Origin of the sequence: Methanomethylovorans sp., assembly GCF_041305605.1 — an archaeon.
Classification (GTDB): domain Archaea; phylum Halobacteriota; class Methanosarcinia; order Methanosarcinales; family Methanosarcinaceae; genus Methanomethylovorans.
The window spans coordinates 1-46,650 of record NZ_JBFYLB010000073.1; the positions used below are offsets into that span (position 1 = coordinate 1).

At 42.2% G+C, this 46,650-nt stretch carries 51 protein-coding genes and 1 tRNA gene; 25 read left to right on the top strand and 27 right to left on the bottom strand.

Translation table 11 applies throughout. The annotated features are described in order from the left end of the window. Positions 1-24: 24 nt before the first annotated feature. The 4 genes from ACCM36_RS04725 to ACCM36_RS04740 form a co-directional block, all read right to left on the bottom strand. Positions 25-99: transfer RNA gene (locus ACCM36_RS04725), tRNA-Pro, on the bottom strand. An 18-nt stretch (positions 100-117) separates the two neighbouring features. After that, a complete protein-coding gene (gene ribB, locus ACCM36_RS04730) occupies positions 118-888 on the bottom strand; it encodes a 3,4-dihydroxy-2-butanone-4-phosphate synthase (protein WP_370572591.1) in 771 nt (256 codons plus the stop codon). Between the two features lies 1 nt (position 889). Next, positions 890-1,564 carry a winged helix-turn-helix domain-containing protein/riboflavin kinase gene (locus tag ACCM36_RS04735; RefSeq protein WP_370572592.1) on the bottom strand — a complete coding sequence of 225 codons (675 nt, stop codon included), beginning with the start codon at positions 1,562-1,564 and terminating at the stop codon, positions 890-892. 189 nt (positions 1,565-1,753) lie between these two features. Next, entirely contained in the window at positions 1,754-2,185 is a 432-nt protein-coding gene (locus tag ACCM36_RS04740) for a peptidylprolyl isomerase (protein ID WP_370572593.1), read from the bottom strand. A 174-nt stretch (positions 2,186-2,359) separates the two neighbouring features. On the opposite strand from ACCM36_RS04740, the gene ACCM36_RS04745 reads away from it, so the two are divergent. The 9 genes from ACCM36_RS04745 (at position 2,360) to pyrH (ending at position 8,358) form a co-directional block, all read left to right on the top strand. Next, positions 2,360-3,331 carry a hypothetical protein gene (locus ACCM36_RS04745; RefSeq protein ID WP_370572594.1) on the top strand — a complete coding sequence of 324 codons (972 nt, stop codon included), beginning with the start codon at positions 2,360-2,362 and terminating at the stop codon, positions 3,329-3,331. Then, positions 3,331-3,843, top strand: a complete 513-nt coding sequence (locus ACCM36_RS04750) for a hypothetical protein (protein ID WP_370572595.1) — start codon at positions 3,331-3,333, stop codon at positions 3,841-3,843. Before ACCM36_RS04745 ends, ACCM36_RS04750 begins: the two co-directional genes overlap by 1 nt. After that, positions 3,831-4,289 (top strand): hypothetical protein, encoded by a 459-nt coding sequence (locus ACCM36_RS04755; protein ID WP_370572596.1) that lies wholly within the window; start codon positions 3,831-3,833, stop codon positions 4,287-4,289. Before ACCM36_RS04750 ends, ACCM36_RS04755 begins: the two co-directional genes overlap by 13 nt. Further along, entirely contained in the window at positions 4,286-4,726 is a 441-nt protein-coding gene (locus ACCM36_RS04760; RefSeq protein ID WP_370572597.1) for a hypothetical protein, read from the top strand. The genes ACCM36_RS04755 and ACCM36_RS04760 overlap by 4 nt, the downstream gene beginning before the upstream one ends. Next, on the top strand, positions 4,710-5,450 hold the full coding sequence (locus ACCM36_RS04765; RefSeq protein ID WP_370572598.1) for a hypothetical protein: 741 nt from the start codon (positions 4,710-4,712) through the stop codon (positions 5,448-5,450). The genes ACCM36_RS04760 and ACCM36_RS04765 overlap by 17 nt, the downstream gene beginning before the upstream one ends. Positions 5,451-5,613: 163 nt before the next feature. Beyond that, positions 5,614-5,790, top strand: coding sequence for a 4Fe-4S binding protein (locus tag ACCM36_RS04770; protein ID WP_370572599.1), 177 nt, complete (start codon positions 5,614-5,616; stop codon positions 5,788-5,790). Positions 5,791-5,848: 58 nt separating this feature from the next. After that, entirely contained in the window at positions 5,849-6,880 is a 1,032-nt protein-coding gene (gene asd / locus ACCM36_RS04775) for an aspartate-semialdehyde dehydrogenase (RefSeq protein WP_370572600.1), read from the top strand. A gap of 21 nt (positions 6,881-6,901) precedes the next feature. After that, positions 6,902-7,633 carry a hypothetical protein gene (locus tag ACCM36_RS04780; protein ID WP_370572601.1) on the top strand — a complete coding sequence of 244 codons (732 nt, stop codon included), beginning with the start codon at positions 6,902-6,904 and terminating at the stop codon, positions 7,631-7,633. 20 nt (positions 7,634-7,653) lie between these two features. Continuing rightward, on the top strand, positions 7,654-8,358 hold the full coding sequence (gene pyrH / locus ACCM36_RS04785) for a UMP kinase (RefSeq protein ID WP_370572602.1): 705 nt from the start codon (positions 7,654-7,656) through the stop codon (positions 8,356-8,358). Positions 8,359-8,419: 61 nt separating this feature from the next. Here pyrH and ACCM36_RS04790 read toward each other — a convergent pair whose 3' ends face one another. From ACCM36_RS04790 to ACCM36_RS04820, 7 genes are all read right to left on the bottom strand, one after another. Then, complete coding sequence (locus ACCM36_RS04790; protein WP_370572603.1) at positions 8,420-8,731, bottom strand: hypothetical protein; 312 nt, start codon at positions 8,729-8,731, stop codon at positions 8,420-8,422. Positions 8,732-8,970: 239 nt separating this feature from the next. Further along, positions 8,971-9,522 carry a B12-binding domain-containing protein gene (locus ACCM36_RS04795; protein ID WP_370572604.1) on the bottom strand — a complete coding sequence of 184 codons (552 nt, stop codon included), beginning with the start codon at positions 9,520-9,522 and terminating at the stop codon, positions 8,971-8,973. A gap of 272 nt (positions 9,523-9,794) precedes the next feature. Then, positions 9,795-10,922 (bottom strand): isocitrate/isopropylmalate dehydrogenase family protein, encoded by a 1,128-nt coding sequence (locus tag ACCM36_RS04800; protein ID WP_370572605.1) that lies wholly within the window; start codon positions 10,920-10,922, stop codon positions 9,795-9,797. Positions 10,923-10,958: 36 nt separating this feature from the next. Next, the gene (locus ACCM36_RS04805; RefSeq protein ID WP_370572606.1) at positions 10,959-11,441 is read right to left on the bottom strand and encodes a 3-isopropylmalate dehydratase small subunit; all 483 of its coding nucleotides are present in this window, start codon (positions 11,439-11,441) and stop codon (positions 10,959-10,961) included. Positions 11,442-11,587: 146 nt separating this feature from the next. Continuing rightward, positions 11,588-12,883, bottom strand: a complete 1,296-nt coding sequence (locus ACCM36_RS04810; RefSeq protein WP_370572607.1) for an ATP-binding protein — start codon at positions 12,881-12,883, stop codon at positions 11,588-11,590. Between the two features lie 303 nt (positions 12,884-13,186). Beyond that, positions 13,187-14,590, bottom strand: coding sequence for an NAD(P)/FAD-dependent oxidoreductase (locus ACCM36_RS04815; protein ID WP_370572608.1), 1,404 nt, complete (start codon positions 14,588-14,590; stop codon positions 13,187-13,189). A 43-nt stretch (positions 14,591-14,633) separates the two neighbouring features. Continuing rightward, positions 14,634-15,701, bottom strand: coding sequence for a formate--phosphoribosylaminoimidazolecarboxamide ligase (locus tag ACCM36_RS04820; protein WP_370572609.1), 1,068 nt, complete (start codon positions 15,699-15,701; stop codon positions 14,634-14,636). Between the two features lie 129 nt (positions 15,702-15,830). Between ACCM36_RS04820 and ACCM36_RS04825 the strand changes: the two genes are divergently transcribed. The 3 genes from ACCM36_RS04825 to ACCM36_RS04835 are packed head-to-tail and all read left to right on the top strand — an operon-like array spanning position 15,831 to position 18,181. Further along, positions 15,831-16,727, top strand: a complete 897-nt coding sequence (locus tag ACCM36_RS04825; RefSeq protein ID WP_370572610.1) for an ArsR/SmtB family transcription factor — start codon at positions 15,831-15,833, stop codon at positions 16,725-16,727. Positions 16,728-16,743: 16 nt separating this feature from the next. Further along, positions 16,744-17,553, top strand: coding sequence for a tRNA pseudouridine(38-40) synthase TruA (gene truA / locus ACCM36_RS04830; protein ID WP_370572611.1), 810 nt, complete (start codon positions 16,744-16,746; stop codon positions 17,551-17,553). Positions 17,554-17,602: 49 nt separating this feature from the next. Continuing rightward, entirely contained in the window at positions 17,603-18,181 is a 579-nt protein-coding gene (locus ACCM36_RS04835) for a M48 family metallopeptidase (protein WP_370572612.1), read from the top strand. A gap of 41 nt (positions 18,182-18,222) precedes the next feature. Here ACCM36_RS04835 and ACCM36_RS04840 read toward each other — a convergent pair whose 3' ends face one another. Beyond that, positions 18,223-19,737 (bottom strand): tetratricopeptide repeat protein, encoded by a 1,515-nt coding sequence (locus ACCM36_RS04840; RefSeq protein ID WP_370572613.1) that lies wholly within the window; start codon positions 19,735-19,737, stop codon positions 18,223-18,225. Positions 19,738-19,956: 219 nt separating this feature from the next. Beyond that, positions 19,957-20,997, bottom strand: coding sequence for a THUMP domain-containing protein (locus ACCM36_RS04845; protein WP_370572614.1), 1,041 nt, complete (start codon positions 20,995-20,997; stop codon positions 19,957-19,959). A gap of 135 nt (positions 20,998-21,132) precedes the next feature. Here ACCM36_RS04845 and ACCM36_RS04850 point away from each other — a divergent pair, with 135 nt between their 5' ends. The 3 genes from ACCM36_RS04850 to ACCM36_RS04860 all read left to right on the top strand — a co-directional run bounded on the left by ACCM36_RS04850 (position 21,133) and on the right by ACCM36_RS04860 (position 25,691). Further along, a complete protein-coding gene (locus tag ACCM36_RS04850) occupies positions 21,133-23,034 on the top strand; it encodes a phosphoadenosine phosphosulfate reductase family protein (protein WP_370572615.1) in 1,902 nt (633 codons plus the stop codon). 80 nt (positions 23,035-23,114) lie between these two features. Next, the gene (gene purH, locus ACCM36_RS04855; protein WP_370572616.1) at positions 23,115-24,731 is read left to right on the top strand and encodes a bifunctional phosphoribosylaminoimidazolecarboxamide formyltransferase/IMP cyclohydrolase; all 1,617 of its coding nucleotides are present in this window, start codon (positions 23,115-23,117) and stop codon (positions 24,729-24,731) included. Positions 24,732-24,896: 165 nt separating this feature from the next. Then, on the top strand, positions 24,897-25,691 hold the full coding sequence (locus tag ACCM36_RS04860; protein ID WP_370572617.1) for a helix-turn-helix transcriptional regulator: 795 nt from the start codon (positions 24,897-24,899) through the stop codon (positions 25,689-25,691). On the opposite strand, the gene ACCM36_RS04865 is transcribed toward ACCM36_RS04860, so the two are convergent. Further along, positions 25,688-26,608 (bottom strand): UbiA family prenyltransferase, encoded by a 921-nt coding sequence (locus ACCM36_RS04865; RefSeq protein WP_370572618.1) that lies wholly within the window; start codon positions 26,606-26,608, stop codon positions 25,688-25,690. The two genes, ACCM36_RS04860 and ACCM36_RS04865, sit on opposite strands and share 4 nt — an antisense overlap. A gap of 438 nt (positions 26,609-27,046) precedes the next feature. Here ACCM36_RS04865 and gpmI point away from each other — a divergent pair, with 438 nt between their 5' ends. Beyond that, positions 27,047-28,588 carry a 2,3-bisphosphoglycerate-independent phosphoglycerate mutase gene (gpmI, locus tag ACCM36_RS04870; protein WP_370572619.1) on the top strand — a complete coding sequence of 514 codons (1,542 nt, stop codon included), beginning with the start codon at positions 27,047-27,049 and terminating at the stop codon, positions 28,586-28,588. A gap of 2 nt (positions 28,589-28,590) precedes the next feature. Here the strand turns inward: gpmI and fen are convergent, their stop codons facing one another. The 3 genes from fen to ACCM36_RS04885 all read right to left on the bottom strand — a co-directional run bounded on the left by fen (position 28,591) and on the right by ACCM36_RS04885 (position 30,385). Next, entirely contained in the window at positions 28,591-29,607 is a 1,017-nt protein-coding gene (fen, locus tag ACCM36_RS04875) for a flap endonuclease-1 (RefSeq protein ID WP_370572620.1), read from the bottom strand. Positions 29,608-29,622: 15 nt separating this feature from the next. Continuing rightward, positions 29,623-29,934 (bottom strand): hypothetical protein, encoded by a 312-nt coding sequence (locus ACCM36_RS04880; RefSeq protein ID WP_370572621.1) that lies wholly within the window; start codon positions 29,932-29,934, stop codon positions 29,623-29,625. Between the two features lie 124 nt (positions 29,935-30,058). Next, entirely contained in the window at positions 30,059-30,385 is a 327-nt protein-coding gene (locus ACCM36_RS04885; protein ID WP_370572622.1) for a hypothetical protein, read from the bottom strand. 435 nt (positions 30,386-30,820) lie between these two features. Here ACCM36_RS04885 and ACCM36_RS04890 point away from each other — a divergent pair, with 435 nt between their 5' ends. Beyond that, the gene (locus ACCM36_RS04890) at positions 30,821-31,579 is read left to right on the top strand and encodes a hypothetical protein (protein WP_370572623.1); all 759 of its coding nucleotides are present in this window, start codon (positions 30,821-30,823) and stop codon (positions 31,577-31,579) included. Here ACCM36_RS04890 and ACCM36_RS04895 read toward each other — a convergent pair. After that, positions 31,559-31,948 carry a hypothetical protein gene (locus tag ACCM36_RS04895; RefSeq protein ID WP_370572624.1) on the bottom strand — a complete coding sequence of 130 codons (390 nt, stop codon included), beginning with the start codon at positions 31,946-31,948 and terminating at the stop codon, positions 31,559-31,561. The two genes, ACCM36_RS04890 and ACCM36_RS04895, sit on opposite strands and share 21 nt — an antisense overlap. Positions 31,949-32,110: 162 nt before the next feature. Here ACCM36_RS04895 and ACCM36_RS04900 point away from each other — a divergent pair, with 162 nt between their 5' ends. The 5 genes from ACCM36_RS04900 to ACCM36_RS04920 all read left to right on the top strand — a co-directional run bounded on the left by ACCM36_RS04900 (position 32,111) and on the right by ACCM36_RS04920 (position 36,355). After that, positions 32,111-33,286: a M24 family metallopeptidase gene (locus ACCM36_RS04900; RefSeq protein WP_370572625.1), complete on the top strand. Its 1,176-nt coding sequence runs from the start codon at positions 32,111-32,113 to the stop codon at positions 33,284-33,286. A 34-nt stretch (positions 33,287-33,320) separates the two neighbouring features. Next, positions 33,321-34,211 carry a type II methionyl aminopeptidase gene (gene map, locus ACCM36_RS04905; protein ID WP_370572626.1) on the top strand — a complete coding sequence of 297 codons (891 nt, stop codon included), beginning with the start codon at positions 33,321-33,323 and terminating at the stop codon, positions 34,209-34,211. Between the two features lie 11 nt (positions 34,212-34,222). Continuing rightward, complete coding sequence (locus ACCM36_RS04910) at positions 34,223-34,987, top strand: hypothetical protein (RefSeq protein WP_370572627.1); 765 nt, start codon at positions 34,223-34,225, stop codon at positions 34,985-34,987. 41 nt (positions 34,988-35,028) lie between these two features. After that, complete coding sequence (locus tag ACCM36_RS04915; protein WP_370572628.1) at positions 35,029-35,316, top strand: YunC family protein; 288 nt, start codon at positions 35,029-35,031, stop codon at positions 35,314-35,316. Positions 35,317-35,437: 121 nt separating this feature from the next. Further along, positions 35,438-36,355: a presenilin family intramembrane aspartyl protease PSH gene (locus tag ACCM36_RS04920; protein WP_370572629.1), complete on the top strand. Its 918-nt coding sequence runs from the start codon at positions 35,438-35,440 to the stop codon at positions 36,353-36,355. An 18-nt stretch (positions 36,356-36,373) separates the two neighbouring features. Here the strand turns inward: ACCM36_RS04920 and ACCM36_RS04925 are convergent, their stop codons facing one another. From ACCM36_RS04925 to ACCM36_RS04965, 9 genes are all read right to left on the bottom strand, one after another. Further along, on the bottom strand, positions 36,374-36,835 hold the full coding sequence (locus tag ACCM36_RS04925) for a carboxymuconolactone decarboxylase family protein (RefSeq protein ID WP_370572630.1): 462 nt from the start codon (positions 36,833-36,835) through the stop codon (positions 36,374-36,376). Positions 36,836-36,851: 16 nt separating this feature from the next. Then, positions 36,852-37,787, bottom strand: a complete 936-nt coding sequence (locus tag ACCM36_RS04930; RefSeq protein ID WP_370572631.1) for a methanogenesis marker 7 protein — start codon at positions 37,785-37,787, stop codon at positions 36,852-36,854. Beyond that, positions 37,771-38,385 (bottom strand): methanogenesis marker 17 protein, encoded by a 615-nt coding sequence (locus ACCM36_RS04935; RefSeq protein ID WP_370572632.1) that lies wholly within the window; start codon positions 38,383-38,385, stop codon positions 37,771-37,773. The genes ACCM36_RS04930 and ACCM36_RS04935 overlap by 17 nt, the downstream gene beginning before the upstream one ends. 5 nt (positions 38,386-38,390) lie before the next feature. Continuing rightward, the gene (locus tag ACCM36_RS04940; protein ID WP_370572633.1) at positions 38,391-39,632 is read right to left on the bottom strand and encodes a methanogenesis marker 15 protein; all 1,242 of its coding nucleotides are present in this window, start codon (positions 39,630-39,632) and stop codon (positions 38,391-38,393) included. After that, complete coding sequence (locus ACCM36_RS04945; RefSeq protein WP_370572634.1) at positions 39,629-40,081, bottom strand: methanogenesis marker 5 protein; 453 nt, start codon at positions 40,079-40,081, stop codon at positions 39,629-39,631. The genes ACCM36_RS04940 and ACCM36_RS04945 overlap by 4 nt, the downstream gene beginning before the upstream one ends. A 9-nt stretch (positions 40,082-40,090) precedes the next feature. Beyond that, positions 40,091-40,522, bottom strand: a complete 432-nt coding sequence (locus tag ACCM36_RS04950; RefSeq protein ID WP_370572635.1) for a methanogenesis marker 6 protein — start codon at positions 40,520-40,522, stop codon at positions 40,091-40,093. Then, positions 40,512-42,074 carry a methanogenesis marker 3 protein gene (locus ACCM36_RS04955; protein WP_370572637.1) on the bottom strand — a complete coding sequence of 521 codons (1,563 nt, stop codon included), beginning with the start codon at positions 42,072-42,074 and terminating at the stop codon, positions 40,512-40,514. The genes ACCM36_RS04950 and ACCM36_RS04955 overlap by 11 nt, the downstream gene beginning before the upstream one ends. A 25-nt stretch (positions 42,075-42,099) precedes the next feature. Beyond that, positions 42,100-43,716 carry a methyl coenzyme M reductase system, component A2 gene (gene atwA / locus ACCM36_RS04960; RefSeq protein WP_370572639.1) on the bottom strand — a complete coding sequence of 539 codons (1,617 nt, stop codon included), beginning with the start codon at positions 43,714-43,716 and terminating at the stop codon, positions 42,100-42,102. A 204-nt stretch (positions 43,717-43,920) separates the two neighbouring features. Further along, positions 43,921-44,766 (bottom strand): HAD family hydrolase, encoded by an 846-nt coding sequence (locus ACCM36_RS04965; protein ID WP_370572641.1) that lies wholly within the window; start codon positions 44,764-44,766, stop codon positions 43,921-43,923. A gap of 159 nt (positions 44,767-44,925) precedes the next feature. On the opposite strand from ACCM36_RS04965, the gene ACCM36_RS04970 reads away from it, so the two are divergent. From ACCM36_RS04970 to ACCM36_RS04980, 3 genes are all read left to right on the top strand, one after another. Next, the gene (locus ACCM36_RS04970) at positions 44,926-45,594 is read left to right on the top strand and encodes a matrixin family metalloprotease (protein WP_370572642.1); all 669 of its coding nucleotides are present in this window, start codon (positions 44,926-44,928) and stop codon (positions 45,592-45,594) included. Continuing rightward, on the top strand, positions 45,581-45,943 hold the full coding sequence (locus ACCM36_RS04975; RefSeq protein ID WP_370572643.1) for a methylated-DNA--[protein]-cysteine S-methyltransferase: 363 nt from the start codon (positions 45,581-45,583) through the stop codon (positions 45,941-45,943). Before ACCM36_RS04970 ends, ACCM36_RS04975 begins: the two co-directional genes overlap by 14 nt. 12 nt (positions 45,944-45,955) lie before the next feature. After that, a partial coding sequence (locus ACCM36_RS04980) for an aldehyde ferredoxin oxidoreductase N-terminal domain-containing protein (RefSeq protein ID WP_370572645.1) occupies positions 45,956-46,650 on the top strand: 695 nt, incomplete at its 3' end.

Sequence of the window (46,650 nt, forward strand, 5' to 3'; positions counted from 1 at the left end):
ATATTTAAAGAAAAATATGATCAATGGGGCCGTGGAGATTTGAACTCCAGTCACTAGACCCCCAGTCTAGTAGGATGGTCCAGGCTACCCTACGGCCCCATAAGGGACAAGCATACCCTAATGTACATTGTAGTATATCTCTTTTTCCGATGGGGTTGGTATAGCTGAGGCCCAGATATTGTATGCTTCTATGACCTCTGAACCTTCGATAAATATCATTTCATGTTTCTCAGCATAGGCTTTCGCATCTTCTTTAGGCAAAGCTCTTCCCGTGTTGTCATCCAGCATCTCACACACAACCATGGCTGGAGTGACATCGGCTATCTTGGCAAGTGCAATAGAGAGTTCAGTCTGGCCAAGCCTCTCATTTATCAATCCTTTTGCTGCTCTAAGGGTTGCCACATGGCCAGGGGTACGGAATTCGGAGCCAAAGTTAACTTCTTCTCCTGCAAGCACTTGCTCCACAATATCTCCTAATTTTTTGATTGTAATGGCCCGGTCATTGTCAGGAATTCCTGTGCGGGTATCTCTGTGGTTTACCCAGATTGAGAAAGAAGAACGTGAATCATATCGAAGGTCGCCTCCCTTTTCTACAGTAGTTCCAAGGGTACTGCTGCATTCATGTGCAGAACGAACCACGTCTGCCATAAAAGGCAATCCTATCTCTTCACAGGCCACAGGGTCTAAGGCCACACATATAAGCCCGCCCCCGTCCTTGCGCATGAGCTTCACATCTTCAGGCTTCACAGCCTGTGCAAGAATAGTAAGGTCTGTTTCGGCTTCCCTGCCCTCGGCATCAAAAAGCAGGAACATCTTACCTTGCCTTATGGCATCTATAGCCTTCACTATGTTATTGCTGTATCCTTGCCCGCCTGTCATACCTGTCATTTTAGCCCTCACATTTGTCTGTTTTCTCCACTACTATGTTCACTTCGTCTCCATCTTTTAAATGAAGTTTTTCCCGTAGGTTTACGGGAGCTATTATTTCCAGCAGATTGGTTGGATAATGTGTTCTTTCCGGGACAATGACCGCGCTCTTTATTCCATTGATTCTAATCGGATAACACTTCCCAGCGCCGAAGGTACGCTCTCCGTCGTTGAAACCCTGTATACAGACCGGTTCTGTGCAATCCATTAGCTGGCGCATTGCAACATTAGCTTCATTAAGTTTTATATTCAGAGTTCCCGGGAATGGTTGGAAACCCAGTTTTTCAGAGAACTGTGACATATATCCATGCTGTGCGATGTAGTATTGCCCTTCTCCAAGGCCTGCTATGACATGGCCGTATAGCTCGATGTCTGTACCATTGCGGCAGAAAATGCGCTGGTATTCAGCGTATTCCTTACGCAGTAGGTCTACTCCATTGCAAGTGAGCATGATTTTCTGTCCACCTGGAACAAGTTGGCGTTCTATGTATTTGTCCTCTTCAAGCTGTTTGAGCAACCTCGCTGCTGTTTTGGAACTGGTGGTGGTATACTGCGCAAACTCAGCAGAAGAGATTTTTATAAGATTTTCGATAGCACCAAGAAGTGCCAATTTCTTTAAAGGTTCTGCAGCATACATAATAAAAGTCCCATCTCAGATTCGAGATGAAACTCATATTTGAGACGATGCATAGATAAAGGTTTTGATAGAAGTTTTTTCATAATCTCATTTCCAATGACAATATTGGTGAAAAACAAATAATATTATCATGCAGAATCAATTATGCGTAGATAAGTAAAAAGAGAAGAATGGGGATGATATCTCATCTCATTCTTCAGAGATGGTAACCTTTTTCATCACATCTTTAGGTTTTATTTTGTTGACAACATCCATGCCCTCAATTACCTGTCCAAATACTGTATGGACTCCATCCAGGTGTGGCTGGGGCGAGTGAGTGATAAAGAACTGGCTACCGCCTGTGTCCTTACCGGCATGTGCCATGGATAAAGCACCTTTGCCATGTTTGCGTGGATTGCCTTTTGTTTCACATTTGATTGTGTAGCCCGGCCCACCTGTGCCATTTCCCTTTGGACATCCTCCCTGAATAACAAAGTTGGGAATAACTCTGTGAAATGTCAGTCCATCGTAGAATCCCTGTTTTATGAGCTTTTCAAAGTTTTCCACAGTTTTCGGAGCATCTTTTTCGAACAGTTCCAGGACGATATTACCTTTCTCGGTCTCAATGGTAGCTTTCTTCATTATCCCACCTTATTTCAAGTGCTTAACGGATGTGACTGATTTAAGCATTTCTATTGTCTATTTTTTTGGCTGTTTTTATTAATGCTATATAATACAATTGTGCGCATATGATACTAATGCTCATCCAGACTTATGTCACAATATTTTTATAAAAAGAGTTACATAATAAATCCGATGGATGATAGAGGTCAGATTGCCATGGACTTCCTGCTGGGAGTTTCATTGGTGCTCATTGCTATAGGTTTTACAGTACAGTTTGTTCCCGGTATTTTTATCTCCGGCTTTGCTGGAGAGGAAAAGCTTGGCTATGCCGCATACCGCACTTCCTGTATTCTTACAGAAGACCCCGGCTGGTGGTCAAACAGCACATCCAGCCGCACTGATTGGGAAGCACATTCCTCAAACGTGCAACGTATAGGTCTTGCTGCAGATGATGACGTAAATTCCAGGCTCACAGAAACTCCCAATATGCTTTCGAAAGAGAAACTGATCAAGTTTAAGCAATTAAGTGAACTCAATGAAACGGAGTTTATACGCAAGCTCGGCCTGTTCGACAGTGTCAAAGGTACCCAGATGAACTATGGATACAACATATCTTTTTTGATGGATGGAAAACCGGTGGTAATGGACAATCATACCATGGTTATAGGCAGTTCATTGCTACCTGGTCAAAACATGGCTAAAATGACTCGGATAGTGCTCCTTGAAACAGGTAATATTTCTGTTTTTGATGGCAGGTCTATGAGCAGTTATGCAGGAAATGAAAATATGGCAAACATTCGTATTATAGGCCCTGTAACAGAGAACATTACAATACAGATAACCAATTTCAATATCTCAGGTTCTAATGCTGCATTTATAAATGCCAGCCTGAATGGTTCAGTCTTACTTCCATCTTCAAATTACACTGTACAAACGAGGCCACTTTACAGGAACTTCGGTTCATACATAAATTCTAGCCCGCTTGTAAATAACGATAGCTTGCGGATAGATCTCAATAGTAGTCTCTTTTTTTCGAATACATCTTATCAACTGAGACTTAATTTCAATGATGTGTTTTTCCCACAAGGCTCTATTTCTTCAAGTTACGAGGACAACATTGAGAAAAGATACGAGCCTGCTTTGCTCATAGTGGAGGTGTGGTGATGGACGATAAAGCTCAACTCCAGACCCTAGAGGGACTTGGAGCAGCCTTACTTATCACAATGACCGTTGTGATCATCACTCAAAGTGCTACGGTGATGACTCCTCAACATGAGATGATGATCGATGTCCAGTTTGAGCAAATGGCATATGACACTCTTACTTTACTGGATGTTGCTCCATCGTATGCAACAGGTGCCAATCTTACAGAATGTGTTTCAGGGTGGGATATGAAAGACGCTACTATGGATCATAATAGTTTGCCTTATCTGGACAGTGAGCTCTCCTTATTGTTGCCGGGATTCCTCTATAATTTAGACTTGTCATATATTCAAAATGGCAGTTTGGTCACAAACACCACTATTCTCCACGGTTATCCTACAGAAGATGCAGCAGTTGCACGCCGGACTGTCATGCTTACAAATTCCACAGTTAGTGCGGCTAAAGGGAAGTGGTCAATAGCATCTGATAAACTCCAAATGGTAGAGGTGAGGCTTACAGTATGGCAGGTTTAAGGGAAGACACTTCAGGGCAATTGATTATCCTCTCAGGATTTGTTCTATGTTTTTCACTGGTAATTCTCACAATACTGGTGAATCAGGCGATGATCACTGGTTATCATTCGTCGAATGCTGTCTTGGAATTTCCAAAGCACCAGATTAGAGATATCACCTCACAGACAAGGGAAAGCTGCGTATACATGACAGAACTTGCTCGTGAACTTAACCAGAGCAACAGTACAGAAAGTAATTATCGTCTACTTTTTGAGAATTATACGGAACAGATGGCGATGCTATATGCAGGTCATGGGGAGAGGATCACACTCGATCTCAGTGCAATGAACCTGACATCTATGGCGGGGAATACTTCTAATCTCAATACTGTATGGGTTAATATAACATATAACAATGGTATGACCTACTATTCTTCTGAACCAGAGATTATTGAGGTGGAATCATGAAACATCTCTTTAGTAACGAAGATGCTATTTCTGTGACTATGGAGTACATCTTGTTCTCAATGCTGTTCATCACTCTTTTTGGTCTGCTGTATATGAGCTTTAGTGATATGATGATAAAAGGGCCAAAAGAGACCGTGATTCAGAATGAGTTTGGTGATATAGGTAATATGATGAGCACTCTTGTTACTGATATGTATCTTATACTTCCGGAAAATGGTGTGATAGAATCTGATTACATTATACCTGCGGAAGTTGGCGGTGAATCTTACACCATAAACGCCAACCTTGCCATGACAGATCAGATATTTGAACTAAAATCTTCCTCGGGTGAGGAAACAAGCGTTACAATAAGTGGAATCGCGACTACGATCCCTATCAATGGTACGGTTTCAAGCAGTGAAATAAATCACAGGATCAGCTATGACTCAAGAAAATAGGAATGATGCTGCCGTCTCCGAGACAGTAGGATTTATTTTGATGTTCTCCATCGTGATATTGTCTATGAGCATGATCTATATATTAGGATACCCGATACTACAAGAGCATATTGAATCCAGTGTGTTTGAAAATGCTCAGCAGAGTTTCATTGTTTTGCAAAGTGACATGAAAAGGGTCGCATTTGAGCAGGTGCCCGTGAAAACAATGAAGATCAAATTGCACTCTTCTACTTTATCTATTGATAATCGCTCCTCGATATTTATCAGTTATAGTGACAGTACGAGTCATTCTTATAACTATTCTACAGGAGAGATCGAATTCACTAAGAATGACAATGTATTGACTTATGAAAATGGTGGATTGTGGATGAAACAACATCCATCTGGGGCAATGATGGTATCCAAACCCCCTATCTATACAGGCAGAATCAAGAACGATAACATGACCACTATAGGTGTGGTAAGTGTCAATGGTCGACGCTCCACAGGTGGGAATGGGATTGCAAGCATAAATATGGAACACAATTCAAGTTATCTGATTAAACCTTCAGAGAAAGTGGATGTCACTGTTACAATTAATAGTGCATATGCCAGTCAATGGGGAAGATATCTTGAAGAAAATGGTTTCGATATAATCAGTTCCAGCCCGTCAAGCGTATCTGCCAGCAGGCTTCAGACCTGGCTTATTATAGGCAGCCATGAAGTAGATGTTTCTATTACATGAAATTGACGAATATTGTTTAGAAGGTATTTCAGAAGCTAATCTATGAACTCCCGGTGAATCGCATCCGAATATCGATAAGTTTTTATCTGAGTTGGCTTATCGTATATTCGATAATTGCTATATATAGTAACGATTGTCATAAAAGCACGGAGAGTAAAAAAATATGGTTGCAGTAATCAATGTCAATGAATGCGTAGGCTGTGGAACATGTATTGATGAGTGCCCCGCAGAGGCAATCTCACTGAATGGCGACAACATTGCAGTAGTCGATGCTAACGAGTGTCTGGACTGCGGTGCATGTGTTGATGTGTGCCCAACCAGCGCTATATCAATGGAATAAAGTATTGATCAATCTTTTCCTATTTTTCTGATCGTTTTCTTTTCTTCGAGGTTACAATATGGCAGAGCCAATCAGAGCCGGAATATTGGGTGCTACAGGAGCTGTCGGACAGAGGTTCATACAAGCACTTGCCGACCATCCATGGTTTGAGATCACCTCCCTCGCTGCTTCCGAAAAGAGTGCAGGGAAGAAGTACAAGAATGCGGCTAACTGGAGGTTGGATGTAAAACTTCCGGATGACGTTGCAGATATGGAAATTGTGCCTGTTGACCCCACCAAGGTTGATGCAGATGTTGTTTTCTCTGCATTGCCTGCAAGCCTTGCAAAAACAGTGGAAGCAGATTTCGCAAAACAGGGTTTTGCTGTGGCAAGCAATGCCTCTGCGTATCGTATGGACAAAGATGTTCCTCTTGTGGTACCGGAAGTCAATGCAGATCATCTTGGGCTTATAGAAGTCCAGCAGGATAAGAGAGGTTGGGATGGATATATCATTACGAATCCTAACTGTTCTACGGTCATGCTGGTAGCTACACTAAAACCGCTCATGAAATTTGGCATCCAGAACGTAAATGTGGCCACAATGCAGGCTATATCTGGTGCAGGGTATGAAGGTGTTCCATCAATGGCCATCCTTGACAATGTAATACCCTACATAGGAAGTGAAGAGGAGAAAATGGAAACCGAACCTCTCAAGCTCCTGGGTGAGTTCAACGGCTCAGAGATAATAAATGCTGATTTTAAATTGAGCGCTTCTTGTAACAGAGTGCCTGTTATGGACGGACACACTGAAGCAGTGTGGATAACTATGAGGGATAATCCCACTCCTGCGCAGGTAAGGCAGGAATTCCTCAATTTCAACCCTCATTTGGGTGACTTGCCCACTGAGCCGGAAAAGGTGCTCATAGTAAGGGATGAGGCTGACAGGCCACAGCCCCGCCTTGACCGCAATATGGGTAATGGAATGAGTATCAGCGTAGGACGCATAAGAGAAGGTATACGCTACGTTCTGATGGGGCACAATACCATTCGTGGAGCTGCTGGTGCCAGTGTGCTCAACGCTGAACTACTGCACAAACAAGGCAAACTTTGAAAAGTAACAGGAGATGATGTGATGCACCGTCTGATTGCATTCTTATTGATCGGGTTGCTGGCAATGGGAAATATATCGGACGTTGCTGCATCAGATATAATTAATATTTTCGAGCTTGAGGTAGTACCTCTGTCAGAACTTGCAGAAGATCCCGCAAAGTATGACAGCACAATGGCCTATCGCAAGATCAGTGTTGTGGGCAACATTTCAGAGATAGACAAAAACCTTGTGATCATTGTTCAGGAAGGCTACGAATTAAAAGTGGAAATCACCGATAGTTCCCTGTTCACTGGTTTTAATATCGGGGATGGTATCAAACTCACTGGGGAGTTCCGAGATGAACCTCTGGAAGGGGGACTATTTTATCCAAAGTATGTCCTGCATTACCCCACTGTACAAGTAGGTGACGTGGAAATAAAAAATATCAATTCCAATCCTTCTGACTTTAACGGTAAATATGTCACAGTCACGGGTAATATTACAGAAATCAAAGCAACCATGGGGGAGTATATGGTTTACCTGTCAAGCCCGGAAACTGGCCAAACCCTTCGGGTATCCTACTATGGTGCCACAGACCTTCTGGCCGGAACCACTGTTAGTGTTACAGGTCTTATCAACGGTAATATCCTCTATAGTGAACAGATGGGAGTCAAACGCTCTCCTCTGTCCATAAGCACTTTCATACCGGGTTTTACAGGTCTTTGGACCCTGTTTATCTTGGGGTTACTAGTTATATATATGAATCATGAATGACTTAAATCCCCAGGATCATCATGTTAATTGCATTATCAGTTGGGGGGTCCATTCTTGCAAAGGACCTGAGTCCTGAGAGTTTCCGTGCCTATGCCGATGTGCTCAAAATACTAGCGAAAGAACACAAACTAGTAGTCGTTACTGGCGGGGGTGTTGCTGCCAGAGATTACATAAGGACTGCAAAGAGCTTGGGAGCTAATGAAGCTGAATCTGATTACATCGGCATCTCAATAACCCGTTTGAATGCACAGTTACTTATTACAGCGCTGGGGGAGGATGCATACCCGGAACCACCTCTTGATTACAAGGAGGCATGGAAAGCGCTTTCTTCAGGCAAGATCGTTGTCATGGGAGGGGTTATTCCCGGACAGACCACCGATGCCGTGACTGCCATAGTTGCTGAATACCTTAAAGCTGATCTTATTGTTATTGCAACATCTGTCGACGGAGTATATTCTGCTGATCCTAAGAAAGATCCTACTGCGGTCAAGTATGAGACCATGACCACGAAGGAACTTGTAAAGATAGTTATCTCCACCGAGATGAAGGCTGGTTCTCAATCACCTGTGGACCCTCTGGCAGCCAAGATCATAGAGCGCTGTAACATTAATACCATTGTTATGCATGGGGCCAACCCTATGAACGTGGCAGATGTCATTATACAGGAAAGTAAAGGTTCCGGATCTCATAAAGGAGTTCATCTGGGTACACGGATCCTTGGATAAACTGTGGCAGGTTTATCCGTATAATGGATGAAGCCCTGTCACAGGAGGAGAGAAGAGATAATCAGCAATATGCTACAAGATAAGCAGTGTCTTCTGTTTTCTTCTCACTTTCTACAGTAGTACCTGGGTTAATTTTAGTTTTTGATTCCTTCATAGCTTCCAGGTTCATTTCTAACTGCTGGATCTGCATTTTTGCCCTTTGTACTTTTTCGTTTTCAGCTTTCAGCTTTTCCAACAGTTCTGTCTTCCTTTCTTCACTAATGTTTGAATCAGAGATTTGCTTCTGGTACTGCTGAGATACTTGAGCGTATTTCCTGAACATTTCGTGGAGAGTATCAAGGTTCTTTTCCAGATCCGTTATAGTTTTATCCATGCTGATCGCTTCCTTCGTTTTTCGAACTTATTTTGTAATCTGTGGCTTATTTATTAGTTCTAAGCTCTATTTGAAAAAAGAGAAATATATTATATAAGGATTTCTATACAACAGTATATGCTTATTGTCATAATAATGAGGTGGTCTTTCCAGCCATCCAGAATCTACAGTAAATGTGGGAAATGGAGAGAATATAAAAATAAAAAGTAGTAAAAAATAGTACAAGATAAAGGTTCTTGTCAAATTTTGTCAGAACCCTCGCAGAGCTGTAATATTGCAGCTTCGGGATGGGAATGTATCACTTCATTAAGCTGCTCTTTACAGTTGGTGGGAATGTTTGAAAAAGTACTATCCTTTTCAATGAAATCTACTATAGATTCATTCTCTGTGAGTTCTATAACATCGAAGTCGTTTACCATTAACATTATTTCCAGGATAGATCTCTTTATTGAATTCTCATCTTCGTTTTGTGCACTGATGACAGCTTTATCATGGTGTTTGAGTTCAGCATGCATTTTTTCAATTTCAGGAGCTAGGATGTCCATGCCCGTTTTCATGGTTGTGGATGCAGCAAGCACCTGAAGCAGTAATACTTCATCTGCTTCAAACATATCTCCTATCTCTCTCATGGCTGCTATGCAACCTTCATCGGCAAGTATCACGGGATCTATTCCCTTCTGTATGCCTTCTGTTACAGCTGACTTTACTGCCTTTTCATCAAATTCCTTAATAGCTTTTTTTATCCTGAAAAGGATACTTTCTTTTGTTTTTTCCAAATTAGTTTGTAGCACAATAATACCTCCCGCATTCCCCTCAAAGGTAAGGCAGGAACATTGTAACATATTGGACAAAAACAGAGATGTATTTAAATCTTGCGAGTACTAAATGATAAATCATTATTAATCTATTATTTTTAATAAAAAAAGAAAAATTGTATTATGTGAGATGTCTTTCTCAAACAAAATCACAACAAATTTAGAAAAATGATACTTTTTGTTGGTCTTAAAGAACAAATAGTGCACTTATAAAAAATATAAATACCTGCAATTGCAGGTATTGCATCTTATATTGAAGAAACTATTCTTGCAATATCGTTACCTACGTCGGATGTAGTTGATGTGCCACCCATATCGTAAGTCTTTACCTTATTGTCAAGGATATTCTTTTCAATAGAAGCAATTATTGCATCTGCAGCCTCTTTTTCCCCCAGCTGCTCCAGCATAAGGGAACCTGCCCAGATCGTAGCTATGGGGTTTACCTTGTTTTGTCCCTTATACTTTGGTGCAGAACCATGTATGGGCTCGAACATGCTCGTGCCCTCTGGGTTGATATTGCCTCCTGGGGCGAGTCCAAGGCCGCCTTGTACCATTGCACCGAGATCTGTGATTATGTCACCAAACATGTTAGGAGCAACAACTACATCGAACCATTCAGGGTTTTTCACAAACCACATGGTGATAGCATCCACATAGTTGAAGTCAGTTGTTACTTCAGGATAACCTGAGGCTATGTCCTTAAACTCCTGTCTCCAAAACCCATATATATCGGAAAGTACATTCGCCTTGTCCACTGAAGATACGTGTTTCTTTTTTTTCATAGCAAGGTCAAAAGCGTATTTGATTACCCTTCTGGTTCCTTCCTTTGAGATCATGCCTATCTGATAAGCGATCTCATCGCTATCTGTCTCAATGTCAAGGCCGAACTTGGCTGAATAAAGATTTCTTTTAACTTCCAGCAAATTCTTGCTAACTCCTTTTCGAGCCTTTCCGCCGATACCTATGTAAAAGTCTTCGGTATTCTCCCTTACCACAGTGAAATCTATGTCCTGGGGAGTTTTGTCCTTCACAGGTGTCCACACGCCCTCGAGCAATTTTATTGGCCTTAGGTTCACGTACTGGTCGAAATAGAACCTTGCTGCCAGAAGAATGCCCTTTTCCAGAACTCCGGGTTCAATTCTTGGGTCTCCGATGGAACCAAGGTATATCACAGGGTAATTGGAAAGTTCTGTGAGCGTATCAAGGGAAATCAATTCCCCTGTCTGCAGGTAGTGATCAGCTCCCAGAGGGAATTCCACCCACTCAACATCGAATCCGAACTTCTCACCCGCAGCGTCTATAACCTTCTTACCTTCAGCAATGATCTCTGGTCCAATGCCATCGCCAGAGATAACTGGAATCTTGTACTGTGTCATGTTTCTTCCTTTCTGAAATTGATATTATCTTTGCATTTACCTTACCATCTTCTTGGCGTACTCTATGAGGCCACCGGAATTCACAATTCCCCTTACAAAATCTGGCAGTGGGCTGGCCTGATACTGCTCATTCTTCGTAATGTTCTTTATAACTCCGGTGGCAAGGTCTACATCAAGGGTATCTCCATCATCTATCCTGTCCGTGTCCGGGCATTCCAAAAGTGGAACTCCTATATTGATGGCATTTCTGAAAAATATGCGTGCGAATGATTTTGCTATTACGCAGCTTATCTTTGTTCCTTTAAGGGCCAAAGGTGCATGTTCTCTCGAAGACCCGCAGCCAAAATTGTTACCTGCAACAATTATATCATTCTCTTGTACTTTCTTGGGGAATTCAGGTCTCACTCCCTCAAAAGCATGTGCTGCAAGTTCTTTGGGTGTGTTCATTATAAGATACCTGCCCGGGATAACGGCATCGGTATCTATATCATCACCAAATTTCCAAACTTTTCCTTTCATATTATCACAGCCAAACGTATAATATATTAATGATGGTTATTTTGCCAGGTTTCCAGTAACTGACATCAAGTACCTAAATACAATAATCCTAAATAATACTAATGTAAAGTGGCTAAAAGTGCATATGTCCTATAAAGGGTCGCATTTCATTCATTTTTTTTGTGTTTATGGTCCAATGCACTGGGTTCATTGCCCCCATGCCAGCTAAGCCGTGGGCGCATCCTTATCACATGAGCCGCCTCGGTGGTGTCGTCAAGTATGAAAGCTATTCCCTGTTCCATTCCCATTTTCCGGATAGAATCACCAATGTTCTCTTTCATGTAGCTTGGTCTGAATGATTCAAGAGCATTGATATCTTCAGCTGCTGTCAGACGATGACATATCAGTATATCTGATTGTGAAGTGACTTCAGGGTCAAGGGCGGAAGGACGTTGTGTGGCAAGAATAAGTGAAAGTCCCGGCTGCCTGCCCTGTCGCAGCCATTCATTGGTAAGTACGTCTGAAGCAAGTGTCTTGTTTCTATTGGGTACAAAGAGATGCGCCTCATCTATGAACATCCATGTCATTGGCATACATGTGTTATTTTGTACATGGCCCATTAACATACGTTCTTCTGATCTGCGTGCCTCAAGGCGCTGGTAATATATTTCCTTGCTGATCTGCCCAATTACAGCTGCTCTTACATTAAGATCTTTAAGGGTGCTAACATCCAGCACTGTTGTGCAGCCTCTACGCACAAGGTCTTTTACATGAACTCCTTCTTCTGTGAAAATTCCCCATGAAGATGCAGTTCTTATGTAGTTCTCAGCAGCATTCTTTGTTACATTGTCAGCTCTTTCGTCCTCTATTACCATGTCCATTATGGAATCAAATGAAAAACTTTCATATATTGATCTGAGTTCTGCAATCACTCTGATAAGCAGCACTCCCAGCGGAGATACTTCATCTATACTGAAAAGTTTGCACCAAGAATAGCCATCCATTGCAGAAATAGGTATAGAGAACGGGAGGACTTCAATTTTTTGTTCATCATATTTTTTTACACTTCCGGAAGGTACGAATACTTTTATGTCTATTTCTTTTGGGGCGAGGGACCATTGCTTCAGTAAACTTTTCTGTGGTTCATTAGATTTTTTCATTGTCCAGAAGATCCCCATGGTATCGATTACAAGGGAAGCGATATTATTCCTTATGTCATCAGGAAGTAACGAAAGTTCTTCTATCAGGGTGCCCATGGTATAAGATTTTCCATATCCTCTTTTTCCACATATAAGGATACAGTGAGGCCCAAGCGCATCCAATCCTACATAAGAAGCAGCTGAGCCATCCAGTGCAAGATATCTTCCAAGATTAAGAAGCCCTTGTTCTTCTTTATTTCTTCTGCCAAGAACATAACGGTTTTTGGCAACACCTGCTCCAAAAGTATCAGAGATAGAATTCATACATGGGAAAAATAGGCAACATATATATTTATTTCCATCTGTTGTTATGTGTCCCAGATATGTATCTACAAAAGATATTGTTTTAAGTAATAATAAAAGTAAGGCAGAGTCCCTGGGAAATTAGGTGAGTGTGGGATTAAAACGAAAAGTATATATTCTAACGTATTGAAGCTTTTAAGAGGAATCTCCACCCTAAAGAATCATTCCCATCGATGTATTGTCTTAAATGCATCTTTTTAGTCAATGAGAAGCTATCCCCGTAATTCACCCAAAAATAGTGAGGTTCCTCTATTTCTTTGAAGTTCACGATAAATACAATTTTAGCATCCCTCTGGCTGCAAGTAGTCCTGTTGCCGCAGAATTCACGAGATCCCTGGAAAGGCCAGTACCATCCCCTGCAGCAAAAAGTCCCTTCACGCTTGTTTGCATGTTCCTGTCCACAGATACTTCCATAGCATAAAGTTTTACCTCGGGTGCATATAGGAGCGTAGGATCAGAGTTCACTCCAGGAATGATCATATTAAGAATATCTAAGCCTTCTATAATGTCCATAACTATTCTATGAGGCAGCGCCATGGAAATATCTCCAGGTGTTATGTCTTTAAGAGTGTTCTTTATCGTATTTTTTGCAATTCTTGCTTCAGTGGAACGGCGGCCTCTACGCAGATCCCCCATCCTCTGCAATACTGGCTTCCCACCACCGATGGTAGTGGCCAGTTTTGCCACGGATTTTGCATACTTGATCGTATTCTCCATTGGGTGTGTCAATTCCACATGTACCAGAAAAGCGAAATTTGTGTTCTCTGAGGTCACAGTGTGCATAGAATGTCCATTTGTCGCAATGAAACCCTCATAATTTTCTTTAACAACAAATCCATGCTCGTTGGTACAAAAAGTCCGCACGAAATCGTCATATCGGGAAGTGTGGATATGGAATTTGGGATCATGGTTTATGCGGGTGACAGGATCCATTATTATTGCAGGGACTTCCACTCTTACTCCAATATCAACTCCACTAAAACCTGCCCTAATAGAATGCTCGTTTACCAGTTGATTCACCCATTCACAGCCGATCCTTCCAGGGCAAAGTAACACATTACTTGAAGTAAGGCGTGTTCCATCTTCAATTATCACACCGTTGCATGTAGAGTTTTCAATTATCAAGTCGACCACTCTTGTCCTTAACATGAAATGCACGCCTTTGCTTTCAAGGTCTTGTTTGAATCGTGAAATAACCTCTTTTGCATTGTCGGAACCTATGTGTCTCTGCCGTATCTCTATGAACTTGGCGCCCACTGAAGCAGCCTTGCGCTGCAAGATCTCAACTTCTTGTTGATCTGGCATGGATATCTTAGTTGTAGCACCATATTCCAAGAAAATAGTGTCCACCTCTTCAACAAGCCTCCAAGCCTCACTTTCATCATCTGTGAATGCCGAGAGGTCACCTCCAATATCTGGCCTGAGGTTCAAGGTACCGTCAGAATAAGTGCCAGCACCGCCTACTCCGCACATAATATCGCAGGGTAAACAGTGTGTACATTTCAGTTCAGGCTCAAGGGAACAATGTCTGTCGTTGACATCACTTCCCATATCTATAACCAATATTTTCAATTTATGGCAGGCAAGTTCCCTTGCAGCAAACATGCCTGCGGGGCCTGCCCCTACTATGATGACATCATAGCCAAGCCTATTAAAAGAAGAGGTCATGCACATCATCCTTTGAAATATGAACAATGTGCAATATGTTCTCTCAAGATAAAATCTTATCCAGTTGTTTCAGCTTCCTTGCAAGAGAAATTTCCTGGGCTATCCGTCTTCCAGTTGACAGACCAGGTTCGATGAAGTCTGAATATGGAGAACCCGCGGGATAGAGATTTGTACCTGCAACTATACGAGCTGATATCTCAAAGACCTTTATCTCAAGTTTATCGGTGAACACCGTCTCAAGACAGAAGGGGCCTATCATGCCATCGAACAGTTTTAGTGACTGTTCCACCACTCTTTCACCAAGTTCGAATATAAGTGGGAGCAAAGATTCTCTTGCAACAAGTGGGACGTTCCCTGTGACTACGTATGTGGGATGAATTCCCGCATCTTCAAGCTCCCTGGGGGAACCCAGCCTGAATATCTCATCGGCATTGGATTCTACACGTCTGTCCATACTTAGCATTTCAAGCACACCTGTGCTTAGAGTATAGCCTTCTGTCTTCAGGGGCGAATAGAAGAAATGAAGGTAATACCTTGTACCTACTATAAATTCCTGGATGTTGTACTTCTGAGTCTTGTCGACATTCTCAAGGAAATCCTCATAATTCTTGGCAACAAAGAAACCACGTCCTCCTTTAGCGCCGTGGTATTTTACCATGACCGGGCCATTTATTTCCTCAGGTTTCACCAATTTTGGCATGTGGATTCCTGCACCTTCCAGCCATTCTCTTTCTTTGTTCCTGTCTGATTCCCACTCAAGTACATCCCTGTTGCCAAAAGTAGGCACTGGAAACTCAGTGAATTTCTCTGTACCGAGATATTCCACAAAAGATCCATGTGGCACAACAATAGCATTCTTTTTTACAAGCTGTTCCGCTATGGATGGAATAGCTTGGTAGCTATCCACTACTATGAACTCGTCGGGCTTTGCTTTTGGAAATGCATCATAGAATTTAGGAGGTTTTTTGACGCAGATACCAATAGTCTTGAAACCTTCCTTCCTTGCACCATCAAATATCTGAAGGCTCGAGTGCGAGCATACAGTTGCAATTGCAAGGTTATCCAGATCATAGGTTTCGATGATTCTCATGATTTGGTCTTTTTCGATCATTATTGTGCCCCAAAAAGTTACATTATATTGTTCTACCTATTTTTTAAGTTTGCGGAATCTTCCCGATAACTGCGAATTGTTTTGAAGTTTACGGAAAAGTTATGAAGTTCACGGTGGTTATAATAAAACATGCAAGAAATAGAGGATGAAAACAATAATTTCGATAAAGTATTGGTCTTACCCCTTAACGAGGATTCAAAAAAGGTAACTCAGGCTCTCTCCAATGAGAAAGCTCTGAAAATGTTAGAGATGCTGGCAGACAAACCCATGTCTGCCACTACTTTATCTGAAAAGATGGGTTTGCCCCTTACTACTATCAAATATAACCTGGATAGCCTGATAGAAGCTGACCTTATAAAAGTAAAAGAGACAAAGTGGAGCCAGAAAGGCCGTGAGATCAAAATATATGAACCTGTGCAAAAACTCATTGTGGTGGTTCCTGGGACAAAGAATGTTGACAGATCATCTATTATGGGAATGTTGAAAAAATATCTAGGCCTTTTCATGGGTGCAGTTTTTGCAGCTACTGGTATAGAATACCTCACACGCCAGATCGGTCTGTCTCCTTCTGCAAGCTATTATCCCACCGCTTTTGAAGAGGCTGCCATGAAATCCGGGGAATACAGCGGATTCGTCAATGATAGTCTTGGTAATGGTGCGAGAGTGGCAGATCAGGCAAACCTGGTAGATGAGGCATCTTCCATGCTGCCAACTATGATAAACGATAGCGAAGAAGCTGCTATCATGGGTTCTGATCAGGTTGTTAATGCTACCTCAATGCCCTCCACGGAAAGCCTCACAGCATACCTGAATACTACCGGATTGAACACCACAGATGTGAATTCAACTCTTGTACCTGTACAATATCCTTCAACTGAAGATGTTACAGTCCTTACTGGCACCAGCCCCGGTCTCATTCCACCTGACCTCTTGGCTCATGTAAGCGTTTGGTTCTTTTTCGGCTGCATATTTATCATAATATTCATGCTGGTAAGGGAAATATATTATAGAAAAAAGGCACTATGAGAATACGTGAGACTGAATGAGGGTTGCACTTAAGATTGCATATGTGGGGACAGGCTATCATGGGTCCCAGATCCAGCCGGACGTAGCTACCATTGAAGGAGAGCTCTTCAATGCCTTGAAAGAGCTGGAAATAATAGATGATCCAAAAAAAGCATCTTTCCAGAGTTCAGGCAGAACAGATGCAGGTGTACATGCAAGGGGACAGGTAGTGGCTTTCAATACTGATAAGCCCAACCTTTCTATTCCAAGGGTCATTAATTCTAAATTGCCTAATTCCATATGGGCATGGGCACATGCAGAGGTTCCAAATGACTTTGATCCGAGAAGAGACGCAAACAGCAGAGTCTACAGATATATCATGAGCGGAGAACAATACGATATATCCAGGATAAGGTCTGCTTCAAAGATATTGGTTGGAGAACATGATTTTTCTAATTTCTGCAGCAAAGATGAGGATAAAGGTACAGTTCGAGAAGTGAAAAGAATAGATGTCAGAGTAAGTGGAGCACTTACAAAGATAGACGTAGAAGCAAACAGTTTTCTTTGGAACATGGTGCGGAAAATAGTAACAGCCCTCACAATGGTGGGAAGTCGTGTAAGGGATGAAGCATGGCTTAAACAGATGCTAGATCCCGAATCATATGAAGAAGGATTAGAACCTGCTCAATCTTATGGTCTCACGCTGATGGAAGTAAAATATCCGATGCCCATATCATGGATCGAAGATACATACTCTCTGCGAAGGGCCTCTGAAAAAGTACAGGAATATCTTGTGAGGCATCGTGTAATGGCCGAGGTCATGCAAGAACTCGTGCCAAAAGAGTGAGATCATTATCCTGAAAGGGAGTTATTGGGCGAATGTGTCCGACGGTTAAATGACAAAGAGTATCATCTCCTCGGTTAGGATAAATGGCACAGATGTACCTTATGAGGTAATATCCCGAAAAGTCAAGTATCCAAGACTGGAATACCGGCATGGTAATCTTAAACTGGTGGTACCTCCAGGATTTAAGGAACATGAAAAACTGCTGAGTAAACATAAAACATGGGTATATAGAAGATTCGTTGCTTACGATCAGAGGAATGTATTTGCTGCGGCGATAGAACTTCATTCCACAAGGACCGAGGTGCATTTGCAAGAACATGTTCAATCTTTAATAGCTTCTATTGGTACTGAACTTGGTGTGTTTCCCAAAAAGGTGGTATTCAGGGAGATGCGCACGAAATGGGGTAGTTGCAGTTCAAAAGGGAACATTAATCTGAACACTTATCTGAAATGCTTGCCTGAAATACTGATAGAATATGTTGTGTTCCATGAGATGGTCCATTTAATAGAAATGAATCATGGACCCAGGTTTAAGGAAATGATGCATAAAAAGTTCCAGGAGCACAAGATTCTTGAAAAACAACTACGAGGATACTGGCTTGCTATTATGGAAAAATATTTTGTTTAAGGAGTGATAAGAAAAAAAGCACGGCCATCTATAGCCGTGTCTTAGCTTTCTTCATATCCTAATTCTTTGGCTTTATTATAGTATGAAACAGCTTCACTATATTCTCCGGCTTGGTCAAGTGCAATACCTTTGTTATACCAGGCTAAAGCATACTGTGGATTAATTTCTATAGCTTTGTCATATGCTTTAATCGATGCGTCAGTTTTGCCCATCTCTCGAAGCGTATTTCCTTTGCTATACCATGCATCGAAGTTTTTCGGATTAAGTTCTATGACTTTATCGAATACTTGATCTGCTTCTTCATACCTCTCCATTTCATAAAGGGCGTAGCCTTTGTGCATCCAGATCCAGGTGCCCTGAGGATTGATCTCTATGGCTTTGTCATATGCTTCTATTGCTTCTTCGTATTCGCCCATTCTACGGAGTGCATCACCTTTACTGTCCCAGGCCACATAGTCCTGTGGTTCAAGCTCTATGACTTTATCGAATGCCCGAATTGCATTTTCATAATCCTTCAGGTCATAAAAAGCCATACCTTTATACTTCCAGGCTTCCGTATACTGCGAATCGATCTCTGTGGCTTTATTATAGTTCTGTATTGCTTCTTCGTATTCCTTCATCTCATAGAGAGCATTACCTTTGTAGTTCCAGATCTCAGCATCCAGTGGGTCTATTTTTATGGCTTTATCAAATGCCTGAATTGCCTCTTCAGATTTCCCCATTTGATTTAGGGCATAACCTTTGTAATTCCACGCTTTTGAATCCAATGGGTCGATCTCTATGGCTTTATCGCATACCTGGATCGCTTCCTCAAATCTTTCCATTTGATTTAGGACATAACCTTTGTTATCCAAGGCTTTAGTGTACTGTGGGTCAAGTCCGATAGCATTGTTGAATGCTTCCATGGCTTCATAATAACTACCAAGTTCAATATACGCAACTCCTTTATAGTTCCAGGTTCTTGCATCCTTCGGATCAATTTCTATGGCTTTGTCATATGCTTGTATCGCTTCTTCGTATCTTCCCATATAATGAAGAGCATATCCTTTATTATACCAGGCTGTGGCAAACTGTGGTTCGAGTTCTGTTGCTTTATCATATGCTTGTATCGCTTCTTCGTATTTTCCCATATGGTAAAGTGCAATACCTTTGTTATACCAGGCAAAGCCATCAAGAGGATCAATTTCCATTACTTTTTCGTATGCCTCTATTGCTTCTTCGTACCTCCCCATTTTACGAAGAGCAATGCCCTTTTCACTCCAGAATTCAATATTACTAGGGTCAAGTTGTATGGCTTTATCAAATGCCTGAATAGCTTCTTCATTATTTCCGATTTCAGCAAGGGCAATACCTTTGCCAGACCAGGCATTTTCATTTTGCGGGTCCAATTCTATGGCTTTATCGAATGCTTGTATTGCTTCGGTATATTTTCCTTCTTCAAGAAGGTCATTACCTTTTCCATTCCAATATTCTGAATCATCAGTTCCAATACATCCTGCACAGAAGATCGTAATAAATACTAAACCCGGGATAACATATTTCATGTTCACTACCATTTTTCCTCCAGATTTGCCATCACTTGTTAAAATGTAGAAGTTTTTGGGAATTAAGTTTTTCTATTTAGAAACAAGGCTGATGTCCGAGCTTCTAAAGCTGTTCATTTTCTTTATGTTTAATTACTTCGCTACAGCTTGTATACTAGCTTTAAACCAATAACTCTAGATAATATATACAAAGATGTACATAATCCTGGTTGTGTCTGTTGGTGGTTATTTTTATGTTTCCTTGTGTAACAATGTAATCCTTCTGGTAAGACTTCTATGTACTCTCTGGCTATACTCATCTGTTATCTTGAAGCCTGCATCTTTTGCAAATTCGGTTATATCTATTTCAGAGACCACTACGGCAAGTTTGCCCTTTCGAAGTAATCTGTGCATTTCTCTGAAAGAACCAGTATAAAGATCGTGCAGTGACTCAGCTTTAATGGCCGCAGAACGTCCATAGGGGGGATCTGTGACTATGGCATCTACACACTCATCTTTAAGGGGAACCATGCACGCGTCACCTGCTATGACGTTATAGTAGCCACCGAAAGCCTGCAGGTTCATCTGTGCACCTGAAGCGATCATGGAGCGCACTTCAATACCTATAACTCGGGCACCTATCATAGCACCTTCTACCAGGATACCAGCTGTGCCACAGAAAGGGTCAAACAACACTTCATCTGCCTTCCCCCTTGAAATGTTCACAAGGGCTCTGGCCACCCGGGGCATGAGCACACCAGGGTAAAAAAAGGGTTTTTTGTGAGGTAATCTTTCTTCATAAGCACTTCTGTCTACCGATGCCACTATCGGACCAAAGATACATTTTTCTCCCAGGATCAGCCTGAATTGCACATCCGGTGTCTTTAGATTTGCCCGGAATCCTTTTCTGAATATCCTGCCACCAACGTGCCCTTCTATAAATTCTCTTTCAAAATTACAATAATGTTTGATCTTCCTCGCACGCACCACGAATGTCTGGCCAGGGTCAATATGATTTGAATAATCAATATCTTCTGTCATTTCTAATATGGTTTTTGCCGAAGTATCACACATGCCTGCAACCCTCATTATATGGTGGGACATGGCAAGCCGCTCTGCTACGTACAACAAACGAGGTTCGATCTCATTCACAGTACCATCAATTTCTACGATCAGGCATTGATCAAGTATCTCTTGTTCTTTGAAGTCCAGTCCTGCTATTTCCATGCAGGCATATGCTTCCATAACCGGAAGGGACTCATGCTCCCCGGAAAGTTCAAATGCGTACAGCATAACAGTTGCATAGAGAATCCCTTTGGTATTAAAAGGCTGCTACGAACATTCTTCTGAAGTGGTACGGTGACATTCCCTTAAATTAAAGAATCTAAGGCAAAGGACTATTTACTATGACAATCTTGACAACTTCTAATGTCAAAACCCCTTTATCTTGGTCAAATGCTGCTGCACTGGTGCAGGAAATGTAACGTACCTATCCTGGGAAAGGAATGTGCATGTGGCAGTAGTACAGAAGTAGTCACTGTAACACCTCCGGGTGACATACGCCCGGCCTTTGAATATGATCTTGAACTTATAAATTCTGTTTCCATGCAGCAGTTCAATGCTCCTATTATAGCTGATCAGAGGGTGGTGGTGCTGAACAAGGCTCCTTATGATGACCGCATGGATGAGATCATAGTTGATGGTGAGGTGTTTGGTAGCATCAGGTTCGAACTTGATTCTCTTAAATGGGTACTGCTGTTGCGTGTAGAAGGGGCAAGGCGTCTTTTTCAAAGCAAGTCCCTGTCTGCCATGAAAGGCTGGGTTATTCTGGAGCAAGGTGCAGTAAAGTTCATACTGGGAGGTGCCAATTTGCTGGCTCCGGGGGTGCTGGATGCAGATCCCTATATTAGGGAGAAGGATGAAGTGGTTGTTCTTGATCCCAATGGTCAGATAGTAGCCACCGGCAGGGCTCGTATGAGTGGTGAACGAATGAGAGAGCGTCCCAAGGGTGTGGCAGTAAAGATAAGGGATAAGGAAGAACCATGTGAAACAGTTGTGCTGCAGGGCGGACAGGTCTGGAAAGAAGTGGTCGATGCCAACAAACAGTTTATGGAAGAATTCATAGGCCGTTCTCATAAGTTCATCAATAATGTTGCATCAAGTATGACCAAACCAGTAACAGTTTCATATTCCGGGGGTAAGGACAGTCTTGCTGTGCTGCAGCTTGTAAACGAGTGTCTTGAAGACTTCGATATCCTTTTCGCTGATACTGGTATCGAGTTTCCGGAAACGGTAAGTAATGTTCAGAAAGTCTCTCAGTTGTACGGTAAATCTCTGAGGTCCATAAGTTCAGGCAATGCTTTCTGGGAATCAGTGGATAGCTTTGGTCCTCCCAGTGTGGAGATGCGCTGGTGCTGTAAAGTATGTAAGTTGGGTCCCATTACTCAGCTTATTGAAGGAAACTATGAAGAGGGTTGCCTGACATTTATCGGACAGCGCAAGTACGAATCAGGCACAAGGGCAAAAAGTGAAAGAGTCTGGAAGAATCCTTGGGTGGGGAACCAGGTAGGTGCTGCTCCCATACAGGACTGGACTGCCATGCATGTGTGGCTGTACATCTTTATGCATGATCTGCCTTACAATCCTCTTTATGGAGAAGGTTTTGATAGGATAGGGTGCTGGCTTTGCCCATCGTGTTCGGTAGCTGACCTGCACAGGCTCAGAGAAACACATCCGGAGTTTGCTTCAAAGTTGGAGACGTACCTCTTGGGCTATGCAGAGAGGTCTGGACTTTCTGCAGAATGGGTAGAGCATGGTATGTGGAGGTGGAAGAAATTGCCACCAAGGCTTGAGGAAATTGCAAGGGCAAAAGGTATTCCGACCATTCCAAAGGCTGAGATCAATGCTAAACTAGAGTTTACGGTGACCTCAGGCTATCGTCCCTGCAAGCAGGGCGGTGTATCAGCCGAGGGTAGTTTTGGTACAGCCATAGACCTGGAAACAATAGAGTCTTCAGGGATGCTTGAAGCTGTAGGCAGGGTGTCGTTCATGGAAGGTGTAGCTTCTATATTCCAGGGTGAAGACAGTGCCCAGGTCTTTGCTGCCGGCACAGTAACAGCTCGCAGTGATACTGAAAAGCAGGTTCGTCAGCTGATAAGGTATGTGGAACTATCCATACAGAGGGCTCTCCGTTGCAGCGGATGCGGTGTATGTGTGGGCAAGTGTCCACATGATTTGATTAAGATAAAGAATTGCATTGCTGTGATCGGTGAGGGGTGTATACACTGCGGGAAGTGTATAGATGTTTGCCCGGTAGTGAAGTTTGGGTAAACTTCAATTCTGTTATTTTCCAACTTTTTTTCAACCAGAACATTTATACATGATATACGCTAACCATTGACGGTGATTTTTTGGTAAAAAGGGCACTGCTAAGCGTTTCTGACAAGGCTGGAATTGTAGAATTTGCGCGAGGGCTTGCAGCCCTTGGTGTGGAATTGATCTCCACTGGTGGAACTGCACGGATTTTACGCGACTCCGGGATTGAAGTGAAAGATGTTTCGGAGATTACAGGTTTTCCTGAGATGATGGATGGCAGGGTCAAAACATTACATCCTAAAATACATGGTGCCATATTGTGCAACAGGCATGATCCGGATCATATGGATCAGGCATACAATGCAGGTATCGAGCTTATTGATCTTGTAGTTGTAAATCTCTATCCTTTTGAGATCACGGTGACAAAAGAAGGTGTTTTGTTGGAGGAAGCTATCGAAAATATTGACGTAGGTGGTCCAACTCTTTTGCGGGCAGCAGCTAAGAACTTTCATTCTGTAACGGTTGTGTGTGAGCCTGCAGATTATGGGCATGTGCTCAAAGATATCAGATCAACAGGTGTAGTATCAGAGAAAATGCGTAAGCAACTTGCTGTAAAGGCTTTCAGGCACACGGCATGCTACGATGCAACTATTGATACTTACCTGAGCAAGGAAATAGCTTCCGAAGAGGTCATACATCTGAACTTTACCGGAGGTATGGAGCTGCGTTATGGTGAGAACTGGCATCAAAAAGCTAAGTTCTTCAAGGAACCAGGCGTGAAAGGTCCATCTCTTGCAAATGCAAGACAATTGCATGGAAAAGAGTTATCCTACAACAATTATGTAGATGCTGATAATGCTCTGCTGACAATAAAAGACCTTCATTCTGAAAAACCTGCAGTAGTTATTGTAAAGCATAACAACCCATGTGGACTAGCTACAGGTGATACTCTTCTACAGGCTCTTAGTGCTGCATGGGATGGAGATCCCATCTCTGCGTATGGAAGTATCGTTTGCAGTAACACAGCATTTGATCTGCGGTCAGCAGAGTTTCTGGAAGGCAAGTTCGTAGAAATTATCTTGGCCCCCGGTTTTGATCATGATGCTCTTGAGTATCTCAAGAAAAAGAGCTCTAATCTGCGGTTGCTTGAAATGCCTCAGTTGAATGATATCTTTGATGTTGATCATACCTACAAGTATGTAGTTGGTGGCTTGTTAAAACAATCAAGGGATGTAGGTCTGTATGAGAAGTGGGAATGTGTAACAGAAAAACAGTTCCCGGATTCGATGCGCCCTCTCTCCGAGTTTTGCATAAGTGCCTGCAAGAGCACAAAATCCAATTCCATAACCCTTGCTTATGAGTACCAGCAAGGTTGTTATATGATGCTTGCTATGGGTGCAGGCCAACCTAACAGAGTTGATTCTATCAGAAAACTTGCTGTTACTAAGGCCAGAGAGAACCTGAAGGTAATACAAGAAAGGGACAGTCCGGCAGAGGATTTCGATGACTATTGTAATAAAGTGCTTTCAAACTGTGTAATGGCATCGGATGCGTTTTTCCCCTTCGATGACAGCATTATTCATGCCGCTGATAATGGTGTAGTGTATATAGTTTCTCCGGGAGGCTCCATCAGGGATAATGAAGTCATAACAACTGCAAACAAACGGGGAGTTTCTCTTGTATTCACTGGCATGCGCCATTTCCTGCATTGAGTCACTCCTTCTCTTTTTTTATAAGAATTTCACCGGTTTCCTCACATACTTTTGTATGATATGTTTATAACTAATATTGATTATTGAATATACGGGTAGTATACAGTTGTTGAATGCGGTGTACATCTCAAATTTGTCTCTCAGGGTAAATGGCGAGTGATTACAATGAAATCTAAAGGTCTGTTGAGTTTGCTCACTTTTTCGGAAAAAAGAAGAGATCTCCTTCTCTTTCTTTTGGAGCAGCCGTCAAGCCTTACCAACATACGTAAAAAATTTGATGTCTCTTCTCCGGAGATCGCTCCACGGATCAGAGAGATGGAATCTGCCAACCTCATGTATAAAGATCCCTCTACTAAGATGTATACACTTTCAACTACGGGTAAGATAATTGCCAAGTCTTTTAAACCGTTTGTTGATATGGTGGATCTTATCGAGAAAAACGAGGATTTTTGGAATGATCATGACTTGTCCGGAATACCCGATTATTTACTTGATAGGTTAGCTGATCTCAAGGATTGTACTTTTTATGTAGACAGGCTTGAGAATATTTATGATTCTCACAAGACTTTTACTGAAAACATAGCGAATTCAAACGTTATCAAGGGTGTATCTCCTATCTTTTTCCCATCCTATCCCGAATTTTTCACACAGCTTGCAGAAAAAGATGTTCCTACAACCCTCATTCTAACAGAGAATATTTATGACAAGGTCAAACATGAGCACGCAGAGAAGATGCGGGCATATTGTGATGCCAAATACACTGAACTATATCTTCTTGATAGCGCAAAGGTCGCTTTTGTGGTAACAGATGTTTTCTTTTCCATGTCTCTGTTCTTTAAATCAGGTAATTACGACCCTCGCACAGACCTCATTTGCTTTGATAATATGGGTATCCAATGGGGTAATGATTTATTCGAATATTATTTGTCGAAAGCAAAAAAATATGAAATGGGCATTTAAACCAGATTTGTAATTACCGCCCTCAGGTATAAAATTGATCCTGCTTCACCATCAACGAGAAAGAGCCTTTCTATTTTTCCACGTGTAGTTTCGTTTTCCTGGTTCCACGTGAGCCTGAATATGTATAGCATTCCTATAAAGAAACTATATAGCACTACTACAGGTTCGAATGCCAGCAAGTGCATTGCTATGGCGGCTATTAGCAGTGAATGAGATATTATATGCAATACTAACAGTAATTTACGGGTATTCTTTTCTCCAAAGCTTACAGGAAGGGTCTTGATACCTGCCATCAAGTCTCCTTTCACGTCCTTGAAGTCGTATATAGCTGAATTAATGAAGAGTTTAGATCCATAATAAAAGAATACTAACAGCACTGGTAGGAAACTCTCAAGCCCCACTCCGGCTATGCTTGCAATGAAAGTGCCCCATGTAAGTCCAACTACGAGATTCTTAATTCCGAGGCCACCTTTTAGTTTAAGGTTCAATTTTCCAAAACTCAGCCCTTTACTGTAAAGGTATCCGGTTACAAGTGGCATTAAGGCTATGAACAGCAAACCATTTGTGGTGAGTATGCAGCACCCAAGTGCAAATGTAACCAGACAGACAAATAGTGCTAAATTTTTGTTCGCTCCATTAAGTTCCGATCTGTTAATAACATCTTCAGTTGATTCGAGTGCTCTGTCAAGAGTGTATACTGCGTATACAATGAGCCCTCCGGCCAAGCAGTTTAATATACTTATTTCTGCCAGAAGCAGTAGAGATGCTATATATATGCGTAAAGCTCCTGATATTGATACTAAAACAGAACTTTTTAAAAGACTTATTGTCGGCAGAAGATTTTTATATTTGTCTGTATCTGTACCTAGGATTATCTTTCGGGCATAGTTGTAGTTTATATTATTGTTTGCGTTCATACGCAACTAAGTTTTACTACGTCCTCAATATTAGTAACTCAATATAATCTTATATTTGTGAGTTACTTCGTAATTCAAATAATTTATGACTGCTGATGTGGATTATTATCTCTTGTTTGAATTATATGTAAGGTGATTGAAGTGATAACACCTCATTCTCTTTTTCAGATCTGTTATTGCTTTGTTGCAGAGGTACTTAGTATAGAGTTTGGCAGTGTAATATGATTAGTTAAAATTTAAGCATGGTGTAACTAAGTAAAGTTTTCTTTATTTAGTCAATATTTCCAGTATTTCCTTTTTGATGTTTCCACCTTTTTTTAGTATTGCTCTTTTTATACAGATTGTTTAAAAATGAGTTCAGATGCACTTCTTCATTCGGTATGAAGTGTACTCTAATGGGCAGCTTATTTAATATACATCGATGACATTTACCTTATTATGACACTATCTAAAAAACCTTTAATGCTTATGATCCTTGATGGATGGGGCTACAATCCTGAACTTAGAGGTAATGCTGTGCTGGCCGCCAAGACGCCAGTTCTTGATTCTCTTTTGGAAAAATACCCTTCCACTTTTCTGGAGGCTTCAGGGGAAAGTGTTGGTCTTCCCGCAGGTCAGATGGGTAATTCTGAAGTAGGACATCTCAACATTGGTGCAGGAAGAATTGTGTACCAGGACCTTACACGAATTAACAGAGCCATTGAGGATGGTGAAATATATAACAATCCAGTACTTCTTGAGGCAATAAGAAATATTAAGGAAAACGGTTCCAACCTGCATTTTATGGGTCTTTTCTCATACGGTGGTGTGCATAGTCACATGAACCATCTGAAAAGTTTGATAGAGTTTGCTGAAAGTCAGGGACTCGCAAAGGTTTATGTTCATGCTTTTCTTGATGGCAGAGATGTGCCCCCCAGACAAGCTCTTTATGATATGGAAGAGTTTCAGCAAATGTATCCCAAAAAAGGAAATGCTGTTATTGCTACCGTTTCAGGAAGATACTATGCTATGGACAGAGACAATCGCTGGGACAGGATAAAACTTGCTTACAATGCATTGGTCTTAGGCGAAGGTTTGACGTCTAAAGACCCTGTTTCTGCAGTAAGAGAGGCATATATCAGAGGTGAAAATGACGAGTTTGTCAAACCTACAGTGATCACTGGTGAAGATGGCCAGCCTCTTACCACTATTAACGACAATGATTCAGTGCTATTCTTCAATTTCAGGCCGGACCGGGCACGTCAACTGACATACTCTTTTGTAAGTGAGTGTTTTGAGGGTTTTGAAAGAAAGGTTCATCCTCATGTCCATTATGTGTGCATGTCCGAATATGATGAAAAATTGGACGTGCCGCTTGTCTTTCCAGCTGAATGCATTGAGAACACACTGGGGCAGGTTCTTAGTGATCATGGTCTCAAGCAGTTAAGAATAGCTGAGACCGAAAAATATGCACATGTTACTTTTTTCCTGAATGGGGGAGCGGAGCGGCAGAATCCCAGGGAGGATAGGTTATTGGTCCCATCCCCTAAAGTAGCCACTTATGACCTTAAACCACAAATGAGTGCTTATGAGGTCACTGATGTGCTTGTGGAACAGATCAGGTCAGGGTCATACGATGTCATAATAGTGAATTATGCGAATATGGATATGGTAGGGCATACAGGTTTCTTTGATGCTGCCGTAGAGGCGGTACAAACCGTTGATGCATGTGTGGGCAGAGTGGTGGATGCTGTCATGGGGTCAGGTGGGTCTGTTATTATTACTGCTGATCATGGCAACGCTGAAAAGATGATGGATACAGTTTCAGGTGTTCCGCACACAGCTCATACGTCCAATCCAGTACGCTGCATCTATATATGTGATGAACCAGGTTTACAGCTTTGCAAAGGAAAGTTATCGGACATTGCGCCCACCATGCTTGAAATACTGACTATCCCTAAACCAATGGAAATGACAGGTATATCGCTTCTTAAAAAGTGACCTTAGAACCATTGGTCCAAGGTTCTCTGCCCTGGTCCACTGGTCGTTTCCAGCCGTTGACAGGCTTTCATGACTCTGTCTTTTGAAAAGTCATGCTCTTCACAAAGGAATGCAATAATTGCATGGGTATCGGGTTTCTTCCATTTGAGAGCATAGTTGTCTGTTACTGAAGGATTTAAAAAAATATCTTTGATCTCCTGCAGGTTCTCTATATTTTGCCCAACTGCCTGCAACACCTTTTCGATGTTACCGTGCTCTTTTATAAGTTTCAATGCTTTTTTGGGTCCGATCTTCTCAAGCCCAGGGTTGTAATCGGTCCCTACACATAATGCAATATCTATAAGTTGTGAGTGATTGATACCCAATTCTGCCAGATTTTCCTTGAGTTTCATTATCTCAGGTTTTACGTCCACAAAAATGTTTTTCTTTGGCAGTTTACGTTTACCTGTTATGCTCAGGTTCCTTACGACCAGAGGCGCACCGAAAAGTAATGAATCGTAATCCTGCGAAGCAACATAATTTGCATTTCCTTTGATTACCATGTGGGCTGCCTGAGCCTCTCCTTCCGAAGGGGCATCAACCCAGGGAATACCCATGGCCAAAAGCAGTCTTCTGGAATCATCAGTTATTTCCTTGGTAACCTTAGAAGAAGCCTGTGCATACATATATGCCTCTTCTGCTAATCCCTTTTCCTTTGCTTCTTCCCATTTTATCGTTGCGCTCTCTCTATCAGCCATTCGCTTCTCTATAATACGATCTTTGAGATGTGATGGTTTCCCATCAAAAACAAATACTGGCTTTATTCCTTCTTCCATAAGGCTGGTCATACGGTAAAGAATGCCTGAAAGATGAGAAGTGGTGTTCCCTCTGGAATCCTTAAGCGGCGTTCCATCTCTTTGCCTTATTATACTTAGGAATTGATAAAGCATGTTGTATGCGTCTACAGCTACAACTTTATGGGATAATTCGGATATCTCGACTTGCTGTTTTTTCAGAAGGTCTCCAATATCTGTTCCCATGAATCAGAATAGTTGTCAGATACTCTTAGTTGTTTCGCTAGTGTCCAGCCGTACGTCTATGACCGAATCATCAGATGCATCGATCTTTCCTATTTTTAATATGTTCCCTACCCTTTCGATAAGGTCTGCTTTTGTTATCTGGACTTGATGTCCGTCTCCATCAGAACTTCTGTTCTTATGTACAATAAGTAACTTCTGTCCGCTGATTTCATTGCCAATCTTTGATATGACATTCTTGACGACTTGCTCGAAATCAGAATAAATCATTATCTCTGAGTATTTTCCAGCTTTTTTGATAATACCAATCGGTTCCAGATGAATGCGCATATACGCACCTCTTTGTAGAATGAGACTTCTAAATTACTCTCCATTACGTGAGCACCTGTTAATATCATTTTCGCATCACATGAGAAATAACTGATACTCTACAGTAACAATCTTCCATCAAGTCTCATCTATACCTTTTGCTATTAAGGGTTTCCAGAGCTTCATCTACTCTGCCAATCACCTCGTTCATTTTTCGGTCCATGTTGTTCTCTATGCTCTGAACATTGATCCTCAGGGACCTTTCCTTTACATCGATCATACTTTCCATTTTGCGCATGCGTATATCTACTGACAGGATCATAGCTGCCAGAGCACCTACCATTACTATTGCTGCGAGTATTATAAGAGAATTCGCAGGGTCATAACTAAACCTTCCAAGCCATTCGTACGTCAATACGAAAGATGACACAACCATTACTATGGAAAAAACAATATCTCTTGTTTCCATCATCGACCCTCATAGAATAGAATTTAGATTGCTTTATTGCTACTTTTCTTTAAGGAATATAAAACCAATAGATTGACTTTGTAGAAAAGCCTTTTCAATCGTATTCAGGCTATACCTTCTGGTCTTTTTGCTTACTTCTTATCTGGGTATCTTTTTGTTGTAGTATTTGTCTCTATTTGTATATCTACTTTTTTATATATTATGTATTATTAAATATAAATATATACTTAGATAACGTATATTCGAATGGTGGTATCGATGCACAACAACATTTCAACAAAGTACATAGTAGTTGTAATGGTCTATCTCCTAATGCTGCTAGCAGCTGGTCTTATGGCTGGCCTCATTGTGGTATAAAACCGGACTGCTTTTTCGAGCATATGTTTGATGGAATGTTATTTAAGTGACCCCCTTTTATTATTATAGGGGGGATTCTCTTTGAGTATAAAGGATCTCATTAACGTCTGGGTTGTAAAGACAGGGTATTCCGGCAAGCAGGCACGGGAATGTCTCAAGAAAAATGTAATCTCTTTTGATTTGGAATTCCACATACTTGATGAATTTGAAGAAGATCTGAAATCCTCATCAAACCCAATCATTATGCAAGACCGCTACAGGATGCTTGATCAAAAATATGATGATTTTACCAATAATCTGGTCATTGAACTGGAGAGCAGTCTGGATGATCTTAACTACTTTTCCGGTTCTCCTCTTCGGGAGGAAAAAATATCCAAGCTAAAAGAAATGCTTGAAGGTATGGACCGAGAGTTATCAGGATTTCATAAAATTATGGATAAGTTTGATGAATTTGAAAGAGCAGAACATCTAAAAGCGGCAATCAATGATAAACTTTGCTCCATTGCACAGTCCAAGCTCGAAACATGGTCCTTTGATATGGCCAGGTTTTCAATAAGTATCCTCACAGGCGATATTGTGGTAATGCCTCTTCCTGAAAAAGATCTTTTTGCTATTGGCAGGGTCATGGGGGGATATGAATACAGCAATAAAGAAATATATACCCGGCATTTTCACAATGTTGAGTGGTTGAATATGCAAGCTCTATTTCCGGAGCTTAAGGAAGAACTTAATGATCCTCCGGTAGTTTCTCTTCTTACGGGAGACTCCAGAGAAAAAATACTTGGCATGCTTGTTCCGAGGAGGGTCCGCCCAAGTGAATCAATATGGGGCGATTCCTAAAAGTTGGACCAAGCTGCATTTGGAGAATATTACGAGCAGGTTATTTATCACAAGGAATACACCTAGAAGGCTGACCGTACTTCTGGATGCGAACCATATGTGAGTTTTCCATGCAGATTCCGTGTTCATTATAGTGAGATAGTACCAATAAATTATCCCAATAAAGAGAACCTTCATTATGAGCATTGACCAGATGCCGAATTCATTCATCAGGATGACAAGGAATGGATTTTCTTCAAATCCATAATCAAGTGCGTGATAGGTAGTGATGAAGTCCCCAAAAACATAGAATAGGACTACGTACTTAATATCCCCGAGGAACTGTACAAATGGATTCGATCCTGGCACAAAGCCGTTTTTCAGTAACATATCCCTATATGCCCATGAACCAGTATATATCCAAAATGTATACAATTCATATTCTTGTGTACATGTGGTGTCAGATGCTGTTTATATTCTTTGTCATCATATATTCAGGTCATCGAAAAGATAAGACAATTGTTTTGTACTATTAACAACAATGCTTATAGTATGACAGAGAGGATGGAGAACATGGATATATCAGATTTGCTGGCCAAGCACAAAGCAGATGGTTTCATGATCGTAGGCAATGTCGATAATGCTGATTTCTACTACGCCACAAGTTTCTTCGTCTCAGATAAGTACACCTACATACAAACATCGACTGCAAAAGAGATATTAGTGGTCTCAGAAATGGAAAAAGGCCGGGCTAAAATTGAATCCAGGATCACGGATATACGTACATTGCAGGATTATAGCTACAGGGAGAAGCTAAAGATAAGGGGTGACTCATATCAGGCATATGTTGATTGTATAGCGGAGATATTACAAAAAGAAGGCATCCGAAAAATAGGAGTTCCGAGGGATTTCCCTTATCATACAGCTCAGGCTTTGAAAGAGGAGGGCTTTACTATTGTTGATATGGAAAGCCCTTTCAAAAAATTGAGATCTATCAAAAGGGGAGATGAAGTAGAACATATCAGATATACCCAGAAAGCCTGCGAAAAAGCAATGGCTGCAGCTATTAATCTTATTCATAAGTCTGAGATTGTTGATGGTAAACTGTTATCTCGTGGTTTTGAACTTACCGCAGAGAATGTACGCAGGGAGATAGATATTGCATTGCTGGATGCAGGTTGCGAGGCCGTGGGCACCATTGTTGCATGTGGTAAAAAAGCTGCTAACCCCCACTGGGAAGGAGACGGTCCACTGAAGGCTAACGAAGCTATAGTGATAGATATTTTCCCTCGCAGCAAAAGGCACCGTTATTTTGCCGATATGAGCCGCACAGTTCTAAAAGGTGAAGCATCCCCGGAGATTCAGAAAATGTATGATGCGGTCCTGGCAGCTCAGAAGGAAGCTATCGAGATGGTAAAACCGGGTGTACTCTGCAGTGATATACACAATCATGTATGTGATGTACTTGAATCCCATGGGTTTAAAACGATACGTGATGGTTCTAAAGTAGGTTTCATCCATTCTACAGGTCATGGTGTGGGTCTGGATATTCATGAGGCACCCTATGTGGGTACTCAGGCAATTCCTCTTGAAAAAGGTAATGTCATTACCATTGAGCCTGGTCTGTACTATCCGGACCAGGGAGGTATTCGTATAGAAGATCTGCTGTTAGTAACAGAAAATGGTTGTGAGAACCTCACATCACTTGAAAAGAGATTTGTAATATGAATTCTTATAAAGGCATCAAGGTGGTAGGTGTTCTATGACAGGCAAAATGCAGGCGGATGTCCTTGAGAAATATCTTAAGGCAGGAGAGATCCTGTCTAAGGTAAGAGGCGAAGCAAAGGATAAGATCAAAGTGGGTGCAAGCCTGCTTGAGGTTGCTCAGTTCGTGGAGAACAGGGCTATTGAGCTAGGGGCCGATGGTTCAGCTTTTCCGTGTAATATTTCGCGTAATGATGAAGCTGCCCATGCCACACCGATGGCAGATGACAAGGCAGTTTTTGGGGAAGATGTAGTAAAGCTGGATATTGGAGTGCATGTGGATGGCTATATTGCGGACTCTGCCATCACGGTGGATCTCACAGGTAAACACGGAGATCTCGTCAAAGCCTCAGAAGCTGCTCTTTATGCTGCTATAGATACGGTAAAAAGTGGGGTAAGTACTGCACAGCTTGGTGCTGTGATAGAAGATACTATTGTAAACCTGGGTTTCAGGCCAATAGTCAACCTTACGGGTCATGGGGTTGCCAGATATATTGCCCACACGCATCCCAGCATACCCAATCGTCGTATAGATCATGGTTCCATTCTTCAGGCCGGGGATGCGATAGCTATAGAACCTTTTGCCACAGACGGGGCAGGAAAAATAGTAGATGGTTCATGGTCTGAGATTTTTAGTGTTATAGGGAACAAACCTGTACGTCTGCCAGCTGCCCGTAAGCTCTTGAAAGAGATAGAACCGTACCAAATGTTGCCATTCGCCAAGAGATGGCTCAAGACCGAAAAACTTGACTTTGCTCTCATGCAGCTTGCTAAGTCAGGTGTAATCACCTCGTACCCGGTATTGAAGGAAGTTGCAGGTGGTCTGGTATCTCAGGCAGAGCATACGCTTATAGTTACAGAGGATGGTTGCAAGGTGACAACTCTTTAATGAGGGATAGGTTGAAGTTTTCAATTTTAGCATTTTCAGTTCTGTTTTTGTTCACGGTGCTTCCGGTGAATGCAACCTTTACCTGGGAGAACAATGTTACCGTGGGGTATGATAAAGTTCAATGGGTGTATACAGAAACGTATACAGAAGGCAATACTCTTATCTATAAAGATTACATTGATGTGTCGCTGGGTAATCAGGATGGCTTCATCAGTGCCTGGGAAATCCTTAAAACCGACGTGAAGGCCAGATCTACTTTACAGAGTTCTATCCTCGGGCAGATGGATGTAATTGTAAACAATTCTTCTGAATCTGTCGTGCTGGCAGGTGTGAGTTCTTCAATGTCGCCTGAATTGCTGGGTCCGGTAATGCAGGGGGAAGTAATTACGAACCTCTATACGACCAATTATCATCTGGAAAATCCGTTTTTAGGATCGGGTACCAATAGTATAAGTTTTATTGGTGAAGAAAGCACACCTCTAGTTATCAATATGCCCAAAGGAGCATCTCTCAATTCTACTGAAGGGATCGATAATCTATCTATCAGTAACGGTGAGGGAGTTTCAAAGATTTTGGGTAGTTTTGGTCCCACAGGCAAGGCAACGGTTCATTTCCATTTGGATGGTGTTGAAGATATCGTTACTTCGGTTCCGGAACTCGCTGAAATGAATGTTTCAGGTGAATTCTCGGTATTGAATAACGAGAATGATCACAATTTTTCTCTTGCAGAAAGGCTATTACCCGCTTTAGGGATGTGCAATACTGAGAGTGCTTAAAGATAAGTATCCAGTCCCTTTGATATTGACGAGGTCAACAGATGATAATTGAACAGATTCAACTAAAAAGGGGTATTGCTATAGGTCTGAACTTTGAAATGCAGCGTGCGCCCTTGCTTGTGATAAAAGCTACTCGAGGGTTTGCTATGTGCGGTTATCTTGATATGGCCACAGCTGAGAAGCTAGGAGATGTGGCTATACGGGTTTCAGGCGTTAGCACCTTTGACGATGTCCTCGCAGCTGAAGTGAAGTCGCTCACTTCGAAAGCGAAAGAACTTGGCATTACAGTAGGTATGAAGGCTAGAGATGCCCTTGAGTTAATGTTCTGAATACATAACATATCTTGCGGTATTCGGTTTCAGATTGAATAGCTAAAGCTTGCATAGTATTAAATATTCTTAATTTGTAACTTAAACAAAATAATTTTAACTTCAACCGAGGGGATACGCTTTGAGTTCGGAAAATGGTTTTTTAAAGACTTATGCTCCAATCTTTGCTATGGCTGGCATCATATTAGCTGTCCAGTTTCTGTCATTGTTGCTGGCACAACCTATGAATGCTGAAGGTATGCAGGCTTTTGAGGATCCGGACTCTACAGCCAATAGCTTGTACTACATAGTTATCATCCTTGTATTCACTTTCTTCTTGCTCATAGCATTGAAGAATAATATGCAGCGGATCATTCAGTTTGTGATACTACTGGCTGTGGCTTCTACCGTCTATTATGTGTTCATAGCTCTGCTGTCACTGGTAACAGATTCAAGCACAGTGATAAATTCTGTTTCTTTATCCCTGGCAATAGTTCTTACTGTTCTGCTGTACAAGTTTCCGGAGTGGTATGTCATAAACACTATTGGTCTGATCGTAGGAGCGGGTGCAAGCGCGATATTTGGCATATCTCTGTCTATAATCCCGGTACTTGTTTTGCTTTCCCTGCTTGCTATCTATGATGCAATTTCCGTATACAAGACCAAGCATATGATAGACCTTGCAGAAGGTGTTATGGATATGAGGCTACCCATTCTTTTCATTATCCCAAAGAAACTAAACTATTCCTTCATCAAAGATACTTTTAAGAAAGAGGATGGGGAAGAAAGGGAAGCTTTTTTCATGGGCCTGGGTGATGCTGTAATGCCTACCATTTTGGTAGTCTCTGCTAATATCTTCCTTGCAAAGTATTCACCTTTACACTGCTTTGGTATTTCCTACCCCTCTATAGGGGCTATGATAGGTACGATTATCGGATACTCTGCTCTTATGGTATTCGTAATGAAAGGAAAACCCCAGGCTGGTCTCCCGTTCCTTAACACAGGTGTCATACTAGGGTATGCAGCTGGGGTAATGGTCTCAGGAATACCCTTCTATTAAATTTTTAAAAGAACCTTTTCAGCGTTGTTCTGATAATTCAGAGCTAAAATTACAGAATACGCAAGCTGGGTCCTTTTTGTTCTCAGTAGATGCAAATTCAGAATCAATGGCACGGGTACCTTCTGCAAGTATGGAAGCATTAGCCACAGTGCTGCTGATTAGGATTGTATCGAATATCTCTTCCTTACTAACTCCAAGCCGTTTGGCTGCCCTTATATGGGTTTTAAGGCAATGGCCACATTTGAGAGCAGAAGCCACAGCAATACTGATCAGTTCCACAGTCTTTGGGTCCATGCGCTTGAACTCGCGCATGATACTGTTCGTGTATATCATCCTGGAGATGAAAAGTTCAGGCATATCTTTGATGAAGTTCACAATATAAGGTACCTCACCATATTGCTTCTTTATATCTAACAGAAGTTTTTCCACAACCTCTTCCGGCTCTTTGTCGAGCAGTTCTTTAATCTTTTCGATTTCCACGTTGCACCCCCACATCTCAGATCTCTATACCTACTTCAGATTTCCTTTTAACCTTCACAAGTATGTAATTTTTCATTTTTGAAGGTGTAATAGTTGCAACATCTGCAAGGCGGATATTATCCTGCAGTTCCAGCTCCTCCATTTTCTTATGGAAATCGGCGTAAGGGAGTTTAACGCGTAGTCCGTCCAGTTGCAGTGTGAGTGGTGCAGGAGTGTATACACTCTCTATCTCGGGGATCTGTTCCTGAACTTCCTTCATCACCCTGGCAGGCAGAACCGCAAGTGGGTCTCTTGCAATGTCTTCTCTCATTCTCTGTACAATCTCTCCCACTTTATCGTTCATGATATCCAGGCCTTCGAGTTCATCGCTTTTACGCAATCGATGTGCTACTCTGCCTATATTCCCTATATACATATCTGCACCAGGCACTTCCTCGGTCTTAAGATCGGGTCCCCCTGTGGCAATGATAGGTACCTTTATGCCTTCAAAGAGTTTTGGTTTTTTATTGATGATACAATCCCGAAAGGTTCCAAAAGAGAACAAAGCAATATCATGCTCATTTATGAGCCTTCTTTCATAATCGGCGGAAAGTGCAACCTTTCGTCCCATTCCTCTGGCAAGTCCTATCATGGTAGTATTGGCACCGCCTCTGCGTAGGAATTCAGCTATATCGCAAGCAGAATGTGGCAGGTGGTGAGATGCCAGTGTAGGGGATACAACAGCTATTTCAGTTCCGGTAAGAGGTGCTCTGGATATTTTTCCCAGTAAATCTTTTGCAAGCTGCTCTACAAGCCGTACATCATCTCTGGGTATGAGCATTACAAGTGTTACCTCTGTGGCTGCCGGTGTTTTTTGGATGAGATATCCTCCCAAATCCTCCAATAGTTCTAAAAGAAGGGTGTGTCTATGTATTCCACCTTCGTATATGTAAGGCTCAAGTACTGCTGCCAAGACCCTCGCCTCCTTTTATTTTATCCAGCATTTGATGTCCCTGTTGTATCCATTCGGGCTTCATGGCATCCTCGGATGCGACAAAAATAAATTCGTTATCATTCAGGGAATGGTATCTCACCCTGAACCCTTCGGGTGTCCCACGTATAGCCATTTCCACAAGTCTTGATAGTAGGGTTCGCTTAGGATCAAATATCACCATCTCTTTTATGGCCCCAATTTCACGATCGATGTCACCTACGCTTATATTTATGGTCTTCCTGTCCTGCTGTATCACTTTACCACGACCGTATTTTGCCCAGAGCTTTTCCAATAGATCAGGCAGATATTTTTCATCACGCAGGACTACCTGTATCTCTTTTCTGGTTACAGCCCCTATGTTGACATCTGAAAAATCCGATGTTTTCACTAAAGGGGGGCTGCCTCTTAGTATAATGGCCATTTGGAACAGAGAGTCTTCAGGTGTTATGATCACATATATCCGACCAATGGCATTAGCAAGTGCGAGATCGGACATCACATCCGAGAGAATGGACTTGTAAGCTTCTGCCTCTTCAGGTATTTTTGTCTCTACCTTGAAGATCTCCAAGGGTTCCATGGGCTTCAGTCCTCCACAAATCCCGATGCCAGCAACGCACTTCCCACGGCACCTATAAGATGAGAATTTGGTGGTACCAGCACATTTATCTTTAGCAGATCACTCAGGGCTTTTGGAACTCCTTCGATCAGTGAAGAGCCTCCGACAAGGATAAGTGGCTCTTTTACATCCACTTCTTGCAATTGCTGTTCAAAGATCTGTTCCACTACACTATGACATGCAGCAGCAGCTACGTCCTCTGGTCTTGATCCCTTTGCCAGAGAGTTTACCAGTGACTGGATACCAAAGACAATGCAGTAACTGTTCATCTCAACTTTTTCCTGCATACCTTTGACAGCCAATGCTCCAAGTTCTGTGATCTCCACACCAAGCCTTTTTGCCGTCATATCCAGGAAACGTCCGGAGGCACCTGCACAGATACCTCCCATGGTGAACATGCCCGGTATGCCATCTTCCACTGAGATGGCCTTGTTGTCCATTCCTCCTATGTCGATAACAGTTGCCGAGCCTTTTTGTTTGTTTGCGAGGTACACTGCACCTTTGGAGTTGACCGTGATCTCTTCCTGTATCAATTGTGCTTTGAAATGTTCTCCGACCAGGAACCTGCCATATCCGGTTGTTCCGATGGCCTGTATCTCTTCAGCCTTTACTCCTGCTTCTTCCAGTGCATGGTTGAAAGCTTCTGTTGCGCTGTCTATAACTTTGATAGTGGGTACCCATCCTTGGCCGATGATCTTGTCATCTCGCATGATCACAGCTTTTGTAGTTGTTGAACCGGAGTCTATACCAGCAGTAAGGCCAGTCTGGTGCTCACGAGCCAGCAAATGTTTTCTTCTTGCGATAGTGGTAAGCGCTTCCATCCTTGTCATAAGTGTAGCTGCAGTTGTCCTTTCCGTGAAAGAATAGCTGATTACAGGAATATCGGAATGCTTGTGTATGTATCTTCTTACTTCGTTTCTTACAATAGCAGCTTCAGCACACCTGAAACATGATGTGATGAACACTCCATCCACATCGGTCATTCCTTCTACGACTGCCTGGGCTCTTGCCATCATCAGGCGCAGATCAGGACTTGCGGCCTCTATTCCAAAATCTCTTCCGATCGTATCAAGAGAAGCTATATCTATCTCAGGAAAAATTAGTTTTGTGTTGACGCTGGCAGCCACTTTTTCCAGTTCACCCTGGACACCTGCATATTCCGAACCGCATGACACCAGTGCCACTTTTACTTGCTTCTCTTCACTCATACTTTATCCTCCAGTGGTAGTGATTTCAGGAACTCGGCTATCTTGTAGACAAATTCTTTACCTTCCTCTTCACTTCTGGGGTACTCTACTTCAAGGATTGGGATCTCTCTCTGGCGTATCAGGTATTTAGTAAGCTCGTTCGTCCTGGCGCATCCCATGCATCCAAAGGCCATAGATGCTTCATTCACTATGATCGCAGCTTCTGCCTCATCTATCATAGGTCCGACGATGGCCATCCTTCCCCTTACACCTGCGGGCACTTCCACAGCTGCATACTTAAGACCCATTTTAGGTTCTTCAGCTGTTATATTAAGAGGTGGTGAATCTACACCCACGGTGTTTACCCTTTCTTTAATCTTTTCCATCATCGCAAGGGGCTTATGGCCGAAACGCTCCACAAGGTCAGAAAGGATCAGGCTGTTTATAGGATAGATGATCACTTTTGCCATTCTCTTGCCTCATAAATTGGATTCAATGATATCCTTCAGTTTCTTTACTTCAATTTTTTCTGTACGGTGTATTTCTGCGGGAGGGACATGCCGGTCATAAGCATCAAGCGCTTTACTGATCATGGGCAGCATCTGCACTTCCTCCCTCAGGTAATGGAAGCCTGGTCTGGGTCCGCCACCCCTTACGGCCCTGCACCTTCTTTCATCCCCGGGATGGAATCCACGTTCCTTCACAAAGATATGGTTCCTGTCCATAGCCCTCAACTCATCCACAACCCGGTTTACAGCAGCCCTGGGGCCGGTAACCATTGTCCCGAAACAGGTCTCTTTGATTGTTATAGCGGTTTCCGATTCATATACTTTCATCGCGGCGTCTATGGGTAGAACGCTGTCAGAACTTATGACCACTATTTTAGTGATAATGTCTTCCTTATTGTCCATGAGTCCCCTCCCTGTTGCGTTCAATGACATAGATCTTGTCTCCTTCTTTGAAATGCTGGAGCTTTTCCATATCAAGGATGCGTCCAATGATATTCGTACTTATGAACTTCTCTCCGGTAGGTCCGAACAGGTCATCATCCTTTGTTTTGACACCTACCATTCCCATACGTTTAGCCGCCTGGTTAGTCACACCTATCTCTCCGGCTATAACTTTTTTCTTTGGTGTGTTCTCAGGAAGTATCTCCTTATATTTCTCTGCAGGTTTTTCAGCCTTGAAAATATAGGTATTCTCATACATCATTACCAAGGGCAATACTCCTATAGGTCTGAATTGCAGGCCGATAGCGTGCCTGAAGAAATCCATAGTGATGGGTGCAGTATCATCATATAGTTCTATACTAAGTATCTTTGAACCATCAACTCCTGTGGCCCTTACAGTACCTTCTCTTAATATCTCGATGGTAGTATCAGGCTCTTGGGACACTATCAAGGCTTCGTCAGCAGTATCTCCTTCTCTGTTCAGTTTTACACCAAACATTGCAAGTTCCGTCTCAGCTTCCTGGAAACTCTTGCCATGCAACATTATTCGAGGGGGTGTTGTGTTGACTAAAAGTTTGTGCCCAGCCTCTGCCATTTTTACAAGTTCCATGCCCAGGTCCACATGTCCAACTACTGAATGTAAGATACTTGCTGTTCTGTCATCGGTTGAGATAAAAGCTTTTCCCGCTCCATATCCCACGGTACGTAGGAATACGTTCCCTCTTGAGCGCGGTTCGTAGTTTTCATACGGAGGAAGTTCCCCAATAAGAGTATGATCTGATATAAAAGAACTTGAAACCATGTCCACTTTGAAACTACCAGTCCTTATAAGTGCAAAGAAATGTTCTGCTCCCAGAGGAGATTCCGGCGACATTACCACATGCAGGTATGTGAATACTTTTTCTCCATCTTTCAGAATTGTTGCACGATCAGTAGTAATGACGTGTTCTCCGGTTTGCTTCCATGATGTTACAGGCTGTATCCCAATTATACTATCTTTCTTTCCTAAATTGTCCAACACACTTTTTCCGCTTACTATCTTTCCAAAAGCTCCTTCCTCCGGAGCTCCATATTCAGCTGAATGTTTGTCCTTGCTAATTATAAGGTGTGTATTATGGGAGTCTCCCCCTGCAGCTGCAAAAAGCACTTGATATTCTCTATAAATGCCAGCCCCTCTCTTTTGGGCCATATCACTTACAAAGGGCCCAAATGCAATTGCATCCCTGCTGGACCATCTCAGAGGGATATTCCTATATTCTTCGAATTTCTCTGTCCATCGTTTCCTTGAAGGTGAATCTTTTGTGAAGAGTTCTATCATGAACTCCCCGGCAGTTGTCATTATCCGATATTCTATCAGGTTTTCATCTTGTTCTATATCAGATCTTTTAAGTATCCCTACTGAATTTCCTTCTCTATAAGGGGCATCAGATGCCTGGATAGCATCTCCAAGAGTAGCGCCTTTAGGTAAGTCTATTTTTATTCCGTTGACCTCTACAGTTATCCTGCTATCCACGCCTAACACCTTTTTTGATGAACTTTTATTTATCTGCGACAGCCTCAACACGCTCAGCTTCGGTAAGTTGTGAGATCACTTTTCTTGGCTCTCCTATATCTACTATCTCACCATTCCTCATGAGTGCTACCCGGTCACATATGTCTTCCAGGAAGTCCATATCATGAGATACGATTATGAATGTATTCCCAAACTCCTCGCGTGCTTTGAGGATGGATCTTGTGACCTCTTTTTTCGTAATGGGGTCCATGGTACCAGTAGGTTCATCCATTACTATTATGTTTGGCTCCTTCATAAGTATCTGTGCAAGTGCCACCCTGTGCCTTTCTCCTTCGCTAAGTTCGTCAGGCATTTTGGATAAAATCGATCTTGCCTTTTCTTCTGTGAAACCAGTAGTTTTCAAAGTAATGATGGCCTTTCTTACTGCAAGCTCATAGGGCAAGTCAATACCTATGGATTCTGTGAGATTATCTATCACGTTACGGTGGATGTAAAGACTATATTCCTGGTGCAATATGCCCATATACTGTACTGCACGCCCCCTGCACTCGGGACCAGGTTTCTTCATATCTATCCATTCCTCTCCCACTCGTGTCATCACCTCACCACTTGTAGGTTGTACTATCCCCATGAGTATTTCGGAAGTAGTTGTCTTTCCCGCACCGCTGACCCCGGCAAGGCCGAATATCTCACTTTCTCTAACTTCAAACGAGATATCGCTCACAGCATTGACGACTCCTCTTGTAACAGATATGTACTTCTTTCTCAAGTTCTGCACTTTTATAATTGGGTCACCTATGGCAACATCTGCTCTCTTCTCGATCGCACATGCCATCCCGGTGAACTTTGTTGCCATTTCACATGGGTCACCCTCGCTGATTATGGCCCCCTCCTCAAGAATAATTGCCCTGTCAGCAATTTCCTCTATCACTTCGGACCAATGAGAGGTTATGACCATCGTCATCTTGTAATCCTTCACTGCATGCTCTATCACATCGTGTACTATCCTTGCAGTTCTCGGATCCAGAGTGCCTGTAGGTTCATCAGCAAGGAGTAGCATAGGATTCCTTACAAGCTGGCGGGCCAGCACAACTCTTTGTTTCTCTCCGCCGCTCAGGTCACGTGCTACATGCATCATCCTGTGTGAAAGTTGTACTTTTTCCAGCAACTCCATGGCTTTTGAAGTCACGTCTTCATCCTGATGTCCAATCTCCGTAAGAGAGTTAACTACATTGGTGATGACCCTTTCATCGCCATACAATGCAAACGTGCGCTGAAGCATTATTGCTATCCTTTTTGTAATCTCTCTTCTCTTTTGATCGTGTATGGACATTGCAACAAAATCAGCATCGAAAGCTAACAGTTTTTCCTCAGAACATGCCGGACATTTCTTCCCAATTTTGCTCGGTGGTTCGATATGACCGCATTTTTCACAGCGTGCCAGATGGTATATTACCTGTCCGCTGATGCTTTCATATTCTTCTACTCCACGAAGTACATGCATCAGCACAGTTTTACCTGCTCCGCTTCGTCCCAATATGCCGATGACCTCTCCTTCGTTTATAGTCAGGTTTATGTCCTTCAGAACTTTAACGCCGTCAAAATCCAGATTAAGGTTTTTGACCTCGATGAACGCTGCCATTTATGTTCCTCCGTTTATAGGCCGGCTGGAATTATTTGAGTTATGATTACCAATTCAAATTACTTAATGGTATTGTATGGTATGTACAAAACTGCTAACAACTTCTGCTGGCCATTCATGATTCGTTCTTAAATTCATTTTTTGTAGAGTATCATCTGCATTATGTAAAATTATACATAAACGTAACGCATATTGTTTTCACTGTTAACAATAAAAAGCTGTTCCCTGCTCTTTCGTACGGTCGGAAGCATTCAATAGATCCACAATGTCTATGATCTCTATGATATTGTTTATCACCAGATCAGCAGCTTCTAGTAACCTTTTTGGTCTTTTGTCTCCTTGCTGCACTGTAACAATTCCCACATCGGCAACCTCTAAGGCCCGGATATCGTTCATGCCATCGCCTACCATTAGTACCCTCTCATATTCTTTTTTCAGATCCAGCACTATATTTGCCTTATCATCAGTAGTGGCTATATCGAATACATTTGCAAGGGGGATCCTTAGTTTTTCAGCCACTCTCTTCAGTGAACGCATGGTATCTCCGGAAGCTATATACGTATCAATTCCTCTGCAGTGCAAAAGCTCAATAGTTTTGATTGCATTGGTATATAATTTTCCTGCAGTACTAAGTACGTAAGGAATGAACTGCGCCTCACTGTCTACTATTAGGGCGGATGCTATGTAATATCTTTCAGGACAATGCACATGTACCAAGGAGAGGACTTCTATCATATCTCTCACTACGACTTTTTCCTTATTGATTATGTTCATGGCTTCCTGTATGCTCATTGGTCCACTGGAGCAACTGATGTCTATTTTCAATTCGTTATCTGCAATGAACTTCCGCAGCTCTGTTGCAGGGTCTGTGTTCTTCAGCAGGTATGGTTCGGCATGCATTACTATAAGAGCTCTTCCAGGTCTCTCTGCTACCAGCATGGTACTTTCGATACCTTCAAGCAAATTGCCAGTTGATGTTTCTTTTGCCACACGGTACATGTGCAGCAGTGTTCCTGCGCTATCAAAGACAACTGCTATGTTCTTTTCCATAGGGCGGGGTTATAAGTCATTGTATTTATCGTTATGCAGCTCGTATTTACTAGTCAATTAACTATTTGTATTGTGGAATAGATGTTCATATGGTGGTCAATGTCTCAAATACTCCATGATCTGGTATGGTATTTATTGCTGGTTTGTTTTTTCACTTTAATGGCAATTCAGGTAGTGTATGCAACCGATGATGTTGCCTATCATGCTCTTGATTCAACACCCTGGGATCATTCTCCTATTACTGTGTATATAGACAATGTAAATATCCCTGAACATTACAGTCCTACATATAAAATACAGGTGGAAAATGCTATGGCATACTGGGAAAATGGTGGAAATGACCATCTAACGTATGAACCGGAATTCAGGTTGGTGGATACTGAAAGTGAAGCTGATATCCATATTATGTGGGTGGAGAACCTGGAACAGGATGTTGGTGTTGAAAATGGTGTTGCAGGCTTTGCAAGGCCTTATGAAGCAAATGGTAAGTATATACGAGTGGACATAGTGTTGGAAGTTGGTGATTACGAGGGTTATGCATGGAGGCAATATGGTGATGCCAATATGCTTGAGCTGGCAAAGCACGAGCTTGGGCATGCTCTGGGTCTTGGCCACAGCGACGACAGGCGTGATATTATGTATCCCACTTATGATCAAAAGGACAATATCGATCCACTACTTGTAGAGAGGACAAGGCCTTTAATATATGCTGCTGTCGTTGTCTGCACAATTCTAGCATCCTTATCTGGTATCAACTGGTTACGATTTCGTGGAAAAAGGCGTTCTCTCGAAGATAAGTTTCTGGGGGGTAAACATGGAAGACCTTGAGCGGCTGTGCCAGGAAATGTTAAGATATCTTAAAGGTGAGCAGGTCGATTTTTCATGGTGTAAAGTGGATCTTTCCCATTTCACAGATTTTGAGAGAGATGTGCTTGAGCAGACACGGCACATTCCCTATGGGCATATGATCACCTATGGAGAACTGGCTGCATATATAGGCAGGAAGGGAGCTTCCAAGGCAGTAGGAAGTGCCCTTTCAAAAAATCCATATCCTATTATTATTCCATGCCACAGGGTTGTATCAAGCAAAGGTATGGGAGGGTTCTGTGGAAGTAAGGATCCTGAAAATTTGTTGGTGAAGCGTAAACTCCTGGAATTTGAAGGAGTTAAACTATGAAGGTGAGAAAGAATGTTCGGTTGGACTGGAAGGACCATAATTGTTGATCTTAGTTCTCATTCGATCACTGAATCAAGAACAGGTGTAAAGCAAGCAAGGGAATATCTGGGAGGCCGGGGTCTTGGTATAAGGCTGATGCACGAATTTGCCGACCCATTAGTGGATCCATTATCGCCTGATAATCCTCTGGTATTTGCCACCGGACCGCTAACGGGAACTGCAGCTCCCATGTCCGGACATTATTCACTTATAACGAAGTCCCCTCTTACTCATACCATATTTGACTCAAATGCGGGAGGACACTTTGGGAAGGCAATGAAATATGCAGGGATAGATGCTTTGGTAATTACCGGGAGGTCCGAGATGCCTGTCTACATCTCCATCTACGATGAAGATGTAGAACTTATCGCTGCGGACCATCTCTGGGGAAGAGACACCCGGGAAACCACATTGGCATTGAAGGAAAAAGGCAGTGTGGCCTGTATAGGCAGGGCGGGTGAAAATAAAGTACGCTTTGCAAACTTTGTGAGCGACAATCTTTATTCGAGTGGCAGGGGTGGTCACGGGGCTGTGGCGGGCTCCAAGAACCTGAAAGCTGTAGTGGTACAGGGTACAAACGATCCTCTTATAGCAGAGACGGCAACTTTTGAGAAGGCCACAGAGAGTGCACAGCGTTTACTACAGGCAAATCCTGTGACTTCCAAAGG

Excerpts from the sequence above, each read along its gene's own strand:
- truA (WP_370572611.1), top strand. The coding sequence starts at position 16,744 with ATGAGGGTTGCACTTAAGATTGCATATGTGGGGACAGGCTATCATGGG.
- ACCM36_RS04810 (WP_370572607.1), bottom strand. The coding sequence starts at position 12,883 with ATGAATTCTATCTCTGATACTTTTGGAGCAGGTGTTGCCAAAAACCGT.
- fen (WP_370572620.1), bottom strand. The coding sequence starts at position 29,607 with ATGGGAACAGATATTGGAGACCTTCTGAAAAAACAGCAAGTCGAGATA.
- ACCM36_RS04765 (WP_370572598.1), top strand. The coding sequence starts at position 4,710 with ATGACTCAAGAAAATAGGAATGATGCTGCCGTCTCCGAGACAGTAGGA.
- ACCM36_RS04970 (WP_370572642.1), top strand. The coding sequence starts at position 44,926 with ATGGCAATTCAGGTAGTGTATGCAACCGATGATGTTGCCTATCATGCT.
- ACCM36_RS04940 (WP_370572633.1), bottom strand. The coding sequence starts at position 39,632 with ATGAGTGAAGAGAAGCAAGTAAAAGTGGCACTGGTGTCATGCGGTTCG.
- ACCM36_RS04805 (WP_370572606.1), bottom strand. The coding sequence starts at position 11,441 with ATGAAAGGAAAAGTTTGGAAATTTGGTGATGATATAGATACCGATGCC.
- ACCM36_RS04975 (WP_370572643.1), top strand. The coding sequence starts at position 45,581 with ATGGAAGACCTTGAGCGGCTGTGCCAGGAAATGTTAAGATATCTTAAA.
- gpmI (WP_370572619.1), top strand. The coding sequence starts at position 27,047 with ATGACACTATCTAAAAAACCTTTAATGCTTATGATCCTTGATGGATGG.
- ACCM36_RS04850 (WP_370572615.1), top strand. The coding sequence starts at position 21,133 with ATGTCAAAACCCCTTTATCTTGGTCAAATGCTGCTGCACTGGTGCAGG.
- ACCM36_RS04755 (WP_370572596.1), top strand. The coding sequence starts at position 3,831 with ATGGCAGGTTTAAGGGAAGACACTTCAGGGCAATTGATTATCCTCTCA.
- ACCM36_RS04845 (WP_370572614.1), bottom strand. The coding sequence starts at position 20,997 with ATGCTGTACGCATTTGAACTTTCCGGGGAGCATGAGTCCCTTCCGGTT.
- ACCM36_RS04885 (WP_370572622.1), bottom strand. The coding sequence starts at position 30,385 with ATGATGGAAACAAGAGATATTGTTTTTTCCATAGTAATGGTTGTGTCA.
- pyrH (WP_370572602.1), top strand. The coding sequence starts at position 7,654 with ATGTTAATTGCATTATCAGTTGGGGGGTCCATTCTTGCAAAGGACCTG.
- ACCM36_RS04760 (WP_370572597.1), top strand. The coding sequence starts at position 4,286 with ATGAAACATCTCTTTAGTAACGAAGATGCTATTTCTGTGACTATGGAG.
- ACCM36_RS04745 (WP_370572594.1), top strand. The coding sequence starts at position 2,360 with ATGGATGATAGAGGTCAGATTGCCATGGACTTCCTGCTGGGAGTTTCA.
- ACCM36_RS04815 (WP_370572608.1), bottom strand. The coding sequence starts at position 14,590 with ATGACCTCTTCTTTTAATAGGCTTGGCTATGATGTCATCATAGTAGGG.
- ACCM36_RS04880 (WP_370572621.1), bottom strand. The coding sequence starts at position 29,934 with ATGCGCATTCATCTGGAACCGATTGGTATTATCAAAAAAGCTGGAAAA.
- ACCM36_RS04935 (WP_370572632.1), bottom strand. The coding sequence starts at position 38,385 with ATGGAACCCTTGGAGATCTTCAAGGTAGAGACAAAAATACCTGAAGAG.
- ACCM36_RS04895 (WP_370572624.1), bottom strand. The coding sequence starts at position 31,948 with ATGTTACTGAAAAACGGCTTTGTGCCAGGATCGAATCCATTTGTACAG.
- ACCM36_RS04790 (WP_370572603.1), bottom strand. The coding sequence starts at position 8,731 with ATGGATAAAACTATAACGGATCTGGAAAAGAACCTTGATACTCTCCAC.
- ACCM36_RS04780 (WP_370572601.1), top strand. The coding sequence starts at position 6,902 with ATGCACCGTCTGATTGCATTCTTATTGATCGGGTTGCTGGCAATGGGA.
- ACCM36_RS04740 (WP_370572593.1), bottom strand. The coding sequence starts at position 2,185 with ATGAAGAAAGCTACCATTGAGACCGAGAAAGGTAATATCGTCCTGGAA.
- ribB (WP_370572591.1), bottom strand. The coding sequence starts at position 888 with ATGACAGGTATGACAGGCGGGCAAGGATACAGCAATAACATAGTGAAG.
- ACCM36_RS04800 (WP_370572605.1), bottom strand. The coding sequence starts at position 10,922 with ATGACACAGTACAAGATTCCAGTTATCTCTGGCGATGGCATTGGACCA.
- ACCM36_RS04860 (WP_370572617.1), top strand. The coding sequence starts at position 24,897 with ATGAAATCTAAAGGTCTGTTGAGTTTGCTCACTTTTTCGGAAAAAAGA.
- ACCM36_RS04835 (WP_370572612.1), top strand. The coding sequence starts at position 17,603 with ATGACAAAGAGTATCATCTCCTCGGTTAGGATAAATGGCACAGATGTA.
- ACCM36_RS04945 (WP_370572634.1), bottom strand. The coding sequence starts at position 40,081 with ATGGCAAAAGTGATCATCTATCCTATAAACAGCCTGATCCTTTCTGAC.
- atwA (WP_370572639.1), bottom strand. The coding sequence starts at position 43,716 with ATGGCAGCGTTCATCGAGGTCAAAAACCTTAATCTGGATTTTGACGGC.
- ACCM36_RS04865 (WP_370572618.1), bottom strand. The coding sequence starts at position 26,608 with ATGAACGCAAACAATAATATAAACTACAACTATGCCCGAAAGATAATC.
- ACCM36_RS04950 (WP_370572635.1), bottom strand. The coding sequence starts at position 40,522 with ATGGACAATAAGGAAGACATTATCACTAAAATAGTGGTCATAAGTTCT.
- ACCM36_RS04900 (WP_370572625.1), top strand. The coding sequence starts at position 32,111 with ATGACAGAGAGGATGGAGAACATGGATATATCAGATTTGCTGGCCAAG.
- ACCM36_RS04825 (WP_370572610.1), top strand. The coding sequence starts at position 15,831 with ATGCAAGAAATAGAGGATGAAAACAATAATTTCGATAAAGTATTGGTC.
- asd (WP_370572600.1), top strand. The coding sequence starts at position 5,849 with ATGGCAGAGCCAATCAGAGCCGGAATATTGGGTGCTACAGGAGCTGTC.
- ACCM36_RS04820 (WP_370572609.1), bottom strand. The coding sequence starts at position 15,701 with ATGATCGAAAAAGACCAAATCATGAGAATCATCGAAACCTATGATCTG.
- ACCM36_RS04915 (WP_370572628.1), top strand. The coding sequence starts at position 35,029 with ATGATAATTGAACAGATTCAACTAAAAAGGGGTATTGCTATAGGTCTG.
- ACCM36_RS04735 (WP_370572592.1), bottom strand. The coding sequence starts at position 1,564 with ATGTATGCTGCAGAACCTTTAAAGAAATTGGCACTTCTTGGTGCTATC.
- ACCM36_RS04750 (WP_370572595.1), top strand. The coding sequence starts at position 3,331 with ATGGACGATAAAGCTCAACTCCAGACCCTAGAGGGACTTGGAGCAGCC.
- map (WP_370572626.1), top strand. The coding sequence starts at position 33,321 with ATGACAGGCAAAATGCAGGCGGATGTCCTTGAGAAATATCTTAAGGCA.
- ACCM36_RS04770 (WP_370572599.1), top strand. The coding sequence starts at position 5,614 with ATGGTTGCAGTAATCAATGTCAATGAATGCGTAGGCTGTGGAACATGT.
- ACCM36_RS04840 (WP_370572613.1), bottom strand. The coding sequence starts at position 19,737 with ATGGTAGTGAACATGAAATATGTTATCCCGGGTTTAGTATTTATTACG.
- ACCM36_RS04965 (WP_370572641.1), bottom strand. The coding sequence starts at position 44,766 with ATGGAAAAGAACATAGCAGTTGTCTTTGATAGCGCAGGAACACTGCTG.